At 63.2% G+C, this 57,671-nt stretch carries 41 protein-coding genes, 4 tRNA genes, 1 rRNA gene and 2 pseudogenes (1 of these 48 running past the window's edge); 24 read left to right on the forward strand and 24 right to left on the reverse strand.

Going from position 1 to position 57,671, the window contains the following annotated elements; all coding sequences use genetic code 11:
* Nucleotides 1-254 precede the first annotated feature (254 nt).
* Nucleotides 255-371 (forward strand): 5S ribosomal RNA (rrf, locus tag BBIA_RS08645).
* 221 nt (nt 372-592) lie between these two features.
* Complete coding sequence (locus BBIA_RS08650; protein ID WP_033493831.1) at nt 593-1,729, forward strand: D-alanine--D-alanine ligase family protein; 1,137 nt, start codon at nt 593-595, stop codon at nt 1,727-1,729.
* 368 nt (nt 1,730-2,097) lie between these two features.
* Here the strand turns inward: BBIA_RS08650 and BBIA_RS08655 are convergent, their stop codons facing one another.
* Nucleotides 2,098-2,898 carry a mechanosensitive ion channel family protein gene (locus BBIA_RS08655; RefSeq protein WP_051923929.1) on the reverse strand — a complete coding sequence of 267 codons (801 nt, stop codon included), beginning with the start codon at nt 2,896-2,898 and terminating at the stop codon, nt 2,098-2,100.
* Between the two features lie 164 nt (nt 2,899-3,062).
* Here BBIA_RS08655 and BBIA_RS08660 point away from each other — a divergent pair, with 164 nt between their 5' ends.
* Entirely contained in the window at nt 3,063-4,358 is a 1,296-nt protein-coding gene (locus tag BBIA_RS08660) for an Mbeg1-like protein (protein ID WP_081892192.1), read from the forward strand.
* On the opposite strand, the gene BBIA_RS08665 is transcribed toward BBIA_RS08660, so the two are convergent.
* Both BBIA_RS08665 and BBIA_RS08670 read right to left on the reverse strand, forming a co-directional pair.
* Nucleotides 4,355-5,017 carry a TetR/AcrR family transcriptional regulator gene (locus BBIA_RS08665; RefSeq protein ID WP_033493833.1) on the reverse strand — a complete coding sequence of 221 codons (663 nt, stop codon included), beginning with the start codon at nt 5,015-5,017 and terminating at the stop codon, nt 4,355-4,357. The genes BBIA_RS08660 and BBIA_RS08665 overlap by 4 nt on opposite strands.
* Before the next feature lie 93 nt (nt 5,018-5,110).
* Complete coding sequence (locus BBIA_RS08670; protein WP_033493835.1) at nt 5,111-6,316, reverse strand: DUF2974 domain-containing protein; 1,206 nt, start codon at nt 6,314-6,316, stop codon at nt 5,111-5,113.
* Between the two features lie 296 nt (nt 6,317-6,612).
* On the opposite strand from BBIA_RS08670, the gene BBIA_RS08675 reads away from it, so the two are divergent.
* The 5 genes from BBIA_RS08675 to BBIA_RS08695 all read left to right on the forward strand — a co-directional run bounded on the left by BBIA_RS08675 (nt 6,613) and on the right by BBIA_RS08695 (nt 8,354).
* The gene (locus tag BBIA_RS08675; protein WP_033493836.1) at nt 6,613-7,803 is read left to right on the forward strand and encodes a pyridoxal phosphate-dependent aminotransferase; all 1,191 of its coding nucleotides are present in this window, start codon (nt 6,613-6,615) and stop codon (nt 7,801-7,803) included.
* A 122-nt stretch (nt 7,804-7,925) separates the two neighbouring features.
* Nucleotides 7,926-7,998, forward strand: a tRNA-Gly gene (locus BBIA_RS08680).
* Nucleotides 7,999-8,046: 48 nt separating this feature from the next.
* Nucleotides 8,047-8,118, forward strand: a tRNA-Val gene (locus tag BBIA_RS08685).
* 60 nt (nt 8,119-8,178) lie between these two features.
* Nucleotides 8,179-8,251 (forward strand) — tRNA-Val (locus BBIA_RS08690).
* A 30-nt stretch (nt 8,252-8,281) separates the two neighbouring features.
* Nucleotides 8,282-8,354: transfer RNA gene (locus tag BBIA_RS08695), tRNA-Ala, on the forward strand.
* Between the two features lie 510 nt (nt 8,355-8,864).
* Here BBIA_RS08695 and BBIA_RS08700 read toward each other — a convergent pair.
* A complete protein-coding gene (locus BBIA_RS08700) occupies nt 8,865-9,704 on the reverse strand; it encodes a coiled-coil domain-containing protein (RefSeq protein ID WP_152600533.1) in 840 nt (279 codons plus the stop codon).
* Nucleotides 9,705-10,003: 299 nt separating this feature from the next.
* Between BBIA_RS08700 and BBIA_RS14920 the strand changes: the two are divergent.
* From BBIA_RS14920 to BBIA_RS15070, 3 genes and pseudogenes are all read left to right on the forward strand, one after another.
* Nucleotides 10,004-10,384 (forward strand): annotated as a pseudogene (locus tag BBIA_RS14920) (class I SAM-dependent methyltransferase); the annotation flags it as partial.
* Between the two features lie 588 nt (nt 10,385-10,972).
* On the forward strand, nt 10,973-11,383 hold the full coding sequence (locus BBIA_RS14925) for a GNAT family N-acetyltransferase (RefSeq protein WP_238548481.1): 411 nt from the start codon (nt 10,973-10,975) through the stop codon (nt 11,381-11,383).
* Nucleotides 11,384-11,635: 252 nt separating this feature from the next.
* On the forward strand, nt 11,636-12,253 hold the full coding sequence (locus BBIA_RS15070; RefSeq protein ID WP_033493838.1) for a sugar O-acetyltransferase: 618 nt from the start codon (nt 11,636-11,638) through the stop codon (nt 12,251-12,253).
* A 281-nt stretch (nt 12,254-12,534) separates the two neighbouring features.
* Here the strand turns inward: BBIA_RS15070 and BBIA_RS08715 are convergent, their stop codons facing one another.
* Nucleotides 12,535-13,836 carry an MFS transporter gene (locus BBIA_RS08715; protein ID WP_033493839.1) on the reverse strand — a complete coding sequence of 434 codons (1,302 nt, stop codon included), beginning with the start codon at nt 13,834-13,836 and terminating at the stop codon, nt 12,535-12,537.
* Between the two features lie 310 nt (nt 13,837-14,146).
* Here BBIA_RS08715 and BBIA_RS08720 point away from each other — a divergent pair, with 310 nt between their 5' ends.
* Nucleotides 14,147-15,280: a 3-deoxy-7-phosphoheptulonate synthase gene (locus tag BBIA_RS08720; RefSeq protein WP_236023638.1), complete on the forward strand. Its 1,134-nt coding sequence runs from the start codon at nt 14,147-14,149 to the stop codon at nt 15,278-15,280.
* Between the two features lie 162 nt (nt 15,281-15,442).
* Nucleotides 15,443-15,964, forward strand: coding sequence for an NUDIX hydrolase (locus BBIA_RS08725; RefSeq protein WP_035138283.1), 522 nt, complete (start codon nt 15,443-15,445; stop codon nt 15,962-15,964).
* A 91-nt stretch (nt 15,965-16,055) separates the two neighbouring features.
* Here BBIA_RS08725 and BBIA_RS08730 read toward each other — a convergent pair whose 3' ends face one another.
* From BBIA_RS08730 to BBIA_RS08755, 6 genes are all read right to left on the reverse strand, one after another.
* Entirely contained in the window at nt 16,056-16,763 is a 708-nt protein-coding gene (locus BBIA_RS08730; protein ID WP_051923931.1) for a TetR/AcrR family transcriptional regulator, read from the reverse strand.
* A gap of 65 nt (nt 16,764-16,828) precedes the next feature.
* Nucleotides 16,829-17,446, reverse strand: coding sequence for a DUF624 domain-containing protein (locus tag BBIA_RS08735; RefSeq protein ID WP_033496606.1), 618 nt, complete (start codon nt 17,444-17,446; stop codon nt 16,829-16,831).
* Nucleotides 17,443-18,789, reverse strand: coding sequence for a glycoside hydrolase family 30 protein (locus BBIA_RS08740; protein ID WP_033496604.1), 1,347 nt, complete (start codon nt 18,787-18,789; stop codon nt 17,443-17,445). The genes BBIA_RS08735 and BBIA_RS08740 overlap by 4 nt, the downstream gene beginning before the upstream one ends.
* Nucleotides 18,790-18,873: 84 nt before the next feature.
* The gene (locus BBIA_RS08745) at nt 18,874-20,505 is read right to left on the reverse strand and encodes a type 2 periplasmic-binding domain-containing protein (RefSeq protein ID WP_033496602.1); all 1,632 of its coding nucleotides are present in this window, start codon (nt 20,503-20,505) and stop codon (nt 18,874-18,876) included.
* A gap of 34 nt (nt 20,506-20,539) precedes the next feature.
* Nucleotides 20,540-21,442 (reverse strand): carbohydrate ABC transporter permease, encoded by a 903-nt coding sequence (locus BBIA_RS08750; protein ID WP_033496600.1) that lies wholly within the window; start codon nt 21,440-21,442, stop codon nt 20,540-20,542.
* Between the two features lie 12 nt (nt 21,443-21,454).
* Nucleotides 21,455-22,402 carry an ABC transporter permease gene (locus BBIA_RS08755; RefSeq protein ID WP_033496598.1) on the reverse strand — a complete coding sequence of 316 codons (948 nt, stop codon included), beginning with the start codon at nt 22,400-22,402 and terminating at the stop codon, nt 21,455-21,457.
* A gap of 300 nt (nt 22,403-22,702) precedes the next feature.
* Between BBIA_RS08755 and BBIA_RS08760 the strand changes: the two genes are divergently transcribed.
* From BBIA_RS08760 to BBIA_RS08775, 4 genes and pseudogenes are all read left to right on the forward strand, one after another.
* Nucleotides 22,703-24,337 carry a carboxylesterase/lipase family protein gene (locus BBIA_RS08760; protein WP_033496596.1) on the forward strand — a complete coding sequence of 545 codons (1,635 nt, stop codon included), beginning with the start codon at nt 22,703-22,705 and terminating at the stop codon, nt 24,335-24,337.
* Nucleotides 24,338-24,427: 90 nt separating this feature from the next.
* Entirely contained in the window at nt 24,428-25,360 is a 933-nt protein-coding gene (locus BBIA_RS08765) for a serine hydrolase domain-containing protein (protein WP_051923932.1), read from the forward strand.
* A gap of 33 nt (nt 25,361-25,393) precedes the next feature.
* Nucleotides 25,394-25,540: pseudogene (locus BBIA_RS15115) on the forward strand (NUDIX hydrolase); the annotation flags it as partial.
* 56 nt (nt 25,541-25,596) lie between these two features.
* Complete coding sequence (locus tag BBIA_RS08775) at nt 25,597-28,458, forward strand: transglutaminase domain-containing protein (protein WP_081892198.1); 2,862 nt, start codon at nt 25,597-25,599, stop codon at nt 28,456-28,458.
* A 76-nt stretch (nt 28,459-28,534) separates the two neighbouring features.
* Here BBIA_RS08775 and BBIA_RS08780 read toward each other — a convergent pair whose 3' ends face one another.
* Together BBIA_RS08780 and nagB are read right to left on the reverse strand one after the other, a co-directional pair.
* Nucleotides 28,535-29,794, reverse strand: a complete 1,260-nt coding sequence (locus BBIA_RS08780) for an N-acetylglucosamine-6-phosphate deacetylase (protein WP_033496249.1) — start codon at nt 29,792-29,794, stop codon at nt 28,535-28,537.
* Between the two features lie 73 nt (nt 29,795-29,867).
* Entirely contained in the window at nt 29,868-30,680 is an 813-nt protein-coding gene (nagB, locus tag BBIA_RS08785; RefSeq protein ID WP_033496247.1) for a glucosamine-6-phosphate deaminase, read from the reverse strand.
* A 406-nt stretch (nt 30,681-31,086) separates the two neighbouring features.
* Here nagB and BBIA_RS08790 point away from each other — a divergent pair, with 406 nt between their 5' ends.
* Nucleotides 31,087-32,226, forward strand: a complete 1,140-nt coding sequence (locus BBIA_RS08790; RefSeq protein ID WP_033496245.1) for an ROK family transcriptional regulator — start codon at nt 31,087-31,089, stop codon at nt 32,224-32,226.
* A 138-nt stretch (nt 32,227-32,364) separates the two neighbouring features.
* Here the strand turns inward: BBIA_RS08790 and BBIA_RS08795 are convergent, their stop codons facing one another.
* The 7 genes from BBIA_RS08795 to BBIA_RS08825 form a co-directional block, all read right to left on the reverse strand.
* Nucleotides 32,365-33,927 (reverse strand): galactose-1-phosphate uridylyltransferase, encoded by a 1,563-nt coding sequence (locus BBIA_RS08795; RefSeq protein ID WP_051923933.1) that lies wholly within the window; start codon nt 33,925-33,927, stop codon nt 32,365-32,367.
* The gene (locus BBIA_RS08800; RefSeq protein WP_033496243.1) at nt 33,924-35,012 is read right to left on the reverse strand and encodes a phosphotransferase enzyme family protein; all 1,089 of its coding nucleotides are present in this window, start codon (nt 35,010-35,012) and stop codon (nt 33,924-33,926) included. The genes BBIA_RS08795 and BBIA_RS08800 overlap by 4 nt, the downstream gene beginning before the upstream one ends.
* 118 nt (nt 35,013-35,130) lie before the next feature.
* Entirely contained in the window at nt 35,131-37,380 is a 2,250-nt protein-coding gene (gene gnpA, locus BBIA_RS08805) for a 1,3-beta-galactosyl-N-acetylhexosamine phosphorylase (RefSeq protein WP_033496241.1), read from the reverse strand.
* A gap of 271 nt (nt 37,381-37,651) precedes the next feature.
* Nucleotides 37,652-38,602, reverse strand: coding sequence for a carbohydrate ABC transporter permease (locus BBIA_RS08810; protein ID WP_033496239.1), 951 nt, complete (start codon nt 38,600-38,602; stop codon nt 37,652-37,654).
* Nucleotides 38,599-39,567, reverse strand: a complete 969-nt coding sequence (locus BBIA_RS08815; RefSeq protein ID WP_033496237.1) for a carbohydrate ABC transporter permease — start codon at nt 39,565-39,567, stop codon at nt 38,599-38,601. The genes BBIA_RS08810 and BBIA_RS08815 overlap by 4 nt, the downstream gene beginning before the upstream one ends.
* 139 nt (nt 39,568-39,706) lie before the next feature.
* Entirely contained in the window at nt 39,707-41,029 is a 1,323-nt protein-coding gene (locus tag BBIA_RS08820; RefSeq protein WP_033496235.1) for an ABC transporter substrate-binding protein, read from the reverse strand.
* 246 nt (nt 41,030-41,275) lie between these two features.
* Nucleotides 41,276-42,010 carry a copper homeostasis protein CutC gene (locus tag BBIA_RS08825; protein WP_033496233.1) on the reverse strand — a complete coding sequence of 245 codons (735 nt, stop codon included), beginning with the start codon at nt 42,008-42,010 and terminating at the stop codon, nt 41,276-41,278.
* 273 nt (nt 42,011-42,283) lie between these two features.
* On the opposite strand from BBIA_RS08825, the gene BBIA_RS08830 reads away from it, so the two are divergent.
* From BBIA_RS08830 to BBIA_RS08860, 6 genes are all read left to right on the forward strand, one after another.
* Nucleotides 42,284-43,501: an ROK family transcriptional regulator gene (locus BBIA_RS08830; RefSeq protein WP_033496231.1), complete on the forward strand. Its 1,218-nt coding sequence runs from the start codon at nt 42,284-42,286 to the stop codon at nt 43,499-43,501.
* Between the two features lie 90 nt (nt 43,502-43,591).
* Nucleotides 43,592-44,488 carry a carbohydrate kinase family protein gene (locus BBIA_RS08835; RefSeq protein ID WP_033496229.1) on the forward strand — a complete coding sequence of 299 codons (897 nt, stop codon included), beginning with the start codon at nt 43,592-43,594 and terminating at the stop codon, nt 44,486-44,488.
* A 360-nt stretch (nt 44,489-44,848) separates the two neighbouring features.
* Entirely contained in the window at nt 44,849-45,238 is a 390-nt protein-coding gene (locus BBIA_RS08845; RefSeq protein WP_033496225.1) for a VOC family protein, read from the forward strand.
* Between the two features lie 87 nt (nt 45,239-45,325).
* A complete protein-coding gene (gene fucP, locus BBIA_RS08850) occupies nt 45,326-46,708 on the forward strand; it encodes an L-fucose:H+ symporter permease (protein WP_033496223.1) in 1,383 nt (460 codons plus the stop codon).
* Nucleotides 46,709-46,963: 255 nt separating this feature from the next.
* On the forward strand, nt 46,964-48,265 hold the full coding sequence (locus BBIA_RS08855; RefSeq protein WP_033496221.1) for a glycoside hydrolase family 125 protein: 1,302 nt from the start codon (nt 46,964-46,966) through the stop codon (nt 48,263-48,265).
* Between the two features lie 105 nt (nt 48,266-48,370).
* Nucleotides 48,371-49,606, forward strand: a complete 1,236-nt coding sequence (locus tag BBIA_RS08860) for an AGE family epimerase/isomerase (RefSeq protein WP_033496220.1) — start codon at nt 48,371-48,373, stop codon at nt 49,604-49,606.
* A 136-nt stretch (nt 49,607-49,742) separates the two neighbouring features.
* Here the strand turns inward: BBIA_RS08860 and BBIA_RS08865 are convergent, their stop codons facing one another.
* From BBIA_RS08865 to BBIA_RS08880, 4 genes are all read right to left on the reverse strand, one after another.
* Entirely contained in the window at nt 49,743-51,227 is a 1,485-nt protein-coding gene (locus tag BBIA_RS08865) for an alpha-L-fucosidase (protein WP_081892200.1), read from the reverse strand.
* 56 nt (nt 51,228-51,283) lie between these two features.
* Nucleotides 51,284-52,402 carry a LacI family DNA-binding transcriptional regulator gene (locus tag BBIA_RS08870; RefSeq protein WP_081892202.1) on the reverse strand — a complete coding sequence of 373 codons (1,119 nt, stop codon included), beginning with the start codon at nt 52,400-52,402 and terminating at the stop codon, nt 51,284-51,286.
* Nucleotides 52,403-52,613: 211 nt separating this feature from the next.
* The gene (locus BBIA_RS08875) at nt 52,614-55,424 is read right to left on the reverse strand and encodes an endo-beta-N-acetylglucosaminidase (RefSeq protein WP_033496218.1); all 2,811 of its coding nucleotides are present in this window, start codon (nt 55,422-55,424) and stop codon (nt 52,614-52,616) included.
* 281 nt (nt 55,425-55,705) lie between these two features.
* Nucleotides 55,706-57,671 carry the 3' portion of a glycoside hydrolase family 31 protein gene (locus tag BBIA_RS08880; RefSeq protein WP_033496217.1) on the reverse strand. It continues 635 nt past the right edge of the window, so only the last 1,966 of its 2,601 coding nucleotides appear in the window; its start codon lies off the right edge, out of view — the gene reads right to left on this strand; it ends in the stop codon at nt 55,706-55,708.

Raw genomic sequence — 57,671 nt, forward strand, 5'->3', positions numbered from 1 at the left:
GGTTGATAGGCCGGACGTGGAAGCCGTGCAAGCGGTGGAGCTGACCGGTACTAACAGGGAACAGCAACCAACTATGCACACTCGTATGAGTGTGACACGCATCGATACCATGCAAGATCTTGTGAGGTGACAAGGAATACTCACGATCACACGATCAACACCATACGAAAAACACTCGCGTTCACTCTCCGGTTCCCAAACCATCACGAATACCGGTTAAACGAGCATGCTTGTTTAACTGTTAATTAAAGATTTGCGGCGGTCATGGCCCAGGTGAGACGCCCGGCTCCATTCCGAACCCGGAAGCTAAGGCCTGGCACGGCAATGGTACTGCACCCGACAGAGTGTGGGAGAGTAGCACACCGCCGCATCAACACGTAACAAGAGCTCCGAACCATGATGGTTCGGGGCTCTTCGCATATGTGCAGCACGAGCTTCACTGAGAGCAGCAGTCGCTGAAGATCCGACGAAGGTGCCCGGAAAGTGTGCCCGGAAAAAGCTTTGCAGGGTACGCACAAGTTCAGTAGACGACAAGGACACAGGGCTAGTAGGCTATAGGGCAGTATTCATCGGGCTAGATAGAAAGAAGATCATGGCCAAGAAGCGCATTGTGGTAATGTACGGCGGCAAGGCGGACGAGCATTCGATTTCCTGCATTTCCGCGGCCGGGGTACTTCGCGCGTTTGACACGGAACGATTCGAGCCGATCCCCGTCGGCATCACCAAGGCCGGGCAGTGGATCGTCGGCGGCGAGGACCCGCGCGGCTGGAACATGGCCGAAGGACTGCCCGTCGTCGAGAAGACCGCCGGCGCCCGCGACGTGGTGCTCGACGTCGCCCTCGGACAGGACGGCTTCTTCGCACGCAACGAGGACGGCACGATGGAATCGCTCGGCCACGTCGACGCGGTCCTGCCGGTGCTGCACGGACCATACGGCGAAGACGGCACGATCCAGGGCCTGCTCGAAATGATGAACGTGCCGTACGTGGGTTGCGGCGTGCTCGCGTCCGCCGCATGTATGGACAAGCATTACACGAAAGTGCTGCTCGCGGCAGCCGGCATTCCGGTCGCGCCCGGCATCACCATCGACGCGCGCACGCTCGATCTTGACTCCAAGTTCGCAACCAACGGCGACGATCTCGTCGCACAGGTCGAATCGGCTGGACTCGAATATCCGCTGTTTGTCAAGCCGTCCCGCGCCGGCTCTAGCTTCGGTGTGACTAAAGTCGAGCATGCGGGCGACGCAGCCGAACTCGCCGCCGCCGTGTACGCGGCGTATCCGCACGACTGGCGCATCCTGATCGAACAGGGCATCGACGCGCGCGAAATCGAATGCGCGGTTCTCTGCCCGAAGGCCGGCGACGAACCCAAGGCCAGCTGGCCGGGCGAAATCGTGCTCGACAAGCGCGCCGGCGGCGACGATCAGTTCTATGACTTCGACAGCAAGTACATGGATGCGAGCGCAAGCCACGTCGAGGTGCCGGCGAACCTGCCCGACGACGTGCTTGAACGTGTGCGCGAAACCGCGGTCAAGGCGTTCAAGGCCGTGGACGGCACTGGCCTGAGCCGTGTGGACACGTTCGTGACCGCCGACGGTGAGGTGATGGTCAACGAGATCAACACCATGCCCGGATTCACGCCGATTTCGATGTATCCGAAGGCATGGGAGGCCACCGGCGTGAGCTACACCGACCTCATCACCACGCTCGTCGAAGGCGTGCTGCGGTAATTTCGCGTCTGACGGCCTATCGATAATGCCCTTTGCCTGACCGTTCACGCACATTGCGCGACGGTTCCCGGCAAAGGGCATTGTCATATCGGCCGGATGCAAGCCACATGCGCCGTCCGTTACCGTCCGCAGCGATTGCCGGCCGACCATGCAGGTCGGTTTAACGATCGAGAGGCTGATTTGCGCGCCTGCACGGGTCAGTTTGACGATCGAGAGGCGCGGATCGACCGAAACGGGGCCTTCGGCCCCCGATTAGGGGCTGTTTACGCCTCAAAGATGCAATGCTCGGCCAGCAGACCAGTCTCTTGATCGTTGAACTGACCTTTGCGTATGGGCAAATTAGCCTCTTGATCGTCAAACCGCGCGGATCATGCGCCGATGGCCGCGCGCTGTTCGATGAAATCGGCGTCGGCCAGCGCGCGCACGGCCGCGTCGCGGGCGGTCGACAGCAGCACGCCGGACTTGGCGAACACGAGCACCTGGCCTTCGATGCCGTACGGCGAAAAACCGGTGAATTTGACCAGCGGCGTAGTGCCGTCAACGGCCACTCCCGCGGTTCCGGCCGACACCGCCGTCACGATGCGGCGTTCGATCGCGGCCGTGTCCTCGCCCGCCTTCGCGGTGAACGGCACGGTGACCATGCTCTCGTTCGACGGGGCGAGCTTTTCCAGTGACGCGGTGTTGAGCACCGAATTCGGGATCACCATCTCGTTGCCGTTGCGTTCGAGCACCACGGTCTGACGCCAGGTGATGTCCTTGACCACGCCGGTGGTGCCGGCCACGGTGATCAGGTCGCCCGGCTGGATCACCTTGCCGAACATGAGCCCGAATCCGGACACGATGTTCGCGACCGTATCCTTCAAGCCCAGCGACACGGCAATGCCGCCGACGCCGAGAGCCGTCATCAGTGTGGTCGGGTCGATGCCGAACACCGGCTTCAGCACGACCGTCGCCGCGCACACCCAGATCAGCACGCGCACGATGTTGACGAAAATCGACGCGTTCGGCATGTCCGTGCGATCGAGCACCTTGCGCAGCAGCTTGCTGATGCCTTTCACCACCACCCACGCGACGACGAACACCGCCACGAAGAAAATGATCTTGCCGGAGTTACCTTCCAGCCAAGTGAGCATGTCGGTAAGCGAATCGGTGGCCGCAGTCGTGTCCATATTCAGTTCAGTCCGTTTCCATCATCATGGGCCCGCTGCACCGGCGTTTGCCGGCCGCTCGGTACCACATTCGTTGTTTTTCATCCTACCCAGCCGTTTTCGCGCAACCTGTGACGACACCGAAAGCCGGCGGGGAACGCCGCCGCGCGACTACGATGGAACGCATGGGGAACATTCTCGATTACGCGCGCACGGAATTCCGCGACTTTGCCCGGCTGCCGTTCAGCGCCGTGGACTCGCTGGTCCTGTCGGAACTCGCGTACGTTCACATGCCGGAGGCGGTGCCGCGGTTCAATACGACGAAAACGGTGGCGACCGTGCCGCTCGCGCACGCCCTGCGCGCCGAGGATTATCCGGCCATGTTCACCACCGGTTCCGAGCCGGTGAACGAGTATCGGCTCGGCCTGCTGCGGGCCGTGTGCGAGTCGCCGCGCTACCGCGGCATTCGCGTGGGGGAGTACGCCGAACGGCTGGACGAGGACGACCAGCAGCAGTTCAGCGCGATGACGTTCGACTTGGGCGACTGCCGCGGGCTCGACTATCCGGGCGGTCTGCTGTACGTCGCGTTCCGCGGCACAGACGGCACGCTGGTCGGCTGGAAGGAGGACTTCAACATGGCCGTGCGCTGCCCGGTGCCGTCGCAGCGTTCCGCCGCCGACTATCTGGCGTCCGTCGCCGCGCGTTCGGCCGGCGTGCTTGGCGCGCCCGCGGCGAGCCTGATGATCGGCGGGCATTCGAAGGGCGGCGCATGCGCTATCTGGGCGGCGATGTCGTTGGCTGCGCGCGAATGCTCGGCGATGATCGACGTCGCGCGGAATGACCGCGAACTGCCGGCCGTGCCGCAGAACGCCGGCAATCTGCCGATCGTCGAACCGCGCATCATTCGCGTCTACTCGCACGATGGGCCCGGTTTCGACTCGTCCGTAACCGGATCGCCGGCGTACCGTTCGATCGCGGGACGTATCGACAAGACTGTGCCGGAAGCGTCGGTCATTGGGCGCCTGCTTGACGACGGGCCGGTTGAATGTTCGATTGTCAAGGCTGACGCGATCGGCATCCTGCAGCATATGGGCGGCAGCTGGCAGGTCGCCGACGGCCGGTTCGTGACCGCGGACGGGCTGAGCGCAGGCGCGCAGTTCGTCGACCGCACGATCGCGACGTGGCTGGCCGGCGTCGATCAGCGGCAGCGCGAGGTCACGATCGACCAGGTGTACGACATCGTCGCCGCGGCTGGATACGCGAATTTCGCCGATCTCGCGGCGCACTGGACGGACGCGCTGCCGAAGATCCTGCTCGCCGCGAAGGACACGGATCGTTCGACGCGGGCGCTGGTCGCGGCGGTGGTCAAGGGGCTGCCGTCGAGCGCGCTGCGGGTGATGGTGTCGCCGCCGGAGCCGCCCGCGTCCGGCGAATTGCGCGAATCGTCACGCGGATCGCAGGACGGTGCCGGCGAGGACTAGAGTTGCGGCGCCGGTGCCGCAGCGACGTCGTCCGACGGCAGGTTGTTGCGGAAGATGCGGTGCCAGTATTCGAGCAGGTCCTTGCGCGACAGCGACAGGACCATGCTCATGGCGAGCATGGCCACGTCCTCGTTGAGCAGGTCGTTGACCGTGACCGTGTCGCGCAGCTGCGGCCAGCGGCTGATCACAGCGAGCATGCCGCCGATCGTGAAGTCGAGCATGAGATCGGTTTTCAGGTCGAGCCTGTCCGGCAGTTGCAGGCCGTTGATGATGGTGAGCCGGCCGAAGTCGCGCAGCGAGTCGACCAGTTCGGGGGAGCCGTGCGGGCCGGCGATCAGTGCGAGCCGGTCGAGCCGTTCGCGGTGTTCGGGCGACCGCAGCAGCGTGGTCATGGTTTCGCGCCACGTCGCGTCCGGATCCGAGCCGGGCTCGGGCAGCATGGGGCGCGCTTCGTGTACGACGTGCATGATGGCCGAGTCGGCGAGTTCCGGCAGGCCGCTGTAGTGATAGTAGAACGAGTTGCGGTTGACGCCGGCTTCGTGCACGACGTCGGTGACGGTGATCTTGTGGTATTCGCGGTCTGCGAGCAACTCCCAGAACGCGTTTTCCATGCGTTCCCTGGCGGGCAGGATTTCGGAGTCCCGGCGTGGGCGTGGCAATGTCGTCTGCTCCTTTCGGCCGATTATTGGTCACATTGTCTAGGCTTTATGATACGCCGATATTGGACAAGGTGTCTATTACCTGTGGGTGCGTCAGCGGCGGGAGACCTTGGAATTGCGTGCGAGCGCGGCGGGCAGCAGGATCATCATCGCCTGCGTGATGTTGCGCCGGTCCTCCGGCGTGAGCCCCACGTACGCGCCCAGCATTTCCGGAATCGCCTTCGCGCCCGCCGACATCACGCCGCCGATGTTGTTCGCGCCGCTTGCCTCGATCACCGCGAATAGCGCGTCCACCGCGTGCTCGCGCTGTTCCTGGCTCAAGCCGGCCAGCCACTTGTTCAGCGACTCGTTGAACAGCTTCGAACTGTGCGCCAGATCCTCCACCTGCACGAATTCGCCGCCGCACATCTGCCACGAGAACGCGAAATGCTGCATCACGCCCTCCACGTCGGACTTGACCACCGTGCAGCGCTCCGGCGTCTCCAGAATCATGCCGATAATCGACGAATCGGGCACAATCTTGACGATCCGGTCCTTGACCGTGCCGTACTCGTAGCCGTTCACCACGTCCGGCGGGAAACCTGGCCCATCCAGCGAATAGATGCGCGTGACGCGCTCGCGGATCTCGTCCGGCGCGTTCATCGCCGCATACACTGCGAGATTGCCGCCCTTGGAATGGCCGGTCAGCACGATCGGCCCATCCCACAGGCCGGCCACCTGCTTCAGATACTCGGCCGCGGACACCTGCGCCGGTACCGGATACTGGAAGGACATGTTGAAGTCCTCCTTCCAGCCGACCAGCGAATCGTCCGTGCCACGGAATGCGACCGCCAGCGTGCCGTCCGGCAGACGGTAGGTGAGCGCGGCGAACTGCGTCTGCGCCTTCGCGTCGAATTGCGCTGCGTACGCGTTCATCTCGATGTCGGCAAAGCGCGGATTCGCCGCCACCGCGCGGTAGAAGTCGTGCGTAAGCTGCGGGTCGACCAGCGCGATGCTGTTGACGTCGTGGTCGCGATTGACGACCCCGCCGTGCAGTTCGGCGTCGGCGGCGGCGATCGTCACACCGTCGTATGGGGCGTGCGCGAGATTGCGCAGCGACATGATCGGATGACGTGGTGAAAACGATCGCACGCGCGCGCCGAACGTGCCGTACCGGTCGATTACGTCCGCAAGGCACGGCACGTCGTCCGGCACGTCGTCGTACACGAGAATCGCCAGCGTCAGCGCGTCCGCCGCGCGGAACGGCACCGTCGCGAACCCGCGCGTCTCGGTGCGCGCGTAATCGGTGATGTTGGCCATCGCGCACCTCCGTTTCCGACGTTCGACGAACCGACGGTTCCATGATCGCAGTCCTACAGCAAATCATAGTGAACCGGCGTGAAGCCGCCGGTGAACAAACGCGGCGATCGGCGCGAAATTGGTGTGTTGCTTGGGTCTCGACCGTCGGCATTGGCGGGGGGTGAGCCGGTGGAAGAAACGTGCGTGCGACGCGGAACGCAACGCGAGACGAACATGCGGCTTGTGCCCGGCCGGTGGTAGAAACGAAACCATATGCGACCGCGCTTGCGGTCGCGCACGACAACGGGGAGGTTGCGATGATCAACGAACAGTACAAGGCGATGCTCGGCGGCAAGTCGGTGATCCGATCCTTGAGCGAGTACGCGACCGCGCGCGGCGCGGCCATCGGCTACGACAACGTATTCGACTACAGCCTCGGCAATCCGAGCGTGCCGTGCCCGCCCGACTACACCAAGACCGTCATCGACATGTATGAGACGGCCGAACCGGTCGCGCTGCACGGCTACAGCCCGTCGCTTGGCATCCCGAGCGTGCGCGAGACCATCGCCGACAGCCTCAACCGGCGATTCGGTATGGATTACACCGCCGCGCACATCTTCCCGACCACCGGCGCGGCCGGCGCGCTCGCGCACGCCCTGCGCGCGGTGACCAAGCCCGGCGACGAGGTGATTACGTTCGCGCCGTACTTCCCCGAATACCAGCCGTACGTGAGCGGCACCGGCGCATACCTGACCGTCGTGCCGGCCGACACCGACAACTTCCAGATCAACTTCGACGCGTTCGAGGCGGCGCTCGGGCCGCAGACCGCCGCCGTGCTCATCAACACGCCGAACAACCCGTCCGGCGCGGTGTACTCGGAGGCGACGTTGCGCCGACTTGCCGAAATCCTGCGCGCGCGGCAGGCCGAATACGGGCACGACATCTTCCTCATTAGCGACGAGCCGTACCGCGAGATCGTGTTCGACGGCGGCGAGCAGCCGTATCCGTCGAAGTACTACGACAACACGCTCAGCTGCTACTCGTGGTCCAAGTCGCTCTCGCTGCCCGGCGAGCGCATTGGCTACGTGGCCGTCAACCCGCGCGCCACCGACGCCGAACTGCTCGTGCCGATGTTCGGCCAGATCTCGCGCGGCACCGGCCACAACTGCCCGAGCTCGACCGCACAGCTTGCCGTGGCTCGCGTGATTGACGAGACGTCGGATCTGTCGGTGTACGAGACGAACATGAACCTGCTGTACGATGCGCTGACCTCGATCGGATTCGACGTGGTGCGGCCCGGCGGCACGTTCTACATCTTCCCCAAGGCGCTCGAGGACGACGCGACCGCATTCTGCATGAAGGCCAAGGACTACGACCTGATCCTCGTGCCGTCGGAGAGCTTCGGCGTGCCTGGGTACTTCCGCATGGCGTACTGCATTGACACCGAGAAGGTGAAGCGGTCGATCCCGGTGCTCGAGCGGTTCGCGCGCGAGGTGTACGGGCTGTGACGGCTTTGGCGCTGGTCGTGCGGTCTGAAAAAGCGTTGGAAATCCTTGCGACACGCCGTGCGCTTGCGTGCGTGGCGTGGTTCGTGTAGATTATCCATCTGTTGCCTCTACGGCAGCAGATTGCGGACATAGCTTAGTTGGTAAAGCGCAACCTTGCCAAGGTTGAGACCGCGGGTTCGAGTCCCGTTGTCCGCTCTAGTTTTTCGGAATGCCGGTGATTCGGGGTTTCGGGAGATGAGACCCGGGCGGTTGGCGCAGAGGTAGCGCACTTCCCTGACACGGAAGGGGTCACAAGTTCGAATCTTGTATCGCCCACGATTGATCGGCGGGGAACTGCCGACCGATTGGATCGGACGCGAGTCTGGTCGTGCGACTGGGTGATTGGCGCAGCGGCTAGCGCACTTCCTTCACACGGAAGGGGTCGTAGGTTCGATTCCTACATCACCCACGATCTCGTGGCTTGCCGCGGGTGACATTTGGGGCTATGGCGCAGCTGGTAGCGCATCTCCATGGCATGGAGAGGGTCAGGGGTTCGAATCCCCTTAGCTCCACAGACAAGGGCTTCCGAGCAATCGCTCGGAAGCCCTTTTGCATTGTTGTTTGGTGGTTGTTGGATGTGTACCAGCCGATGCCGGGTTATAGGCCAAAATGTGTGCCCGGTGGTTTAGTCGTGGCGGTTTTCACTCGGTGGGGAGAACGTAGTGAGCGAAAACCGCCAGTATCACAAGCGAGGGCGTTTTGTAGGCGGCTTCGGGCTTGACCGACACGGTTTCATGAATGATTGTGGGCATAAGTGGTACAGGAATAGACTCGGTCAAGGACTTGGCAGGAGGCATCATCCCGGTTGTGGGCATAGGCGGGACATTATGGGGCTTGGATTGTGGGTATGAACGGGATGTTTATACGATCGTGGGCATAGGCGGGACACCAACTGACGCAATATCGTCTCTTCGTGTCCCGTCTATGCCCACGATGCAATGCCCACGATGTATTCATATGCGACCGGTTATGCCCACAAGCCAGAGTTCTGCGGAGGGGATGCGATGCGGGTCGCGTCGGAACTACTCGGCGGAACCGGACTGGCGGTCGTGCAGGTAGGACTTGATGCTGTAGGTGAACAGGGCCAGCAGCAGGATGCCGAGACAGGCGACGGCGGCCATCACCGGAGCGCTCACGCCGGTCGAAGCGAGGATGCCGCTCACTCCGGTGCTCGTGTTGACGGCGGCGTTGGTGGCGGCGCCGTTTTTGGAGGCCGAGCCGTTCGAGTCGTTCGTGCCGGTGGCGCTCGTCTTGGAGCCGGTGGTTCCGGTCTTGCTGGAATCGTTGCTCGAAGCGTTCGCGGTGGAACCGGACGACGAACCCGCGGAGTTGCTGGAATCGCCGGAGTTCGTGTTCTTCTTCGCGTCGCTCACGGCCTGCTTGATGCTGTCGTGCACCTTCTGCTGCGTGTCCACGAACTGGTCATGCTCCTGCTTGATCGTGTCGTGGTCCTCCTTGAGATCGCTGTGCAGCTGATCGGCGTGCTGCTTGGTGTCCGTAAGATCCTGATGCAGCGTGTCATGCGCGTCGTGCGCCTTGTCGTAGGCGCCGTCGATCGTGTTCTTGATGTCGTCGTGCGCCTGCTGTGCGTCCTGCCACGCCTGCTCGTGGTTTGCGCGGATGTCGTCCGCATCCTGATGCGCCTGGTTGTGCAGCTGTTCGGCGTGCTGCTTGGCCGTATCGATATCGTTCCTGATCTGCGTGTTCGTATCGTGCAGATGCTGCAGCGCGTCGCTCCGCACGCTCATTTGACTGTCGACGTTCGCGTCGCCGCCGTCCGCCATCGCGGTCATCGGCATGGCCATCGCCACGCCGCACAACGCCAGCGAGGCGATCGCGGCGGTAATCATACGCTTCCTCATGATTCGCTCGATTCTCCCCAAACACGGCCTGTCGGCCGCTCATACACGTAACCACCCGACATTCTAGGAGCGGGGAAAACGCGAGTAAAGCAATACAATCGGGCAAACTGTCTATCTCACGCAGTCCGGAATTGCGGTTCGCGTTGTGGTCCGGGCTTCCGCCGTTGCCCTTGCGGCTTGCCAAACTTGCGCCGGCCCAACGGCGACTCGGGCTGCCCGCGCCGGTTTCGTTTCGGGTTCGGGCTCGCATCGCAGCCGGCCTGGATCGGCAAGCGCGGCACCGGACTAGGCTGGGCGGTATGGCTTCCCAACAAACGCTGTTTCACGGCAAGGCGCAAGCGTACGCCGACGCGCGCCCCGGCTATCCGGACGCGGCTATCGCGTACATCGGCTCGCTGATCCCGGACGGTTCCGTCGTCGCCGACATTGGCGCGGGCACAGGCAAGTTCACCGTGCCGATCGCGCGGTACGGATTCGATCATCATTACGACGTGCACGCGGTCGAACCGGACGCCGACATGCGCGGCGTGCTGCTCGACGCGACCCGGCCGTACGCGAACGTTACCGTCGCGGCCGGCACGGCAGAACACACGACCCTGCCCGACCACAGCGTCGACGCGATCGTGTGCGCGCAGGCGCTGCACTGGTTCAATCACGACGCGTTCCTCGCCGAATGCCGGCGCATCAGCCGCGGCGACCGGTTCCTGCTCGTGTCGATCTACAACAGCACGTCGTTTGATTCGGCGATGATGCGCGGCGCGGATCGCGGAGTGCCGGGGGCGACTTCCGACGGCGGTGCTGCTGGTTCGATCGACGCTACTCGCGCTGCTGGCGATAGTGCGCCGCAGTCGTCCGAGGCGATCGCCATCTCACCCGGTGCGGCCGATGCGCGCGTTGCGCAGTCGTCCGCTGCACTCGCCGCCGTCTCGCCCGAAGACGCAGCCGACATCGGCGTCAGCGCGCGGCACTTCCGCGAAACGGCCGCCGAATTTTTCGACCATCCGACGATCCGCCGGTTCCCCAACCCGATCCGCTACACGCGCGACACGTGGCGCACGTACATGGACTCGCACTCGCACAGTCCGCTGCCGGACGATCCGGCGTATCCCGCGCATCGCGCGTGGGTCGACGCGATCTTCGACAAACGGGCCGTCGACGGAATCATGATCGACGACAACGTCACCATGATCGCCAGCGAACTGCTGCCGGCCATGCCGGAACGTGGCCGCGGCGATGATGCTGCCGTGACGATCCGTTCATATAGCGCGATGCCGTCGGTCGCGCGCGAGATCCGCGAGCGGGTATTCGTGCGCGAACGTAAGTGGCGGCCCGAGTTCGATGGCTGGGATGAACTGGGGCACGCTACGCATCTGCTCGCGTTCGATGGCGGTCAGGCGGTTGGAACATGCCGGTTCTACACGGACCCCGATCATGCGGACAGCCAGCCGGGACGATACGTGATCGCGCGGCTCGCAGTGCTGCCTGATGAGCGCGGGCGGCGTATCGGTTCGGCGCTCCTGTCCGAAGCGGAACGTCGCATCGCGCTCGCAGGCGGTACGCTCGCCGCCGTGCATGCGGAGGATGATCGCTATGCGTTCTATGAACGCCGTGGCTACCAGCTTACCGACGATATCTATGAAGGCGGGCGTCACGGCTGGTTGATCAAGCGATTGCTCTGAACGCGAGGGCCGCCGATGGGACACGTCGGCATCGCCGCCGCGGTCGGCATGCGCAACCGCAAGATGACGGCGGTCGGCGGCGCGGTCTGGCATAGTGGGGTCATCATTCGGACGCGACATCGCTTAATGAAGCATGGTGGCGTGTGCGAGTGAAGTGAATCGTGGCATAGACGCAGGAAACCGCGTGCGAACAGCATATAATGATAACGCAAACATAACTGCAATCATTGGGATGCAACGAGGAGCATCAACATGGCTGAACTCAACAACGCGCAACGTCGCACCGAACAGCTGCCGTACCACTATGACGACCCGTCCATCATGGGCGGTCAGCTTGAATATCAGGAAAAACTGTGGGAGTTCAATCAGACCCATCCCACCGACACGGACGGCAAGCAGAAGCTCCTCAAGGAGATGTTCGCCGAGATCGGCGACGGCTGCCACGTCGAGACGCCCGCGCACGCGAACTGGGGATTCCACCACGTCCATATGGGCAAAGGCGTGTACTGCAACGTAAACTTCACCTGCGTGGACGACGCCGACATCACGATCGGCGACTGGTGCATGTTCGGACCGAACGTGGTCATCGCCACGGCCGGGCATCCGGTGCTGCCGGTCCTGCGCGAGCATCATTACGTGTACTGCATCCCGGTCACGATCGGACGCAACGTGTGGGTCGGCGCGAACGTGACGATCCTGCCGGGCGTGACCATCGGCGACAACTGCGTGATCGGCGCCGGCTCGGTCGTCAGCCACGACATTCCGGCGAATACGGTCGCGTACGGTGTGCCGTGCAAAGCCGTACGCGAGATCGGGGAGAAGGATCGCGAGTTCTACTACAAGAACCGCCGTCTCGACGTGTGGGAGTAGGCGGCAACGGACTCGCGGCGGTTATGGGCGCAATTCGCAATCTGTGAGGCAGATTACGGGATGTGTAAGGGTCTTTCTTTGATCTGTGAGGCAACATGGGACGAAGAACGGGCCGATATATACCCCCGAACTGCCCTCAGGCGGGTCTGCTGGCACGAGTGTCCCAGATGCGCTGCCTCACAGATCGCAGAAAGACCTGTGCAATGTTGCAAATCTGCCTCACAGATCGCAAAAAGCCGTTGTCATGCGTGCTCGGGGCAATTCGATGGCCGTCGGAAGGGTCAGGCGGTCTTCGTCGGATCCTTCTGCAGGGTGAGGAAGACCAGTGCGACGACGAGCAGGATCGCGATCGAGAGGACGCCGAGCGAGGCGTTGCCGGTCAGCGACGTGGTGGTGGCCACGAGGAACGTGCCGAGAATCGAGGCGGTCTTGCCGAAGATGTCGTACAGGCCGTAGTATTCGTTGGCGTGCTCCTTGGGAATGATCTTGCCGTAGTACGAACGCGAGAGCGCCTGGATGCCGCCCTGGAACATGCCCACGAGAATCGCGAGGATCCAGAACTGCACGGCCGAACGCAGGAAGAACGCGGCGAAGAACACGATGCACATGTACGCGACAACTGCGGCCATGATCATCGGCTTGCATCCGAACCGGCCGGCCAGACGTCCGTACAGGATCGCGCACGGGAACGCGACGAACTGCGTCACGAGCAGCGCCACCACGAGCTGCGTCGAATCGATGCCGAGCTGCGTGCCGTATGACGTGCTCATCGAGATCACCGTGTTCACCGCGTCGATGTAGAAGAAGAACGCGATCATGAACATCCACAGCGGCTTGTTCCTCACCAGCTTGCGCAGCGTGCCGCCCAGTTCGGTGAACGTGCCGTGGATCGCCGCGCGCGCGTGCTCGCGGGTCGCGCGGTAGTGCACCTGCTTGTAGCTCGTCAGCAGCGGGATCGTGAACGCCACCCACCATGCGGCCGTGATCACGAAGCTCGCGCGCGTGCATGCGACCGTCGACCAGCCGAGCAGTGACGGGCCGCCGAAGATCAGCGCGATGCACAGGATGAACGGCACCGTCGAACCGACGTAGCCCCAGCCGTAGCCGTGCGACGACACCTTGTCCATGCGATCGTTGTCGGTCGTGTCGATGAGCATCGAATCGTAGAACGTGAGCGAGCCGTTCAGGCCGATCGTCGCGAGCACGTACACGATCAGGAACGGCAGCCAGGTCAGCGGCAGCGCCATCGCGCAGCACATGACCACGCCCGTGCCGAAGAAGCCGAGGAAGAACTTGATCTTCATGCCCTGCACGTCGGCGATCGAGCCGAGCAGCGGCATGAGCAGCGCGATGACGAGCGATGCGATCGTTTGCGCGTAACCCCAAGCGGAGACGATGTTGCCGTCCGCGGGCATGAGCGATTTCGCGTAGATCGGCACGACGGCGGTGCTCAGCAGTACGAACGCCGAATTGCCGACGTCGTAGACGATCCACTGCTTCTCGCGTTTCGTAAGCTTCGCGCCGGCCGGCACCGCGGCCGCGGCGGCCGACGACGATTCGGAGGAGGACACAGGACTTGACATAACGACTCCTGACCATGACAACAACTATCAGCCATCGTACGGGCCGGGCGGGGGAGCGGACAAGACCCCGGGTGAACAGCGCATGAATTCTGCCGCGGTGCGGATAGGCGCCGCGCGCGCCGATTCGTCCCCGCGGGCCTTTAGGTTTGGGGAAGGATTGACGTTCAAGGAGACCATTATTATGCAGCAGCAGAAGAACACGGGAGCTGCGCCCGGAAACGCGGCCGGAGGAGACATCGCGGTGCCCGCCAGCCTGGCGCACCCGCAGCCGCTCAACACGCCTGAGGAACTGCGCGCCATCCGGCAGGCCATGCGCGAGGGCAAGAACCCGCTCATCGCCACCGACGTGCCGCGCTGGGAGGATCAGGTCGGCGTCGATCGGATCATCAACCGCCGCGTCGTCGAACTCGAACCGCTGCCCACGCCGGCGCAGGTGCTTGCTGAACTGCCGCTCGACGCGGCCGCGCAGGAGATCGTCGCCTACTCGCGCGACGAAATCCGCGCCTGCCTGTACGGTCAGGACGACCGCCTGCTCGTCATCGTCGGCCCGTGCTCCGTGCACGATCCGGCCGCCGCGCTCGACTACGCGAGCCGACTCGCACGCGTGATGAAGGAAGTGGAGGGCGAGCTGCTCATCGTCATGCGCGTCTATTTCGAAAAGCCGCGCACGACCGTCGGCTGGAAGGGACTCATCAACGACCCCGACATCGACGGCACGCACAACATCAAGAAGGGCCTGCTGCTCGCACGCAAGACGCTGCTCGGCGTGCTCGGCGAAGGACTTGCGGCCGCGACCGAATTCCTCGAGCCGACCAGCCCGCAGTTCATCGCCGACGCGGTCAGCTGGGGCGCGATCGGTGCGCGCAACACCGAATCGCAGGTGCACCGCCAGCTCGCCAGCGGCATGTCCATGCCGATCGGCTTCAAGAACGCGACCGACGGATCCGTCAAGGCCGCGGTCAACGGCTGCTACGCGTCCGCGCAGCAGCACACGTTCTTCGGCATCGACCACATGGGCCGCGCGTGCGCGGTCGAAACGCTCGGCAACCCCGACTGCCACGTCGTGCTGCGCGGCTCGATCCACGGGCCGAACTACGACGCCGAATCCGTACGGCGCGCGATGGAGGACATCCGCGCGATGATGCCCGCCGACTCGGCCGCCGCGCACGGGCTCATCGTCGACTGCTCGCACGGCAACTCCGGCAAGGACGAACACCGGCAGGCCGAAGTCGTGCGCGACATCGCGCGGCGCATCGCCGATGGCGAGACCGGCATCACCGGCGTGATGATGGAAAGCTTCATCGAAGGCGGCAACCAGCCCGCCGCGCCGCTCGACCAACTCGTCTACGGCAAGTCGATCACCGACAAGTGCATCAGCTGGCCCGAAACCGAACGGCTCCTGCACGAGCTCGCCGACGCCGTCTCGGCCCGCCGCTGGAAGTGATATTTTTCTCGGCTCCCCTTGCCAGGGGAGCTGTCGAACGCAGTGAGACTGAGGGGGTAGTCAAGCGCCATGACGCCCATCCTTTTGACTACCCCTCAGTCGGCTTCGCCGACAGCTCCCCTAGCAAGGGGAACTTGTGTATAAACACGAAAGGACTTACCTATGCCAACCCCAGATTTCGTACTCGAACTACGTAAGAAAATCGGCCATGATCTGTTGTGGCTGATGGGCGTGACCGGCTGCGTGCTGGATGATTCCGGCCGCATCCTGCTCGGCCGCCGCTCCGACACCGGCGAATGGGCGATGGTCTACGGCATCAACGAGCCGGGCGAGCAACCGGGCGACACGGTGATCCGCGAGATCAAGGAGGAAACCGGCGTGGACGCGGTCGTCACTGATCTGGTCGCCGTGATCTCCTCCGACAAGGTCACCACCTACGCGAACGGCGACAACACCATGTACATGGACCATTCGTTCCTGTGCACGGTCAAGCCGGGCGGCAACGCCGACCCGTTCGTCGGCGACGAGGAAAGCCTCAACGTCGGCTGGTTCGATCTCGACGCGCTCCCCCAGCCGCTCGCCAAGAGCACCGTCGAACGCCTCGCCCTGTTCCGCCGCTACATCGGCAACAAGCGCCACGGCGACGCCCACGCCTTCTTCATCACCGACGGCCAGCTCCACTGACAGGGCTCAAGCCGTTTCGTACATCTCACACGGGCGTCCGCACGGTCTCCCGTACAAATCGGTTCGACTAACCCTTACCGGCTGGCACTGGTTATTGGATCAGCGGTGGATCGTCATGGTGTTCGAGCACGGCCGCGACGATCACGTTGATGGCGTAGCGCGTGTACTCCGCGAGATCGACAGGGCTGTCGTCTTCGGACGTTTCGGTCTCGTCGTTCTCGTCTCCCTGCTGCAGCAGCCACTGATATTGCAGGCCGTCCATGACCGCAATGATGGCCGAGCTCGCCATCTCGGCCTCGGCCATGTTGATGGTGGCCTTGCGTTCCTTGGCCATCTGGACGAACGAGGCCATGAGGTCGTTGCGCAGATCGCGGTAGCGGTCCCGGAAGTACGGCATACTGGTGTTCTTCTTGACGACCGATTCCCCGGACATCATGGTGAACAGACGTACCATGCCCGGATGCTTGGCATTGTCGTCGGCCGTGGCGGCAAGATGGCGGAACCAGTCCTCGCCGTGGTCGATGTGCGTCTGCTCACGCCGCTGGCCGCCAGAAACGTCGCGGTTCTTCACCACTTCCATCAGCAGGGCGCTTTTGGATCCGAAGTGGTGGAGCACGCCGGCCCGCGTGAGACCGGTACGTTCGGCGATCTCTTCCAGCGTCCCGTCGTTGAATCCCTTTTCCGCGAACACCTGCGACGCGGCGGCGATGATCTCGCGTCGCTTCTGCTCGGTTTCCGGGCGGTGCTTGCGGGGTTTGCCCCCGCGGTCGCGTTCATTGTGCTGCGCTTTGTCCTGCATAAATTGACCTACCTACTACGATCATACGATCAGGATTTTCCATACGGCGTTTGCCAGTCATGTCGTCATGGCTGCACTGTTCCCGCACGTGCCCACCGGACGAGCCACACCCTCGCGTAGCATGCCAGTCCGGGGAAGAAGAACAGCGCCACGAACAGCAGCCACGGCACGAACACCACCGACAGCGCGGCTGCCAGCAGCACACATACCATCAACGCGGATTGCAGCACATGTCCGAGGCCGGCACGGACGGCCTCACGGAACAACACCACCACCGGAACGTCCAATGCCGGCCGAGACGCGAGTAGAGGAAACACATTGACGCATGTCAGCATCCACACGGCTCCGACCACGATCAGCGGCATCAGCACGTACTGGTTGCCTCCCGTCAGCATGGAGACACCCCAGTATACGGCAAGCAGCAAGACGAATCCGACGACCACGATCAGCCATGCCGGTACCGCACGCCTCAAAGCACGCAGGTAGGCCGACCGGAAACGGGACACTATCGGCACGGCCCCTTCTTCGATCATGTCGAACCGCACGCGGAACATCGCCGCCGCACTCGTCCCGATCGTAACGATCGGCACGGAGCCGAGCAGGAACAGCAGGCTCAGTTCCATCACCTGCCAGACCAGTTCAAGCGTGCGGTACAGCCTGCCGCCAATGGAAAACAATTTCATCGCATGCCATTATTCTCGTCGTTCCAGACCACGGTCAACGCTGCCTTGGCCGGCATCGTAGCCGTGCACGGCGAACCGTCCATGCCACACACTTCCACAACGACCCGCACGGCATGATCCGCGTCGTTGAACAACACCGCGACCGTCGAACCGTCCGTGTTGCGGCAGGCCAGCGAACGCACGCCGACGGTCTGACTGCTGTCGATACGCACCGCGCCGGGGCGGATGAACTTGCTGAAGTGGGCCAGACCGTAATAGTCCAGCGTGTATTCCACGGTCCGGTCGGTCTGGTCGACGCGCAGCAGACCGCGACAGGTGCTGCGGCCGAAGCCGGGAACGACCGGCCCATTGTGCTCGTCAAGCGCGAGGTTCCACAGGATGAACGATTTCGACCCGTTGCGCAGGATGTCGATGCCGGTGCGCATAAGGTTGCTGAAAGCCGGCTCGAATTCGGGTATCCATTCGCCGCCGGACCCCTCGGTGAAGTACACGTCCTTGTCGGGGAAGATCGCCGCGACGCGTGACTGGCTGACAGGCCGGCCGCCATACCAGTGCCATGCGATGCCGTCAAACGCGTCGAACGCGTCGTCGAGCAGGTTCAGCGGATAGTCGATGCGATCCCAGTTGTGGTCGTAGCCGAACACGCGTGTGTCGAATCCCGCCTTGCGCAGGGCGGGACGCAGGAAGTCACGCACGAAACGCACCTCCCGATCCGCCGGCATCAGCATGCCCGGATAGTGGCCGGGCATGAACAGCGGCTCGTTCTGAGGCGTGACGGCGAAGACCGGAACCCCCTGTTCGGCGTACGCCTGAAGGAACCGCACAAAGTACCGGGCGTACACCTCGTAGCGGTCTTCCTTGAGCTCTCCGCCGATCATGGAACCGCTGGTCTTCATCCATCCCGGTGCGCTCCACGGAGAGGCGATGAGTTTGAGCTGCGGGTTAAGTTCCATGGCCCACTTGGTCAGCGGGATGATGCCGTCCTCGTCGTGATAGATCGAGAAGTGCTCAAGTTCCATGTCCTCGTACCCGTTGGGCATGTCGTCGTAGCTGTAGATCGTACGCGCGTAGTCCGAAGCCCCCATTGGGTTGCGCAGCAACGACAGCCCAATGCCGAGTTTGGGATCAAACAGTTTGGACATCGCGTACGTGCGATCCCCGTCGTCGAGCACCTGACCGATCAGGTGGGCGGATGCGTCGGTGAACGATGCGCCGAATCCGTCGATGCTCTGATGTCGGTGTCCGGGATCGACGGTTATCGTCACGTCGGCGGCGCCGGCTGCGTCCTCTTCGATCGGCGTGAACATGCGTTCCGGTCCATCGGTCATATATATGGTGTTCATGGGATTGGCTTCCTTATGGTCATACATGTTGGGTGTGAGACGTTTCGGGTCTGTCCAGTCACGGGGCAGACCCGAAACGATGGCTTATTCACCGAGCAGCTTCTCGTTGGCCTTGATCTTCTCGTTGCGCACCTTGTTGATGGCGTCGATGTCGTTGTTCTTCAGGAACGTTTTGTATTGGTCGACGATCTTGTCGAATTGCTTGTCTGAACCGGCTCGGATGAGCGAGACCAGCGTGGACGACCATTTGGTCGTGATGGCCGAGTACGAGCGGGCTTCCAGCGTGCCGGCGTCCGGCGCGATGTTCTCGATCTCGTACTGCGGGGTCAGATACTGCTGGTTGTGCTCTTGGAACTGCTTGATGGCGTCGGCGAAGGAGTCCTTGTTGAGCGCCTTGTACCGGTCGTGGCCGAAGAGCACAAACTCGCCCATGCGGTATTCCTTCTGCCATTTTTCGGAGTCGTTCAGGCGGATCTTGTTGGCTTCGGAAGTCCATGAGACGGTGCCGTCGGCGTTCGTCGTGTAGGTCTTGCCTTCGATGCCGTAGTTGACGAGCATTTCGCCGTAGTCGGACAGCAGGTAGGTGAAGATCTGGATGGCCTTGGCCGGGTTCTTGCACTGCTTGGTGATGTAGCTGACGGTCCAGCCGCTCAGACCGGTTTCGCTGAGCGTGGGCTTGCGCCCCTTGGTGCTGCGAATGCCGTCGATGGCGACGTACTGGCCGTCCGGGTCGGTTGAAGCCCACTGCTGCAGGGGCGCGCTCTGGCCGACGAAGCCGGTTACCAGCATGGTGGCGTATTTGCCGGTGCTCTCCTTCTCCTTGAAGGTATCGCCATCATCGGCGAAGCTGTCGTCGGAGATGTTGCCATCCTCGTGCACCTGCCGTAGCGTTTTGAGCCAAGTCAGGTAATCGTCGTCCATCTGCCGATCGTAGAACGTGCCGTCCTTGCTCAGGGTGGGCACGCCGAGCATGTTCTGCAACACAGTGTCGAGCGAGCTGTTGCCGCCGCTGAAGTCGTTGAATCCGAACGGCACGAGGTCGGGGAACTTCTCCTTGATGGCCTTCATGCCGGCGATGAACCCTTCGGGCGTGGTGAAGTCCTGGTCGCCGATGGCGGCGAGCACGTCCTTGCGGATGACGAACGCCTGCGAGGTGTGGATCATGCCTGACTTATAGTCCTCGGACGTGTTGGAGTACGAAGGGTATCCGTGTGTCTTGCCGTCGGAGAGCTTGAACCAGTCAAGCGTCTCCTTCTTGGCGACCTTCATGAAGTACGGGTCGTATTTCGCAGCAAGGTCCTGCAACGGGTACGACCAATTCTTCGCGGCCTTGGCAACGCGCGACGTACTATCGAACACGGTGATTACGTCGGGCAGGTCGCCACCGGCGAAGTACGTGTTGAGCTTGGTGTCGTCGCCCGTGACGAACTTGATGTCGACGTTAAGGTCCTCCTTGATTTTCTTGGTGATCAGGTCCTGCCCGAACGACTTGTTCCACCAGTCGGCGTTCACGTACCAGGTGAGCGTGTTGTCCTTGGACGTGTCCGACTGCCAGGCCGGCTTGTCCGCAGAGAGCGTGTACGCGGGGTCAGGCAGGGCGTCGACCGTGTTCGTGGTGTAGGCGTTGTCGACGCCGCAGGCGGCCAGCGGGGCGACCATTGCCATCGCGGCCAGACCCGCGATGAGAGTTCGGATGATGCGATTGCGCTTCTTCATTGCTGTGCTCCTTGCTTCCGTTAGCGTCTCAGTCTCAGCCCTTGACCGCGCCGAGCATCGTGCCGCCGACGAAGTATCGCTGCACCAACGGGTAGAGCACAAGGATCGGCACGATCGTGATGATGATGGTCGACAGGCGCACGCCTCGCGTGGTGGTATCTAGCACGGCGGAGGCCATGTTGCCGTTCTCGGACGCGGCCTGCGACTGCATGATGATGTTGTATAGGCGCATCTGCAGCGGGTACAGCTGCTCATTGTTAACGTACAGTTTCGTGGTCATGAAGTCGTTCCACTGGGCGACGCCGTGGAACAAGCCGATCGTGGCCAGTCCGGGCATCGATAGCGGCAAGATGATCGAGGAGAAGACGCGCCATTCGCTCGCGCCGTCGATCTTCGCGGATTCGATCAGCGATTCGGGGATCTGGCGGAAGAAGTTCATCAGGATGATCACGTCGTAGTAGCTGAACAGCGCGGGGATGATGTACACCCAGAACGTGTCAAGCAGGCCGAGCGACTTGATGAGCAGGAACGTGGGGATCATGCCACCGCCGAAGAACATGGTGATGATGCCCATTGCCGAATACAGCTTGCGGCCCTTGAGGTACGCTTTGCTCATCGGGTAGGCGAACAGCGCGCAGAACAGCGTGTGCGCGACCACACCGACCGCGGTCTTCGCCACGGAGATGAGCAGCGCGTTCCACATGCCGCCGTCGGTGAACACGGCCTTGTAGTTGTCGAGCGTGAACTTGTCAGGCACCAGCGCGAGTCCACCGGTCGAGCCAGACGCGGAGAACGATGCGACGACGATGTTCCACACAGGCACGGCAATCAGCAGCGTGAAGATGACCAGTAGTGTGCAGTTGACCACGTCAAATGCACGGGAGGAGTGGCGGATGCGACGCTTGGGATCGAGCGCGAGCGATTTGTCTTGTACCATGATGCTGCTTCCTTACAGTACCGACTGGTTGTCGTTGATTTTCTTGGTGACCGCATTGGTGACGACCAGCAGGATCGCGGAGATGATCGAGATGCCGAGGCCGACCGCGGTGGCGTAGGAGAAGTCGCCTTGCGTCATGCCCATGCGGTAGACGTACGAGTTGATGACCTCGGCCTTGGACTGGTTCTGCGAGTTCATGAGCACGAGGGTCTGGTCGAGGTTCGAGTTGAGGATACCGGAGACCGACAGGATCAGGTTGAGCGTGATCATGTTGCTGATGCCGGGCAGGGTGATGTGCCAGATGCGCTTGATCTTCGACGCGCCGTCGAGTTCTGCCGCCTCGTACAGGCTCTGGTCGATGCCGGCCATGGTGGCCAAGTAGAGGATCGTGCCCCAGCCGGCCTCCTTCCACACATCGGACAGCGACGCGATGCCCCAGTACTTGTCGGCGTCGAGCAGATAGTTCGCGCCAGCATCGATGCCGAAGACGTGCAGCGTCGAGTTCAGCAGGCCGTTGGAAGACAGCCAGCTGATCAGCATGCCACCGAGGATGATCCAAGAGAAGAAGTGCGGCAGGTAGGTGATGGTCTGCACGATCTTCTTGAACGGCTTCCACGGCACCTCGTAGATCATCACGGCGAGGATGATCGGCAGGATGAATCCGAGGACGAGCTTGATGACGCTGATGCCCAGCGTGTTGACGACGGAATCCCAGAAATAAGAGTCACCGAGGATGATCTTGAAATTGTCGAGTCCGATCCATGGGGCGTCGCCGATCGTGTCCACCACGGTGTAATTCTTGAATGCCAGCACCAATCCGTAGATCGGGATGTAGTTGAAGATGATCATGAAGATGATGCCAGGCAGCACCATGATCTGTAACTGCCACTGGTAGAAGAAGCCCTGCCACCAGCGCGCGAACCGCACGCCCAACGACGCACGTTGCTCCGCAACAGCCATGCCTATTCCTTTCCTTGTCTCGTGGATGCGCGACAGCGGTGCCACCTTGGCTTTCTCTACATTGAGGGAATCCACTGCGCTTCGACATCTGAAGTATATTACTCAGAGTAATCGAAGTCAAATCCATGAATCGCGGCAGATTATCACTATTTTTCGTTGAAATTTCAGCTTTTTAGTCATATATACACCCACGCCGCAAAAAACACGTTAAACTTACTGTCAGTAACTCAATATTAGTTGTTCCTTGCCATGCCCACATACGGCAACGGGCGGAACAATCGCAGACCAAAGGAGGAAACCATGCGCCCAGCAGCTGCACGGCGGGCACGCCACAAGCCGACAACCTCTGAGGACCCAACCGTTGTATCCACGCGATACGGCCTGCTGAAAGGCCTTTGCACGGTCAACAACAAGGGCCCGGAGGACCTCGTCGAATACCGAGGCATACCCTATGCCGAACCGCCGGTAGGAGCGTTGCGCTGGAGACCACCGCAGGATCTCAAACCCTGGAAAGGCGTGCGCGAAGCCTATCACTACCAACCCATGCCCATGCAGGACCTCGAATCCGACATTGAACCGTGGTGCTCCGACTTTTACTACGGAACCGTTCCGCAGACGAGCGAGGACTGCCTCTACCTCAACATCACCACCACACAGTCCGCGTTGATCGACACGACCAAACGGCCGGTTTACGTATGGTTCCACGGAGGAAGCCTCGACAAGGCGTATGCATACGAGCAGGAAACAAACGCCGCGGCTTTTGCAGCCCACGGAATAGTCGTCGTCAGCGTCGAGCAACGACTTGGAGCTTTCGGCTATCTCGCCCTAGAGCAATTATCAAATGAACAGGGCCATAGCGGCAACTACGGTCTGATGGATCAGATCAAGGCCATGCAATGGATAGTCGACAATATCGCGGCCTTTGGCGGAGATCCATCCAGCATCACCATCGGCGGACAATCGGGCGGCACTACCAAATGCATGGCGATGGCGACCTCTCCCAAGCTGTCCGCACCAATACGGGGCATGATTCTCGAAAGCGGGTTGAAATGGACCGATACCTATCAATCCCAATCAGCTGCCGAACAACGAGGAGCCATCTATCTCCACGATCTCGGCCTCACCCCAGACATACCGCTGGATAAGCTACGCTCCATGAGCGCCGAACAGCTCATGGATACCGACAGTGCAGGCTGGACGGGCCATATAACGCAGGATGACAATTACATTGTCCATGCATCGGCGGCCGATGCGATACGCGCCGGGGCACTCGACTCGATCAACATACTCACGGGCACCAACTACGGCGAAGGTGACAACCACGGAATCATCACGGCGCAGGATTTCTACGCCCACTATCGGCAACTACTTGGAGACCTATACGACGAATATGACTTCAGAAACCTTGTCACCGTCACCGACCAGACCGCAGCGTATACTGCGCGTGAATTGGAAACATACGGGCTCGGCACCAACGGCGGCAGGAATTTGATGGTCGCCCGCGCCTTCGGCAGGATGATGAACAGACGCATCGGCAGCAAACAGGCCACATACGCCTATGTGTTTTCGCACATCACCCCGCAAAGCATTGGTGACATCGGCACCGTCCGGTCCCGAGCAGCAAACTGGGCATGGCATTCCAGCGAACTGTGGTACACCTTCGACTCGCTGGATGCCGGCGTGCCGCCGACACGTCAATGGACCGCCTACGACCGAATTCTGGCCAAGCAAGTCAACGCCTATTGGTCCAACTTCATCAGGACCGGCGTTCCCAATGGTCAATCCGAGGGAATCCCATTGCCTGCATGGCCTAAAGCCGACGACTCGCTGGGCTACATCGATCTGGGCGATGGCATACAGGGTCATGTCAAGGAATCCTCACGACTGGAGCAGCTTCTCGACGAATACGCCACCAAGGCATTCGAACTGGGCTGAATCAACAGCGAAAGCCGACGATTCAGCGGAGCCTTCATCACCGCTCCGGCCACCATCACACATCAGCACATCAACGAAAGGAAACCAATCATGGACGAAACAGCACACATCGCCGATCTCATCGCGACCCGCACACAGGAACGACACCTGAACGTGTACTACATACAAACACGACGAGCCGGAAAAATCACCGCCGACTTGCACCGACTTCCACGCAAAACCCGACTGAACATGTACTCCGTCAGCAAAAGCGTCACATCCATCGGCGTAGGACTGGCCATTCAGGAAGGATTGACCGAACTCGACGAACACATATGCGACGCCCTTCCCGAATACGTTCCAGACAACCCCAGCACCAATCTTCAAGCGGTCACCGTGCGAGACCTGCTCACCATGAGCTCCGGGCTTCGCGATCCGCTGTTCTTCTCGGAGGACGAGAACCGATACCGGGTTCATGACTGGATCTCGTACTTCTTCCATGCCGATTTCGCGAACCAGCCGGGTACACGGTTCCTGTACAGCAATTTCAACACCTACATCGCCAGCTGCATCGTGGAACGACGGGCAGGACAGAATCTACTGAACTACCTGCGCAACCGTCTGTTCGAGCCTCTAGGCATCGGCAATCCGGACTGGACACTCTGCCCGCAGGGTCACGTCCACGCCGCCAACGGCCTATACCTCACCATCGACGAACTCGGCAATTTCGGACAGATGCTCTGCCAGAACGGTGTCTTCAACGGTCTGCATCTCGTCGACGAACGATATGTACGGGATGCGACGACCAAACACATCGACACCGACCCAGACCATAAGGAAAAAGCGAGTCACTCATACGGATACGGATACCAGTTCTGGATGGCGCCGTGGCCGGGAGCCTTTCTCTGCGACGGCAGATACGGCCAATATTGTCTCGTCATCCCCGACCAGGAAACCGTAGTCAGCATCATGTCGATGGACCCCAATTACGGCGAGATACGTGACATCATGCTGGACAGTACCGCCGAAGTGCTCGCACTCTAAGCTTGGTCCATACCCTTCCTAAAGCCCGACGGCAACGTCGGCTGGTTCGATCTCGACGCGCTCCCCCAGCCGCTCGCCAAGAGCACCGTCGAACGCCTCGCCCTGTTCCGCCGCTACATCGATAACAAACGCCACGGCGACGCCCACGCCTTCTTCATCACCGACGGCCAGCTCCACTGACGACACGAAAACGTCGTCCCGCTCATGAGCCGCCAATCCACGTATGCTGGTGGCTCATGAGTATGTTTCCCCTTCTCGACGGCGAGCTGCGCGAGTATGCCGACCGCCGTTTCGCCGAACGAGCCGATCTGATCGCCAAGCTTCCTGCGGCATCGTCGCTGATGGATACGTTGTCCGGCGACCGACTGACGCTGATGCGGCTCGCCTACGGCACGCCGCCGGCCAACGATGTCATCGACTGCGATCCGTCCGTGCTGCTCTCGTTTGCGGACCATGCGCTGATGCTGCGTCGCACGATGTCGTGGACGCGCGATCTGCCGGTCGACCTGTTCGTCCATTACGTGTTCTGGCCGCGCATCAACAACGAAGCTTTAGCCGACTGCCGCCCGCTGTGCCACCGCGAACTGATCGACCGCGTGCGGGGGCTTGACGCCACGCATGCGATGCTCGAAACGAACTACTGGTGCGCCGAGCACGTCACTTATCATCCGTCCGACAACCGCACGCTCAACGCGATCGGCGCGTTGAACCTCGGCCTCGGCCGTTGCGGCGAGGAGTCGACGCTGCTGGTCACCGCGCTGCGTGCGATCGGCATTCCGGCCCGGCAGGTGTACACGCCGCGCTGGGCGCATTGCGACGACAACCATGCGTGGGTGGAGGCGTATGTGGACGGCCATTGGCACTTCCTCGGCGCGTGCGAGCCGGAGGAGGTGCCGGACCGCGGCTGGTTCGACAAGGCGTCGACGCGTGCGATGCTCGTGCATGCGCGCGTGTTTTGCGATTTTTCCGAGGGCAACGTCGACGCGTCGGCGAGCGCGGGCGGCGACGGCACGATGCTGCTGTGCAATCTGACCGCCGACTATGCGCCGACGACCGATCTTGCGGTGACCGTAACGGACGGCGACGGACGGCTGGTTGTTGGCGCGAATGTGGCGTTCGAACTGCTGAACATGGCTGAATACTACCCGATCGCGACCGCGGTCAGCGACGGTCAGGGCCGCGCCTGTATGACGCTCGGCAAGGGCAGCATCCGCGTGCACGTCAGCCACGACGGCACGTTCGCCGACGTCATCGTCAACACCGCCGACACCGATGCCGTCACCGTCGTCCTGTCGTCTCGACAAAACGTTTCTTCATTGTCATCTCGACCGAGCGCAGCGAGTGGAGAGATCCTGCCACCCGCCACCTCCTCCGCCCCATCCTGGCACCCCATCGACCTTATCGCTCCCCCAAGCGGCACGCCGCGCAGCCTGCCGCTCACCGACGAACAGCAACGTCGTACCATCGAACGCCGTGCGCAAGCCGAATCGATGCGCGCCGCACGCGTGGCCGGATTCGCCAATCTCATCGACGCAACAACACGTCAGGCGTTGGCCGATCGGTACCGGTCCGTGTCATCCAACGCCGCCGGCATCATCCCGTCCCTGTTGTCCTCCGCCGGTGCGAACGCGCCCGTCATCGCCGGATTCCTGCTCGCCGACACGGATGCCGATCCCGCCGTCGCCGACCGCGACCGTCTCGCTATGCTGTCGGCGTTGAGTGTCAAGGACCTGTGCGACGTATCCGCAGCCGCATTGGACGATGCCGTTCGTTCGGCCGCCGCAATACGCGACTATGCGCTGGATACCGCTCTCTCCGACGTTCCGGAATCCGACCGATATGATCGGTACGCGCGGTACGTACTCGACCCGCGCGTCGGATACGAGCCGCTGGCCGGCGACCGCACACGACTGCAGGCCATGCTCGAGCGGACGGTCGACACGGTTACGTTGCGCGCCCAACCGCAGTTGGTCCGGCAGTATCTGCTTGATCATATCGATGCGCAGCGGTCCGCAGAGGAGACGCCCGAGCCGATCTCCCCCACCGGTATGCTGACGGCCGGCATTGGCACGCCGCGTTCGTTGGACACCGCGTTCGTGACCGTCTGCCGCGCGCTGGGCATACCGGCGCGGTTCGATCCGCAGACCGGCGAACCCGAGTATTTCCAAGGCGATGCGTTCCATCATCTGCCTGTAATGCACGAAGCCGATAATGCTGATGCCTCCACCGAACGAATGGCGGCGCTCACCGTCGTCGCGCCGGCCGGCGGACACCCCGCGTACGGTACAGATTGGAGTCTCGGCCGGCTGGTCGACGGTGCGCACGGCACCGATTTCGCCTCGCTCGACCTGTGGGAGCGAGCTTGGGACAACGACCGTATGACGTTGAGCGTCGAGGCGGGACTGTATCGGCTGATCACCACGGTCCGATTGCCGAACGGCGGTCAACAGACCAACGAGACGACGTTCCGACTGGATGCCGGCGAGGTGCGGGCTGTGACGCTGGTGATGCGCGAGCCGAGCGAGGACGAGTTGCTGGAGCACATCGTCGTCGATGATGCGACGTTCCACGCAACGACGTGCGATGATACGAGCGCGGCCGATGACGGAACCGAGACGGCATGCGATCGCCGCGCCGGTCACAACAGCTCAGATGAAACGCGGCATCTGTCGCAACTGCTGCCCGATCGTGCGATCGTGGCGATCCTCGACGCGCACGGTTCGGAGCCGAGCATTCACGTGCTCGACGAGCTGATCGCACGTCTGCATCGCGGTACGCACGATGACGGTTCCGCCGATGATGCTACTGCCGGCAAGGTCCCCGATATTCCGGTCGTGTTCGCCGCCTGTCCGGTCGACGCGCCGTTGAGCGCCACATTGCGTTCAATGTTCGACCGTCTCGACGGCGGCTCCCCCATCGTGTGGCGGTGCGATGAGACGACCTACGAGCGGCTGACGCGCGGCATGTACGTCGACCCGGACAAGCTGCCGATGATTCTCGTCGCCCGCAAGGACGGCGACCGCATCATTGGCGTCTACGCCTCCACCGGTTACAACGTCGGCTCCGTCGACCTCGCCTTCCGCCTCGCAGCTAAATGAACAACGGCCGGATAAACGACGATGGCGTCGGATATGCGGATATCCGACGCCATCCCGTGAGGCTGCGAACCGCGGATTACTTGAGCTTGCGGCCGGCGCACCAGACCTCTTCGACCTGCCAGGTGGCCGGGTCCGTGAGCAGCAGGTCGGCGGCGTATCCGGGGGCGATCAGGCCGAGCGGCGCGCCGGTGACCTTGTTCGGCCGGTCGAGGCCGAGCGCATGAGCCGGGGTGAGCGTCGCGGCTTCCACGGCTGCGGGCGCGTCGAAGCCGAGCTCGAGCACCGCACGCTGCACGGCGACCTCCAGCAGCAGCGTCGAACCGGCGATCGCGCCGTTGGAGACGAGCCGGGCATGGCCGTCGACCACGTTCACGTCGAGCGCGCCGAGCTTGTACGCGCCGTCCGGGCAGTCGGTGGCGGCCATCGCGTCGGTGACGAACGCGATGCGGTGCGGCGCGAACCCGAAGCCGAGCTTGACCATCGGGTTCTGCACGTGGAAGCCGTCGTTGATGAGTTCGATGGTGACGCGCGGGTCCTCCACGGCCGCCGGGATCGGACCCGGCTTGCGGTGGTGCAGGCCGTTCATCGCGTTGAACATGTGCGTCATGATGCCGGCGCCCGCGTCGAAACCGCGCTTGGCGGTCTCGTAGTCGGCGTCGCAGTGGCCGACCGCCGGCACGACGCCGGCCGCGGCGAACTGCCTGATCGCGCCGATGCCGTGCGGCAGTTCGGGCGCGATGGTGATCTGCCGGATGCAGCCGTCGGCCGCCTCAAGCAGTTCGTCGACGAGTTCGGGCACCGGATCCTTCAAGCATTCAGGATCGTGCGCACCCTTGCGGGCGAGCGCGAGGAACGGGCCTTCGAGATGCGCGCCGAGAATGTCCGGACGCTCGTCCATCTTGGCGCGCACGTTGCGCACGTTGCGTTCGATCACGCCGACCGGGTTGGTGATGAGTGAGAGCACCTGACGGGTCGTGCCGTGCACGGCGTGGCCCGCGCGCGCAACGTCGATGCCGTCCGGGCCGTCGTCGAACGACTTCTCCCATGCGCCGTGCGCGTGAATGTCGACGTATCCCGGGGTGAGCAGCCGACCGTTGGCGTCGATGATCGCCGCATCGTCGGCCGGATCGATGCCGACGGAACGGCAGGCGGATTCGAACGATTCCTCGTCGGTGCCGGTGGCGACGATCACGCCCTGCGCGTCGGCGACGACCCAGTAGTGGTCCTGCACGCCGCGCGCGTCGATCTTGCGCGCCCGGTGAATGGCGACGGGCGACGACTTGCCGGTCAGCGCGGCCGTAACGCGGGCGACGGTCTGTTCACGAGATTCAGTCATGCGACTTCCTTTCCATGCACTTCCATGTACGCGAAACGGGCTCCCCGCGAGGAGCCCGTCAGCACACTACGGATCAGATGCCCTGCCACGCCGGCTTGTGCTCGAACGCGTAGCGATAGTAGTCCTTGTGGCGCAGGCGGGACGCGGCGTCCTCGTCGATGATGACGGTCGCGTGCGGGTGCAGCTGCAGTGCGGAGGCCGGGCAGAACGCGGACACGCCGCCCTCGATGGTCTCCTCGATGGCTTCGGCCTTGCCCGAGCCGAACGCGAGCAGCACGAGATGACGGGCCTTGAGGACCGTGCCGATGCCCTGCGTGATGCAGTGGGTCGGCACCTGGTTGATGTCGTTGTCGAAGAAGCGTGCGTTGTCGACGCGGGTCTGCTCGGCGAGGGTCTTCACGCGCGTGCCGGACGCGAGGGAGGAGCCGGGCTCGTTGAAACCGATGTGGCCGTCGGTGCCGATGCCGAGGATCTGCACGTCGATGCCGCCCGCGGCCTCGATGGCCGCGTCGTACGCAGGACCGGCGGCGGCGATCTTGTCGCCGTCCTCGAGCGGCGCGCCGTCGAGCACGTCGCCGGGCACGTGGACCTTGGCCGGGTCGAGGCCGAGTGGCTCGACGACCGTGCGGTGAATGGTGGAATGGTAGGACTCCGGGTGGGTCAGCGGCAGACCGAGATACTCGTCGAGCGCGAAGCCGCGCACCTGCGAAACGTCGATCGACTCCTCGTGCACGATCTTAGCGAGCGCCTTGTAGGCGGCCAACGGGCTGGATCCGGTGGCAAGGCCCAGCACCGCGTTCGGCTTGGCCTTGATGAGGTCCGCGACGCAGCGGCCGTAGATCGCACCGGCTTCGTCCTCGTTCTTGACGATGATGACTTCCGTCATTGGAGCATCCTTTCCTTCCTGCGGTGCCGTCCGATCATGCACGGACGCGCCCGGGCATACGACACCGGTACTTATTTCACTGTTTGCGTGGGGTTGCCGACCTGCAACGACATCATCGACATCCTTAATTGTTAATAATACTTACATAATTGAAAATCCGCCATCTATCGGCGTTTATCGGACTGTCGTCGTGGTTTTGGACTGTACAATAGAAAGACAGTTTGTCAAAGATGACCTGCCATTGACGCCGCACAGCCGCCCCAGTCGCCTTCATCGTATAATGCAACACGCGGAAGGCGGCCGAACCGAACGGCCCTGCCAACGCCAAGCAGCAGACCATCGCACCATAACGGACGGCACGCGCAGCACAACGCACACCAGCGCATACGGACAGGGAGCAGCGATCATGAACGACTATATCCGCGCGGCATTCCCGCTGCACACCCCGGGCAAAACCGCCAAGGCCAGCCCCTCCGACGTGCGCCGCAACAACCGTTCGCTCATGTTCGGCCTGTTGTTCCCCGAAAACAGCTATTCGCGCGCCGAGCTCGGCCGGCTCACGGGACTGTCCCGCGTGGCCGTCTCCGACGTGGTCAACGACATGCTCGACGAGGGCCTCATCCGAGAAAGCGGCCACGAGTCGTCCACCGGCAAGGGCAAGCGCGGCACGCTGCTCAGCATCGACACGACCCGGCTTCGCGTCATCAGCATCGACCTGTCGCAGGCGCATCTGATCCAGGGCGCGGTCACCGACCTGCTGGGGCGCCCCCAGCGGCGCATGGAAATCGCGCTCGGACCAGACAGTCCCGTCAGCACGGACGCGATCGTCCAGCTCGTCGACCAGCTGGCCACGGACACGCTCGAAGCGGTCATCGGCATCGGCATCGCAGCTCCGGGCGTCATCCAGTCCGGCGTAATCCGCGATTCCACGGCGCTCGGCTGGCACGACGTCGACCTGCGCGGCATGCTGGAATCGCGGTTCGACGTGCCGGTCGTCATCACCAACGACGTGATCAGCTCCATGCTCACGGAACGGTTCTTCGGACAGGCCGGTCCGAACCTGCTGTTCGTCAAGTTCGGCCGCGGCATCGGCTCGGCCACGCTCATCGACGACGTGACGGTGGTCGGCGAACACCATGCGGGCGGCGAAATCGGCCATATCTCCATCGACCCGGAACGCGGCCCGCTCTGCCCGTGCGGCAAGCGCGGCTGCCTGGAAATGATGATGACGCCCGAGGTGCTGCGCGAGCTCATGCGCGAAGCGTCCAAGGACGAACGTCCGATGATCATCCGGCAGGCAGCGGAGCGTTTCGCCTCGGCACTGGCGATGCCGGTCGGCCTGCTCGACATCGCCGACGTGTGCGTGTACGGCCCGCCGGACATCATCAACACCACGTTCCTTGAAGCCGCGCAGCAGCGTTTCGATCTGACTACGGCGTCGTCGTTCCACGCGCACACCGTCATCCGCCGCTGCCAGTGCGGCGCCGACATCACGCTGCGCGGCGGCGCCATCGCCGTAGTGCGCGACCACATCGAAAACCGCTGACGGGCATCGGCATACCAACATCGCACGCGATCGGCTCGGAGCGCAATGACGGCGGGGAACCTGCGTACAGGCTCCCCGCCGTCATATTGTCGGGATATTGTCCCGCCACCGCCAGCGCGGACGCGGCATCAGGAACCATCAATGGGCATGCCGGGCGAATCCAATCTCTTCAAGGAACGTCAGCGCCTGCTCCTTGCATTTGAACACGGCCGTGTTGCCGAGGATACGCTCGCAGATGCTGCCGAGTTCGTCGCGCACGGCGGCACGGATCACGTCGCGGTCGCGCGAACCGTCCAGAGCCTCGGTCAATTCGTTCCACACCAGCGTAAATTCGCTCACCTCATCCGGCAGCGGACGGCCTTCGGCGAGCGCGTCCTCGATCAGACCGAGCTGGCCGACGAGCCGGCCGGGCAGGATGAACAGTCCCTGCGCTTCGATGAGTCCGATCGGCTCCTGCTTGACCGGCCAGAATTTCGGGTGCGCGTGGAATATGCCCTCGGGGTACTCGTCGCTGACCGCGTTATTGCGGAAGATGAGGCTCATTTCGTAGCCGCGGACAGTTTTGATCACGCTGGGCGAGAGCGCGGACTGGCGGTTGCCGTCCGCATCGTGGCTGGCGATGCCGGCCTGGGCGTCGTCGTAGTCGACCCATGCCTCGCGGATCATGTCGGCGACGTCGACGATCGCGCCGCGTGAGCGGGAGACGACACGGATCGCAGTACCCGGCCAGTCGAGGATCTCGACGGTCGCGTCCGTGCGGTTCGGCGGCGTGAGCGTCGCCCATGTCGCGGCCTTGAACATCGGCAGGATCTCGCCGCCACCCTGATAGTGGTCGTGGGCGAGCACGGAGCCGCCGATGCGTGGCAGGGCGGCGTTGCAGCCGAGGAAGTAGCCAGGGAACCGGTCGACGAAGTCGAGCAGGTGCCCGAACGTGTCGCGGTCGACGTGCATGGGCGTGTGCCGCATGTTCACGCAGATGCCGTGCTGGTCGAAGTAGCCGTACGGCGAGAACTGCCAGAACCACGGTTCGCCGCCGAGCGTGACGGGGATGGTGCGCAGCGTGCGCTTGGCGCGTCCGGCGAAGCCCTCGTTCTCGTGGCAGATCGTGCATGCCGGGTATCCGCCGGCGACGGCGTTGCCTGCCGCGGCTTTCTTCATGTTCTTGAATTCGGGTTTGGCGAGGTTGATGGTCACGGTCAGGCCGTGCGAGTCGAAGCGCGGGTTGCGGCCGAGCGCGGCGCGTTTGACGTAGTCGCCGTTCGCGCAGTAGTCGTAGAACCAGCGCATCGCGTCCATGCCGCCGCGCGGGGCGGCGTCCGCGGGTTCGTCGTCGTCCGTCACGGTGTTGCCGGAGCGTTCGATCGCGGCGAACCGGCGCTGGATCGCGGACGGCGCGGCGCACAGCGCGCCCATGATCGCGTCGGCCGTGTCAGCCCAGTCGTCGACGTCGATCAGTCCGGCCGCGAGCAGCGCGTCGCGCAGCGCGGCGAGCAGTTCGTCGACGTCGCGGCCGTTCGCAGTCGCGCCGGTCGGCCGGTAGGAGGACAGGCCGAATCGCGCGAAGATGCGGTTGCGCGTCCAGTCGGCGTCGCGCGCGTCCAGTTCGAGCCTGAGCCGCGCGTGGTCGACGAGCGCGTCGATCGCCGCGTACACGGCGTCGTGCGCGACGTCGTGCGCCGCGGTGTTCCGTACGTCGCTCATCGGCGATCGCCGCCTTCCATCACGTCGGCGACGATGGCGCGCATCTCGTCGGCGCGCGCCTCCATCTCCTGCACGAGCTTGATCTGCGTGCGTGAGCGGACGAGGTTGTGTTCGGGGTATTTGGTGGCGAAGTACACGTCGCCGGCGATGTAGTCGGCGAGGAACCGCATGCCGCATTCGAGCGTCATCATCATCGCGCCCATGGGCAGGAGTTCGGCTTCGCGCGGCGTGATGCTGTCGCGCAATTCGCCGACGAATCCCTCCGTGTACGCGCGGAACAGTTCGGGGCTGAAATGCACTTTGCTGAGGTCGGGCTCGTCCTCGAGTGCGGTGGAGGCGCCGAAACGGATCGAATCTCCGAAGTCGTAGAGCATGGAGCCGGGCATGACGGTGTCGAGGTCGATGATGGCGCGCGCCTTGCCGGTGGTCTCGTCCATGAGGATGTTGTTGAGCTTGGTGTCGTTGTGCGTGACGCGCAGCGGGATCGTGCCGTCGGCGAGCCCGTCGGTGATGGTCGCGACCATGCCGGCGTGGCTCATGTAGAACGCGATCTCGTCGGGGCAGGTTGCGGCGCGTCCGCTGGCGTCGGCGGCGACGGCGGCCTTGAAGTCCTCGAAGCGGTGGGGCGTGTCGTGGAAGTGCGCGATGGTTTCGGTCAGTTCGGACGCGTCGAAGTTGGCCAGGCTATTCTGGAATGCGCCGAATGCGGCGCCGGATTCGCGGAACACGTCGGCGTTGGGCACGAGGTTGTAGGAGACGGTGCGTTCAATGAAGTCGAAGACGCGCCACGCTCCCCCGTCGTCCGCTTTGAACCATGTCGCGCCGTCGCGCGTGGGGACGATGTCGAGCGTTTCCTGTCCGCGTTCGCGCAGGAAGGCGGTGACGAGTTCGATGTTGCGCATGAGATGCACGGTGTCAGGGAAGATGGACGTGTTCATCTTCTGCAGAATGTAGCGTCGCCGGTCAGTGACCACCAGATACGTGGTGTTGATGTGGCCGTCGCCGTATGGTTCGATGCTGCCGACCGTTCCCTCAAGCTGGAAACTGGCGGCGATGTTGGCGAGTGCGGCGTCATGGTCCGTCATGGTGTCCTCTTTTCCGTGTGTTCTTGCGTATAGAGCGTAGTATGGCCCGTCGCATGCCGGGAGTGGATGGAGCGGCGTGCGGCGGGCCGGTCTTGGTTGGCAGGCCGACCGGTCTGTTTTAGATGCGCCGCCAGGCGATGGCGCTGGCGTCGAGGCTGAAATGCTCGCCGGTACCGTCGGGCAGGGTCACGTCGGTAGCTTGCGCCCGATCGGTGTTGTTGATCACGCAATACCAGCCGGACTTGGGGAAGCACGCGACCTCGCATTCGGGGTTGGTGGAACTGTACGCCGCATACCGGTCCTCGTGATGACTCGCGTAGAACAAGATGCGTTCGAGCAGTCGCGCGTTCGCGGCCGAATACGGCAGGCCGGACACATACACGCCGCGTCCCTTGCCATACTCGTTGACCGCGAGCTGCACCTGGCCATGATCCGCACGCAACAAAGTCACCTGTTCGTTGACCGGGAACGTGTTCAGGATCGGCTCGCCGAAATCAATACCACCAAGCGGCGCCTTGCCCTGGCCACCACCGCACCCCGACAAGGGGATGCGATAGCCGGCCCGCTCCCACGCCTCGCGTGCGGCCGGGTCAACATGCACGTCAGCGGTGATGAAATGATCCGCCGTGACGGGCGGGAAATACTTATCGACCGACAAGGTCTGATAACGTTCCTCATCCACGCCGAAGATGTCAGCCAACTGGAAGAAGCGCCCCTGATGCCATTGCGCACTCGGTTCGCCCACGCCAACGAGCGCACCGCCGGAACGCACCCACGCACGCAAGGTTTCCGCAAGGCGCGGGTCCTTCGCCCAGATGTCACCACCCGAATACGCGGTGTCGACCGGACCACCAGTGATGATCACGTCCACGTCGTCGTCCACGCCATGTTCAAGCACGTCGTCGAAACTAATGAACCGCACGTTGACGCGCATGCCGGACAGCGATTCAAGGATCCCGTAATACGAAACCGTCTGCTTGTTCGGCAAAGCGTGCGCAACCGTGTACGCCATCCACGAACGCATCCTGCCCCAAGAGTTCAGGATCGCAACGTTCAACTCGCCCTCGGCCGGCTCTCCCCCGGTCTTCTCATGAATGTCACGGAACTCGTCGGCGATATGCATGACCGCGTCCACGAACTTGGGGAACTTCGCGGCCAGCGACAAGTAACCGCCGTAACCCATGCGCGCGATCGGACTCCTCAGAATCGCGCGACGAGCCTTACGCCAGTTGTCCCACGCCTCAATGCTCGGATCGTTACCCTCATAGAACGTGTCGGGGAAGAAGTACGGCAGGAACCGGCCCTCGGTGTACTTGACGCCCTTGATATCAGCGATCATACGCGTGGTGGTACCATCACCGATCGAACCAACCACCGCGTCGAGGCCAAGATCCGCGAAACCATCCTTGTACGGTTCGGTCCCGATCCACTGATCACCCAAAAACATCATGGCTTCCTTGCCCGCCGCATGCGACATATCAGCAAGCCGCTTCACGTTCTCGCGCACGAAACCGGACAGGAAGTCGATCCAATCACGCTGCGCTTTGCCAGGCACGCGCCACGCCGAGTTATAACAACCCTCGTCCACGAAATCCTCCGCACGCAGACGATACCCGTATCGCTCCTCGAAATCATCGAGCGCGCGCGGCGAGACGGTGCATGAGCAGCCGAACCAGTCAACAATCTTCTCCCTGTGCTTCGGGTCGAAGATCAGCGTGAACTGGTAGAAAAACGTGGTGAACCGCACCACGTCCGTGTCGGGGTTCTCCTCGAGCCATTTGGCGAACGTGTCGAACACGAACTTACGAGTGGCCGGATGATAGATGTCGAACGGAATCTCGTGTTCCTTGTCGCCCCAGTCGTTGGTGAGGTGATTGTACATTTCGACCGGGTCCCAAATGATGTACGCGAGGAACGAGACGGTGTACTCGTGCATCGGCGTCGCGCCGGCGACGCTTACCGTGTGCGCGTCGGTGTGCACCTCCCACCGTTCGGTATCGACCACTTCGCCCGTGGTGCGGTCGATGACCTCCCAGTATTTGGCGGGGTTCGCATCGTAGTTCGGGGTCAGCTGCTCGGCGAAGAAGCCCTCCATCAGGTCGATCGACACGTGGTCGGTTTCGGCGAGCACGCGCTGGGTAAGCAGGTAGACCTGAGGGGTCTCGTCCATGTGCAGGGTGATCCACTCGTTGTGCGCGCGGGTCGGGAAGTACGCGCTGTAGATCTTTTTGCCGAGCTTGCGCACGGCGTCGTCGAGCTGCGTGCCGTCCGAGTTGCGGATCGCGTCCGCGCCCCATAGTTCGGCGAGTTCCTTGGTCTTCTCGGCGAAGTTCGATTCGCTCGGAAGGGTGAAGCGTCCGGTGGTCATGAAGTATTGCTCCTTTGCAAGTTCCCCTTGGCCCCCTCTGACGAGGGGGCTGTCAGCGTGGCTGACTGGGGAGAGAATATGTGTTGAACGTATCGGGTATTGACTACCCCTCAGTCAGCCTGTGGCTGACAGCTCCCCTGGCAAGGGGAGCAAGGGAGAGTCCGCAATTACGGACTCGCGCCACGCGCGAGACTCAATGCTGCCTTCGCTCGCCTATCGGTTCGCTCAGGCTGAGCCTACAGACAGCCCACTGGGCTGTCTGCTTAACGGCTCAGCCCTTGACCGCACCTGCGGCGAGGCCGGCCTGCCAGTAGCGCTGGAGGCCGAGGAAGAGCACGATCACGGGCAGCACGCCGAGCAGCGCGCCCATCATCAGGGCGCCGCGCTCGTTGAACGTGGCAAGCGAAACCATGCCGTACAGGCCGAGCGTGACGGGCTTCAACGTGTCCGCCGAGATCATCATGAGTGGCAGCAGGAAATTGTTCCATGTCGCAACGAACAGGAACAGGAAGATCGTCACCATCGCCGGCGCGAGGATGCGCAGCACGATCGTGAAGAAGATTCTCGCCTCGCTGGCCCCGTCGATGCGCGCGGCTTCAAGCAGTTCGTTCGGCACCGAGGTCTGCGCGTACACGCGGCCGAGGAAGAAGCCGAACGGCGAGACGCAGCACGGGATGATGACGGCGAGCATCGTGTCGGTCAGGTGCATCGCGTGGAAGATCGAATACTGCGGGATGGTCAGCAGCGCGGCTGGCATGAGCATGCAGCCCATGATGACGCCGATGGCGAGGTTCTTGCCGCGGAAGTTGAACTTGGCGGTGGCGTAACCGGCCATGACGGCAACGAGCGTGCCGACGGCTGCCGAGACGCCCGAGTAGATCAGCGAGTTGAGCACCCAGCGCCAGAAGTTGCCGCGCGTCCAGCCCAGCAGCTTGCCGTAGTTGGTGGCGATCGCGTTCGGCAGCTGGTCGAGTCCGACGGCGAACCACAGGCCGTTGCTGCCGGTCATCTGGCTGGGCGTCTTGGTGGAGGCGATGATCGCCCAGTAGATCGGGAACAGGAAGTAGATGAGCGTGAGCACCAGTACGACGATGGTGACGGTGCGCACGGCCACGGACGGCTGCATGGAACGGGGCAGGTCGTTGGCGTGCAGGTCGCGGATGCGGTCGGCCTTTCTGCGCGCGCGCAGGGCGGCGCGCTCCTGTGAAGTCATGCTGCTCATTCCTGGTTCACCTTCCTTTCGGCGAGGGCGTACAGCGCGGCGAGAATGCCGGCGATCAGCGCCATGACGATGGCGATGGCCGACGCGGGACCATCGCCGCTCGGAGTGAGGGTGCCGCGCGAGGTGTAGAGGGCCATCATCATCGGCGTGAACGACTTGGAGATGCTCGGATCGGACACAGACATGATCTCGGGCTCGTTGAACAGCTGGATGGTGCCGACGATCGACAGCAGCATGGCAAGCAGGGCGGCGGCGCGTACGTTCGGCAGCTTGATGCGCATGGCGATCTGGAATCCGTTCGCGCCGTCGATGCGGGCGGCCTCGTACAAGTCGTGCGGGATGGCCTGCAGCGCGGCGAGGAAGATCAGCATGTTGTAGCCGGTGAACGTCCAGGTAGTGATATTGGCCATCGAGCCGATTACGATGTTCTTGGCGAAGAAGTCGACGTTAATGCCGATGGCCGCGAGTCCCTTGACGATCGGCGAGATCTGGCCGTTGTACAGGAACACCCAGATGATCGAGGCGACCACGCCCGGAATGGCATACGGCAGGAAGTAGCCGAGGCGGAACACGGTGACGCGCTTGACGATGAACGAGTCGAGCAGCATGGCGAGCGCCAGTGCGGCGATGATCATGAACGGCACCTGGATGAGCGTGTAGAGCAGCACGCGGCCGATGCCAGACCAGAACGCGGCGGAGGTGACGACGTACTGGAAGTTCTGGAGGCCGACGAACTTGTTGACGAGCTTGCCGCCGCCGTACGCGCCGCCCCCTTCGGCGACCTGGCGGAAGAAGCTGGAATAGATGGCCCAGACGATGGGCAGGATGAAGACGAGCACGAACAGGATGGCGAACGGGGCCATGAAGGCCCAGCCGGTGCGGTTCTCGCGCTTGGCGGCGTCGGAACGCTTCGGCTTGGATGATCCGGCCCTGGTCACGTTCGCCGCATGCGTGGTGTCAGTCATGGGAACGACCTTTGCTTTCGGACTGGGGAATACGATGCGATTCATAAGGAAAGGCCGGAGCGTTGGACTCCGGCCTTGCTTCAGATGGTGTGGGAACGGCTGTCATCTGCCGGAAAAGGCCCGGTCAGCAACCCATGCGTCACTCCTTGACGGACAGGTTGAGGTTCTTCAGCGTGTCGATGGAGGTTGTCTGTGCGACGGAGAAGATGTCCTCGACCTTGCCGGAACCGTCGACCGCCTTGGCCGCGGTCGTGTTCATCGCGGCGGCGACAGCGGAGAAGCCCGGCATGTAGGTGAAGTCGCCCATGTTGTTGTTCGCGGTCTTGAACTCGGCCATGATGTCCTGGCCGCCGAAGAACTCGGCCCACTTCTCGGGGGTTTCGGCGTCGGCGGTGGTGGCGGCTGGCACGAGGCCCTGGGAAACGAGGTCGGAGATCTGGGTGTTGAACCAGTCGAGGAACTCCATCGCCTCCTTCGGATGCTTGGAGGTCTTGAGCACGGCCACGCCGGAGCCGCCGTCGGGGCCGGTCTTGCCGGCGTTGCCGAACCAGTCGCCGAGCTGGGTGACCTGCCAGTCACCGGCGCCGGTATCGCCGGCGGAAGCCATGAACAGCGGGGCCTCCCATGCGGCGGCGACGGTGCCGATCAGCGAGCCGTCCTGCAGCGAGGCATCGAAGGAGGCGTCCCAACGGGCGTTGGTGGTGGCGGCCTTCGCGTCGATGAGCTGCTGGTAGAGATCGGCGACAGCCTTGGAGCCGTCGGTCTCGGTGTTGACGACCCACGCGTCGTCCACGACCTTGTACCAGCCACCGGAGGCTCCGGCCAGGCCGGAGATCATGTTGCCGGCCTCATCGGGCTGATAGGACATGATGTACTTGCCCGCGGCCGCGGCCTTCTTGGCGGAGGCGATCATCTCGTCGGCGGTCTTCGGCACGGTGATGCCGAGCTTGTCGAATTCGGCCTTGTTGTAGAAGTAGACGAGCGGGCCGGTGTCCTGCGGCAGGCCGAAGTACTTGCCGCCGACCTGCATGAGGGAGTACGGGCCGGACGCGAAGTGGTCCTTGTACTGCTCGGCGTATTCGGTGACGTCCTGCAGCATGTCCTTGGTGAAGACCTCGGGAAGCTCGGCGTAGCCGACCTGCGCCAGATCGGGCGCGTTGTCGTTCTTGACGTCGGTCTCGAGCTTCTTGATCATTTCGGAGGCCTTGCCGTCGAATTTGGTGGCTTTGACCTGGATCTCGGGATGTTCCTTGTTCCACTTGGCGACGATGTCGTTGACGAGCACCATGCCGTCGTTGTCGGGCAGGCGGTGCATGTAGGTGATGTTCACCACGCCACCGTCAGACGAACCGCCATCGGACGCATTATTGTTGGTGCTGGTGTCGGAGCCGCAGCCCGCGAGTCCCATCGACAGTGCCGCAACGGCCGAAAATCCAGCCAGTAGCCTCTTCTTGTTCACCATGATTCCACTCCTCTTCGAGTTGTCTGGCTGCCACTCCACTGTGGCAACTGCGTCTTACCCTACACCGCCAATCCTTAAATGTCAACTACCTTTACATTAACCGCGTGTTCCACTGAAACCCATTGAAATTAAGCCATTACTCTATATGCAACTACCTTTGCAGCCAACATTTGGTAAATCTTCTTAACAAAAAGCTCCCGATCCTCGCAAAGAGATCGGGAGCACAACACGAAATGCAGAAGCTCGTCAACGCATGGCGGCGACGGCAGCTCGTACGGCGGAGCGGTCCGTCTTTTCGATGCGGGCGTCCGCGCCGCCGCCGCCCGGACCCCCGGGAGACGGAATGGTTGTTTTAGCGCTCATGTGCACGGCGTCGACGCCGGTGGCGCGTAGCGCGGGTATCGAGGGGATCGTCACACCGCCACCAGCCTCGATCTGGATGCGACCGGCCGCATGCGCGACGAGATCGCACAGCCGGTCCAGCGCCTGCGGCGCGGTGGGCTCGCCACCGGAGGTGAGCACGCGCGTGTAGCCGAGCTCGATGAGCGTGTCGAGCGCGGCGAACTGATCGGGCACCACATCGAAGGCGCGGTGGAACGTGATCTGCACTCTTCGGTTGCATCGTTCAGCCTCGGCCCGAGCCTCGTCGGCCAGCTGTTCGGCGGCCGCCACGTCGATGGTACCGTCCGGCTTGAGCGCTCCGATCACCACACCGGACGCGCCGGCGAGAATGGCTGACCGCACGTCCACGGCCATGACGTGCAGTTCCCCAGCATCGAACACGAACGCGCCGCCGCGCGGGCGGATCAAAGCCTGTACGCCCTGCGGCACGCCGACGTGCGCGCATGACTGGATAAGTCCGAAACTCGGGGTCACTCCCCCGGTGGCGCCGAGCGCCATGCACAGCTCGATGCGGTCCGCACCCTCCTCAAGCGCGATGATCGCGCCGTCGACGTCCTGTACCGCGATTTCCAGTGTCATCCCATCTCCTTCGATGCTCTCTCCCGTGTATCACTGCCACGCACGGGACAAAGCCGAGCGCGTCATGTTCCAGATTGTCGCATCGCCGCGACCGTGGCAAATAGGCGACACGCCGTGCGTCAATCGATTTGCGATCATTGATTAACGGCGTTAATATATAAACATCGTTCAGCTTCAACGACGAACACATCACCGCCGATCCAAGCACGACGATACCGCACCACAACCGTACGCGCCACGCGACGACGCAACGAGCCAGCAAAGGAGCAGGACATGGCAGACAACGGCATCACCGCAACGTCCATCGCATCCGTCTCCGAAGCGAACCGCTCACGCATCATGCGTCACCTGTACCGCAACGGTGTATGCTCGCGCGCGCAGATCGCCGAAGCGCTGGGACTCACCCCGGCCGCCGTCACCAAGATCACCGCGCGACTCATCGAAACCGGCGTGATCCGCGAAACCGGAGGCATGGAGGGACGCAAGAACCGCCGTTCCATCGGGCTCGAGCTCAACATCGGCTCGTTCCACGTCGTCGGCGTCAAGTTCGCCCGCAGCATCGTCCAAATCGGCCTGTTCGACCTCGCCGGCACGCCGCTCGACGTGCGCGAGCTGGACAAGGTCACCGAAGACAAGATCCCCGCCACGCTCGCCGAAATCCATCGCATCGTGGACGCCATGCTCGACGCCGACCAATCGATCGTGGCCGTCGGCATGGCAGTGCCCGGCCCGTATCTCAAGGATTCCGGGCGCACCGCGGTCGTCTCCTCCATGCAGGGGTGGAAGCGGGTCAACTTCCTCGACGAATTCGCACACGCCTTCCGCGTGCCCGTGTTCGTCGAGCAGGACGCCCGTGCGGGAGCGCTCGCGCAGTGCCTGTTCGACCCGGTCAACGCGGGGGCCGACTCGCTCGCCTACTATCTGATCGGCGAAGGCGTGGGACTGGGTGTCGTCGAACGCGGGCGCATCATCGACGGCCATCTCGGCGCGGCCACCGAACTCGGCCACGTCAGCGTCGACGTCGTCAACGGACTGCCGTGCGAATGCGGCAATGTCGGCTGCCTCGAACGCTACTGCTCGGCCACCGCCATCCACCGCATGATCGTCGAGGCGGGCGACCTGATCGACGGCGCGGACCGGCTTACGCACGCGCAGGCATGCCGCGCACTGTTCGCCAAGGCCGCGGACGGCGACGAACGCGCGACGGCGATCGTGCGCAAGGCCGCACGCTACATCGCGTTCGGCTGCGTGACCATCATCAACATGTTCAATCCCGAACGGATCGTCATCGGCGACATCGGCGCGGCGGCCGGACCGCTGCTGCTCGACGTCGTACGGGAAACCGTCGACCGGCACGTGCTGCCCGAACTCAATGAGTCGACCGTCATCACACTCTCGTCGCTCCCCTCGGACGCGGCGCTCGGCGGAGCAGCGGCGGTGGCAATCGACCGATTCCTCGAACGCCCCTCGGCGTTCCTCGAGCCCGCCTGACCGGCGCGCCAACAAGATTTGCAACTACAATCGAAAGTGCAAGTGCCCACGTCCGCACGGCCGCGGGCCACAAACAAGAAAGGAACCATCATGGCCAAGCCCATCGTCCTGTCCCTTGGAGAACTGCTGTGGGACATGCTGCCCGGAGGCAAGCGTGCAGGCGGCGCCCCCGTCAACTTCGCGTACCACGCGATGATGAACGGCACCGAAGGCTGGTCCATCAGCGCGGTCGGCGAGGACGAACTCGGCGACGAGCTGCTCGTGGAAGCCGAGAAGGCCGGCATCCACACCATCATCCAGCGCAACGCCTGGCCGACCTCCACCGTCGAAGTGGCCCTGAAGAACGGCATCCCGGAGTACACCATCGTCAAGGGCGTGGCATGGGATCACATCCTGCTCACCCGCCAGCTCATCGAGGTCGCCGAGAAGGCCGACGCCGTCTGCTTTGGCACGCTGGCCCTGCGCTCCCCCGAGTCGCACGACACCATCGTCGAGCTGCTCAAGCACACCAAGCCGTCCGCGATGCGCTTCTTCGACATCAACCTGCGTGGTGACCACTACTCCAAGGAGCTCATCGAAGAGCTGCTCGGCTACGCCACCGTGTTCAAGATCAACGACGCCGAACTACTGCTCCTGCGCGACATGTTCGACATCCGCGGCACCTCCGACGACGAGGCCTGCCGCTGGTTCATGAACGAATACGGCCTGGATTACATCATCCTGACCGGCGGTTCGACCTTCTCCACCATCATCTCCAAGAACGGCGAATCCTCGACGCTGAACACCCCGCACGTCGAGGTCAACGACACCGTGGGCGCCGGCGATTCCTTCTCCGGCACGTTCACCGGCAAGATCCTCACCGGCTCCACGCTGGCCGAGGCCCATCGCGCCGCCGTGAACACCGCCGCCTACGTGTGCACGCAGGCCGGCGCGTGGCCGAAGTACCCGGAGGTCATGCCGGACTACCTCGCCGAAGCCGGCGAGTGATCGGTCCGATGACCGACCTTCGATCAGACGCCCGGTCATCTGGTCAACCGGCCGTCTGATCGGCCAGCCCATCGAACGCCGTCCTCTTGTCCCCGCATTGCATCAGGGACGAGAGGACGACGTTCGTCGTATGCGTTGCAGCTGCATCTCGTTGCCGCGCCATTGCCGCGACGAGGCAACCCCAGTGCTCCGCGCCGGATGTGCGCGCTAACGACATTCCGGACACGCGGGAAAATCCGCCGAATTCCGCCCATAGAACCGGTTCGACATATACTGGGACAAGGTTGTGCCTCCACGCCCGCATCGCCGCGCGGCCAAGAGGCCGGCCGACAAGGGCTCATTTTCCGAAGGAGGACTCCCATGAGCATTCGCGACACCGTCACCGGCGTGCAGCACGTCGGCATCCCCACCACCGATCTCGAGGGCACCATCGCCTATTACGAGAAGCTCGGATTCGAATGCCTCGGCATCTACCCGAACGGCGAGGACCGCTGCACGTTCCTGCGCCTGAACAACCTCACGCTCGAGGTGTGGACCATGAACCCGACGCCGATGGAAAACGGCGCGATCAACCACTTCGCACTCGACTCGACCGATATCGAAGCCTCGTTCGCCGAAGCGCAGAAGCTCGGCCTGAACTTCGTCGAGGGCTCCATTCAGCACATCGACACCTTCTGGGAGCACGGCATCCGCTACTTCAACGTGCTCGGCCCCAACCACGAAGTCATCGAGTTCTGCCAGATCATGTGACTTTTCGGGCGGCCAAGAGGTCACAGGGCCGCCGACGTCAGCTATCAGGAACCATTGCCTGCACGTTCGAAAAGGGGGACATTTATCATGGGCAAGACCGCTGACAAGACCACGCCGTGGGTGGAAAGCCCCGACGGATATCTCGACCGCACGCCGGTGCTCCAGTTCGCGATGACTTCGGTGCTGTTCGCCTTCTGGGCGATCGCCTCGAGCCTCAACGACGTGCTCATCACCCAGTTCAAGCCGGTGTTCGAGCTGACCGACATGCAGACCGCGCTCGTGCAGAGCGCGTTCTACGCCGGATACTTCATCATCGCCATCCCCGCCTCGCTGTTCATCAAGAAGACCAGCTACAAGGTGGGCATCATGACCGGCCTCGCGTTCTTCGCGCTCGGCTGCTTCATCTTCTTCCCGGCCTCTCGTCTGATCACGTACGAGATCTTCCTGTTCGCCATCTTCGTCGAGGCGATCGGTCTGAGCTTCCTCGAAACCTCCGCCGACACGTACGCCACGCTGCTCGGCCCGAAGCGCCTGAGCACGCTGCGCCTGAACGTCGCGCAGACCATGAACGCGCTCGGCCTGCTCACCGGCGTGCTGCTCGGCAAGTACTTCGTGTTCCAGGACTCCAACCTGCACACCGAGATGGAGAAGCTGCGCAAGACCGATCCGCAGGGCGCGCTCGATCTCGCCTCCGAACAGCTTGGCCGCACGCTGCAGCCGTACATCGTGGTCATGATCGTCATGCTCGTGTTCATCGTGCTGTTCGCGATCGTCAAGTTCCCGAAGTGCCGCCCGCAGACCAAGGAAGGCGACGTGGCCAAGGCCACGCTCGGCGAAACGATGAACTATCTCGGCCACAACGGCCGCTTCTGGCAGGGCATCGCAATCCAGTTCATCTACATCGGCGCGCAAACCGGCATCTGGTCGTTCACCATGCGACTGGCGCTCAACGTGTCCGAACAGGCCGGCGCCCCGATCTCCGACCGCGAATCCGCAAACTACATGATGATCAGCTACATCATCTTCTTCGTCGGCCGTATCTCCGCCTCCTACCTGCTGTCGAAGTTCCGCGAGACGCGCGTGCTCGCGGTCTACATGATCGTCGGTTGCGTGGTGCTCATCGGCACGGCGTTCGTGCCTGGCATGGCGTCCGTCTGGCTGGCCGTGCTCGTCTCCCTGTTCTTGGGACCGGGCTGGCCGACGATCTACTCGCGCACGCTCAAGACCGTCGAGGACCGTCGCCACACCGAGACCGCCGGCGCGATCATCGTGATGGCGCTGGTCGGCGGCGCGATCCTGCCGATGGCGCAGGGCGCGCTCTCCGACGCGGTGAACATGCAGTTCTCGTTCATTCTGCCGGCCATCGAGCTGCTCATCGTGGGTCTGTACTTCGTCTCCGAGTTCAAGCGCGACAAGTACACCCCGGCCCAGCTCAAGGCCATGACCGAGAAGGGCGAGATCGCCAACTGACGGTTCCTTTTCGGAACCGATTCCCACTCTTTCTTTCCAGGGACACAGGCCCCGCTTCGGCGGGGCCTTTTTCGTGTCTCCTGTTCTATGGCCCGCCCACCGCCTGCCTTACGGCGCTCACGCATGGTTTCCATCTCCCCCAGTCAGTGGATCACCGCCTTTTCGCGCATGATGGCGTGTCGGGAACTAAACCGATTTAGAATAGTCCCGACAACATTGATTAACATCGTTAACAAAGAAGTTAGGCGGACCACCATGGCATACACCGAGATCCCCTCCAGCGTGGCGGCGTTTATGCAGCGCATCACCGACCTGTGTGGCGAGGAGCACGCCAGATGGGCGGAGAACTTCAACGCGTGCTTTGCGAACACGCTCACCACCACCGTGAACCGCCACGAGGACGGCACCACGTTCCTGCTCACCGGCGACATTCCTGCGATGTGGCTGCGCGATTCGACCGCCCAGCTGCGCCCGTACCTGCCCATCGCCGCCGAAGACGACGATCTGGCCGCGATGATCGAAGGCCTGGTGCGCCAGCAGTTCCGCTTCATCAACATCGACCCGTACGCGAACGCATTCAACGAGACGCCGTCCGGCGCCAGCTGGGACAAGGACGACCGCTCCGACTTCTCCAGCCCGTGGCTGTGGGAGCGCAAGTACGAGGTGGACTCGCTGTGCTATCCGATCCAGCTCGCATGGCTGCTCTACGCGAACACCGGCCGCACCTCGCAGTTCGACGACGAGTTCGTCGCCGGCGTGAAGCGCGTCCTCGACGTATTCGAAACGGAACAGGACCATGCGGCGCGCTCGCCGTACTTCTTCGTGCGCGACTGCGACATCCCCACCGAGTCGCTCGTCAACGACGGCAAGGGCTCCCCCGTCGCCGTCACCGGCATGACGTGGTCCGGCTTCCGCCCGAGCGACGACGCGTGCACGTATCACTATCTCGTGCCGTCGAACATGTTCGCGGCCGTGGTCATGGGCTATCTGGATCGCATCTTCGGCGGCGACGTTCTGAACGATCCGGCGATCGCCGGCCGCGCGGCAGATCTGCGCGCGTCGATCACGGACGGCATCGCGCGTCATGCGACGACGACCAACGCTCAGGGCGAGACGATCTGGGCGTACGAGACGGACGGCCTCGGCCACTTCAACATCATGGACGACAGCAACGTGCCGAGCCTCATGGCCGCGCCGTATCTGGGCTTCTGCAAGCCGGACGATCCGACGTATCTGGCGACGCGCCGCACGCTGCTCAGCCGCGAGAACCCGTACTACTACGAGGGCAAGCATCTGCGCGGCATCGGCTCGCCGCATACGCCGGAGAACTACGTGTGGCCGATTGCGCTCGCCGTCGAGGCGATGACCAGCGACGACCACGACTACAAGGCGCAGGTGCTCGACCGGCTCGTCGCCACCGACGCGGGCACGCACCTGATGCACGAGGGCATCGACGTGAACGATCCGACGAAGTACACGCGCGAATGGTTCAGCTGGTCGAACATGATGTTCTGCGAGCTGGTGATGGACTACTTCGACATTCGCGTCAAGCGCTGACGAAACATGCGTATAATAATCCCAGAACGGTAAGCGCTTTCCCAACACTGTCCTGACAACCACAACCCTTCGGCCACGGCCGACAAAACCCAAGGAAGGAATACTATGACCACCAATCCCAAGTACGTGCTCGGCACTGAAGCCAACCGCATCTTCATGGCCTCGGAAACCTACGAGCTGCTGAACTTCGGCAAGGGCTTTCCGGCAGCCGTCGGCGGTTCCGGCTGGCTGAACTCCGACGGCACCATCGACCCGTCGCACGGCGAGGAGACCTGGATCACCAGCCGCATGGCGCACGTCTACTCCATCGGCGAGATGCTCGGCTATCCGGGCGCCGGCGAACTGGCCAACAAGGCACTCGCGGGCCTGACCGGCGTCCTGCACGACGACAAGAACGGCGGCTGGTATCCGCAGGTGCACGAGGACGGCACCCCGGAGCCGGGCAAGGTCTGCTACGCGCACGCGTTCGTGATCCTCGCCGCATCCTCTGCGCTGCTCGCCGGCCGCCCGGGCGCCAAGGAGCTGCTCGACGAGGCGCTCGCCACCTACGACAAGCACTTCTGGGACGAGGAGACCGGCCTCGCGGTGGACACCTGGAACACTGAATTCACCGAGCTCGACCCGTACCGCGGCCTCAACGCGAACATGCACACTGTCGAGGCGTTCCTCGCCGTGGCCGATGCCACCGGCGACAACTCCTACCGTGTGCGCGCCGGCCGCATCATCAAGCACGTGCTCGGCTGGGCCGAGAACAACGAGTGGCGCATCCCGGAGCACTTCGGCTCCGACTGGACCGTCGAACTCGAGTTCAACGCCGACAAGAAGGACGATCAGTTCAAGCCGTACGGCGCCACCCCGGGCCACGGCATCGAATGGGCGCGCCTGATCACCCAGTGGGCGCTCAGCTCCTTCCCGAACGCGGACGTGGCCGCCTCGTACGTCGAGGCCGCCGAGCATTTGTTCGCACGCGCCGTCGCCGACGCGTGGAACGCGGACGGTACCGTGGGCCTCGCCTACACGACCGACTGGAACGGCAAGCCGGTGGTCACCGACCGCATGCACTGGACTCTGGCAGAGGCGCTCAACACCTCCGCCTCGCTGTACGCGGCGACCGGCAAGGACGAGTACGCGCAGTGGTACGCCACGTTCGCGCAGTACGTCGACGAGTACGTCATCGACCACCAGGGCGGTTCCTGGTTCCACCAGCTCGACAAGGACAACCACGTGATCGGCACCGTGTGGCCGGGCAAGTCCGACCTGTACCACGCGTTCCAGTCCACGCTCATCCCGTTCCTCGACCCGTCGGTGTCCATCGCCACGGCCGTCAAGAACGCGGAGTGATGTCGTAGCGTTGCGCGCCGATCCTGACTTCGGCACGCAACGCATGCCGTGTCCATCTCCTTAACTCATCATCATGCGAAAGAGGCTTCCCGCACACTTACGGGAAGCCTCTTTCATATGGGCAAAGCGATTGCCGTCAGGCGACAGCGACGCGGAAGACGACCGGGGCATCGCCGGGGATCGTCGGCGCGTGCACTTCGAGCGCAGTGTCGTCGCGTTTCCATGCGACATGGTCCGCGACGCCGAGCACGTCGACATGGTCGATGAGCCCGTGGAAGTCGGCGTTGTGCTCAGCGTCACCTTCCTTGAGCCGTTCGAAACGGTACACGCCATCGGCCGCCGGGCGCATGGCGATCGCATACAGATTGGAACCGTTGACCGTGTACCGCACGTCGCGCGAAGTGAAGTTCTTCTTGACCGCATCGGAGAACTGGCCTTCGATGATCTGCGTCGGGCCTTCGCCGAACCGCTTCCACGGCTTGGAACCATAAATCGCCTCACCGTTGACGCGCATCCAGCCGCCGATGCCGTTGAGCACGGCGAGATCCTCGTCGCCGATCGTGCCGTCCGGTTTCGGGCCGACGTTGAGCAGCAGGTTGCCGTTCTTGGAGACGATGTCGACCAGATCCTGCAGGATCTCCTCGTACGGGCGGTACTGGTTATTTTCGGTGTAACACCACGAGTTCAACGCAATCGCCATGTCAGTCTGCCAATGGTACGGCTTCGCCTCGGCGAGCTGCCCGCGCTCCACGTCCGGCGTGGCGGTGCCGAACATGAACGAATCCTGCTTGTAGCAGATCGTGACTTCCTCGCTCCATTCGTCCGCCCGGTCGTAGTAGTACGCGGCGAACTTCTTCAGATACGGCTGGACGGCCTCGTGCAGGATCCACCAGTCGAAATAGAGCACCTTCGGCCGGTACTCGTCCACGATCTCACACGCGCGCAGCAGCCAGTCCTCAAGGAACTCCGCGGTCGGAGCCGGCTTGCCGTGTTGGTCCATGTGGTCTGGCTCCGGCATGGCCGGCCAGTAGAAGTCGCCGCGTCTGAGCGGCTCGTGGATGTCGCTGTCGAACTCCTTACCGTGGCCCATGAAGAACCAGTGCTCCACACGGTGCGACGACGCGCCGTTCACCAACCCACGCTCGTGGAACGCGCGCGTCAGCTCGCCGAGCACGTCGCGCTTCGGCCCCATCTCCACCGCGTTCCAGTGCGACAGACGGCTCCGGTACATCTGGAACCCGTCATGGTGTTCGGCGACCGGCACCACATATCGGGCGCCGGTACGCTTGAACAGATCCGCCCACGCGTCCGGGTCGAAACGCGGCGCAGTGAACATCGGAATGAAGTCCTTGTAGCCGAACTCCTTCTGCGGCCCGTAGGTCGCGACGTGGTGCTCGAACTCCTTCGACCCCTGAATGTACATGTTGCGCGAATACCATTCGCTGCCGAACGATGGCACCGAGTAGACGCCCCAGTGGATGAAGATGCCGAACTTCGCGTCCTCGAACCACTGCGGCGTGCGATGCTGTTGCAGCGACGCCCAATCGTCCTTGAACCGTCCGCGCGCGATCGCCTCATCAATCGTCGCGAGATCACGTTTCATGTCCTCATTGCTTTCCATGCCGCTCCCCCATGGTCGCTCGCATCCATTGTCCCATCAGTGTACAACGCGCACGCTCAGATGGACTTGAGTGTGCTGTCGCGTACGACGAGCGTGGGGGTGAGGATCTTGCGGTTACCGCTCACCTGCTCGCCGGCAAGCACCTTAAGCAGCAGCCGGGCCACTTTCGCGCCGTATTCGCCGGCGTCGCGGTGCACCGACGTGATGGACGGGTAGGCCGCCTCGCACACGAAGCTGTCCTCGAAGCTGACGATGGCGGGCAGGCCACCGGGATAGCGCCGCTCCCCCGACAGGCCGGCGAGGTCCTCGTCGACGAGCCGTTCGGTGACGGCGTGCAGGCTGGCGGCGGCGAGCGTTTCGCTTTCATAGATGAACGCGGTGGGCGGCACGGGCAGGCGCAGCATCTGCAGCGTCAGGTCGGCAGCCTTGGCCGTGTCGAAGTCGGTGAAGGCCACATGGATGGATTCGAGCCGCTTTTTCTTGGCGAACGCACGGAACGACGCCTCGCGGTCCTTGCTGTAGTCGAGCGTCGGGTCGCCGGACAGGTAGGCGATGCGGCGGTGCCCCTGGTCGAGCAGGTGCTTGAGCACCGTTTCCATGGTGCCCGAGTCGTCGATCGACAGGGACGGCATGAGTCCGCTCGGATCGGGGCCGCCGGCGAGCACGGCGGGAACGCCGAGGTCGGCGAGCAGGGCCGGTCGCGGGTCGTCGGCGCGCAGGTCGACGAGCACCACACCGTCGACGCGCTTGCGTCGCGCCCAGTCCTTGTAAACGGACAGTTCCTCGCGCTGCGACGAGCAGGGGCGGTAGAGCAAGCCATAACCCTTGCGACTGAACGATTCATGCAGGCCGGACATGAAGTGCAGCATGAAGGTTTCGTCCTGCAGGCCGTCGGTCGAGCGGGTCGGGGCGAAGCCGACGGTCATAGTTTTGGACGAGCCGAGCGCCTGCGCGGCATACACCGGACTCCAGCCGAGTTTGGCCGCGGCCTGCTTGACCTTGCGCTTGGTTTCCTCGGAGACGCCGGGCCGGTCGTTGATCGCGAACGACACGGCGGTCTGGGAGATGCCGAGCTCATCGGCAATGTCCTTGAGGCCCACGCGGCGGGGTTTCGCCGCGGTTCCCGGGGTTCGGCCGGCGCCGCCCCCGGCCTCGTCGGGGCTTTTCGTCACCATTGATTCACTTCCATTCGTACAGCGGCGTTGCCCCCGTCACACTCTTGACAGGATTCACTAAACCGGTTTATCTCAGTGTACCGCAACGCCGCGCCGGTTATTGACAGATTGACAACATATGGGACGATCCCGTGGAACGAATTCCGTTATCAGGAATCATTCCACGGGACCTCACGTTCACACCGGAACCATGTTCACGCCGGAACCGGCATTACAGGATCGCGCCGTCCGCGCCGAGCACCTGCATCTCGTAGATGCGGGCCGCGGTGTCGCTGCCCTGCGTCGGCTTGTCGACCACGAGTTTGACGTAGCGGGCGTTGACCGGAGCGAACGCGTCGGACGTGTTGCCGGCCGTGTTGCCCTTGACGGTCGCCACGGTGGTGAACTCCTTGCCGTCCTCGCTCACGGCGATCGAGTACGCCTGCGTGTTCATGCTCGCGTCCTCGCCGCCGGCCTGCGCGTGGGCGATGTCGACCTGGCTGACGGTTTTCACGTCGCCCAAGTCCACCGTGATCTCGTGCGGGGCCGGACCGGTGACGCACCACTTCTTGGACGTGTCGCCGTCGACTGCAAAGTCGGGCTTCTCGTTGCCGTTGGTGAAGCCGTCGGCCTCGGTGGCCTTGCCCTGCGAGAGCAGCGTCAGTGCGCCGCCGGACTTGATCTTCGAGGAGACGACGATTTCGCCGGCAAGCTTGGTCGTGGCCGTGCCGCTGTCGTTCTTCGCGGTGATCTCGACGTCGTACACGCCTTCCTTGTCGTAGGTGACGGTGACCTTGTCGCCGTCGGCCTTCTCCTGGCTGGAGCCGGGCAGCGACCACGAGACGCTCTTGGTGTTCTTGGAACTGGCGGAGGTGAACGTGACCTCGTCGCCCACGCCGATGAGCGTGCGGGAGACGGTGGCGGCGGCCTTCGGCTTGCTGTTGTCCGGCCAGTCCATGTCGGTCGTGGCGGATGTGCCCTGGTTGCCGTAGCGGTCGACGGGCACGACTTCGAACGTGGTGTTGTTCGTGTCGCCTGTGCGGGTCAGGGACGCGGCGTAGAAGTTCTCGACGTTGGAGATGCCGAGGAAGGAACGGGACTTGTCCTCGTTGATCTTGTACACCTCGTACGCGGCCGCGTCGCCGTCGGCCTTCCACGACAGGCGCACGCCGGCATAAATCGCGTCGTCGTCGAACTGCTTGTCGTCGACGCTGACCGACGTGACCTTGCCGGCCGACGTCTTCTCGGCGCCGTCCTTGAGCGTGATGTTGCCGAGCAGCAGCTGGTAGCCGGCCTTGTCCTCGTCGCTCTGGTAACGGATGTCGAATCCGGTCATCGACTTGCCGGCGTACTTGGACACGTCGTATGTGACTGTCGTCCAGTCCTCGCCGATCTTCTTGTTCGACTTCGGCGCGACGGTTTCGCTCGAACCGTCAGCGAACGTGAGCACGGCGTCAAGTTTGGTGGCGGCGTTCGCCTTGGCCGTCATCGACAGTTCGGTCTTGTCGGCGAGCTTGACGTCGGCCGAATACAGGCGTACGTCGGTGGAGCCGCCCTTCTTGGCCACGCCAGAGAACTTGAGCGACGAGCCGCCGTACCACGCCTCAGCGTCGGAGTAGTCGGCCTTGGTCTTGTTGCCGCCCTCGTCGGAAACGATCCAGCGGTAGGTCGGCTGGATGTCAGAGACGGAGCGGTTGTTCCAGTCCATCTTCGAGATCTGCTTGCCGTCGCGAGAGAAGCCGTAACCGGAACCGTTGTTGAAGTTCGTGACGAACGGCAGCGACGTGATGGCTGACTGTTCGACCACATAGTTGGACACGCCCTGCCACGCCTCGTCGCCGTCGTACGAGTCGTTCTGGCTCGGGTCGCCGGCCTTGTTGACCCACAGGCGGCTTTCGTTGGCGCGGAACGTGGTCGGGTTGCCGGCCGCCCAGTAGGCCCAGCTCGGGCAGTACAGGCCGAGCGACGTGTGGGTCTTGCCGTCGGAGCCGGCGAGCAGGTTCCACTTGACCGGCGTGTCGTAGCCGTTGGCCTGCACGTCGACGCCCGCGTACAGCGAGTACGGGTCGACGCCGATTTCGGTGGCCTTGTCGGCGGACGCCTTGAGCAGGTTCTTGTTGGCCAGCTCGTCCTCGGTCCACCAGAAGTTGAGGAACATGTCGTCGGCGACCTGCGTTTTGCCGTCGGTCATGAACATCTTGTTCTCGTCGGTGAGCGCGTTCTGCCAGTCGATCGTGCCGTCCTTGGTCATCGAATCGTAGTAGACGACGCGCAGGTCGGGCGCCTGCTCCTTCAGGTACTTGATGAACGCCTGCATCTTCTCGGCGTACTTGGCACCGAGCGAGGTTTCGTTCTCGCCTTCGGTCTCCTGGTTGATGAACCAGCCGTCGAAGCCGTACGTCTGGGCGACCTCGATGAGCTTGTCGGCCACCGGGAAGGAACCGTCCTCGTTCTGCTGGAGGGTCTGGTCGAGCCATTCGACCTTGCCGCCGGACACGTTCTGCGGGAAGAACACGGTGCCGAGCACGGGCACGCCGTTGGTGTGGGCCATGTCGGTGACATCCGGGCTGGGCGGCACGATGATGCCCTCGCCGGACGAGCCGCCCCAGTAGACGAGCTGGTCAACGTACTGCCAGTAGGAGAACGTGTTGGCGTTCGCGTTGTTCAGGCCGTGCGGCGCGTTGCCCGACGTGGACGAGTTCATGATGGAGATGGCCATCACCTTGGTGTCCGTGTTCTGGGTCTTGTTGACAGCCTTGAGGTCCTTCTTGTCGACGCGCTTGGCGAGCGGCACGGTGCTCACGTTGTAGGCGAGGTCCGGATCGTCCTTGGCGTTCCATTCGAGTAGGGTGTCGGGGAACCAGTAGGAGGATTCGGGCTGGTTCTTGAGGATGAGCTCCTCGTTCTCGTTTTCGGGCGTGACCGTGTACTTCACGCCGGACGCGCCCGTGGCCGAGCACGCCGCGAGCGAGGCGAGCATGGCGCCCGCGAGCGCCGCCGCCATGAATCGGCGTGACACGGACATGAGTGTCTTCTTGTTCATCGGTTTCCTTTCCTGTCGTCGGCTCTGCCTTGCGCCGACACATTTGTGATAGTTCCCGGACCGTCCTGGTCTTGCGCCCGTTCTTCGGGCATGCTTGCGCCCGGCCGGCCGCATGGGACGGCTGTGATGTGGGGCGTTATCGGGAAATGGTTGTTGGGAAGATGCGTGACGAACCGGTCACGCAGGTTGATGATGGCGGCCGGGTGCGGGAGGAGGAGCCCCCGTCCCGACCGCGCGTGCGACCGTGGCTGCGGTCGCAGGTCTGTTGCGCGCCGGCTGAATCAGCCGCGCAGCAGCACTTCCGCGAGCGCTTCGACGACGCTTTGCGGCATGTGCGAGGAGAACCACTGCGGTTCCCCGTAGTCGCCCGCGGGCATTTCGAGTGTGTGCAGCGAGGCGAGCGCGTTCGCGCCCTCGCGCCGCACGAGATCCCACGCGCGTTCCTTGGTGAAGTAGAGCATCTGCGCGTCGCGCAGCACGGCGAACGCGTCGCGTTCGGTCGGCTGCGGTGCGATCTCGAGCCCGCCGTCGACGACGATGCGCAGGTCGTCCGTGATCGGCACGTCGGCGACGTCGACGGTCAGGCTGAGCGTCGCCTCGTCGTACGTCGCACCGCAGTCGACCGTGCGGCCGCCGATCGTCGCGGTGACGATGCGGGACAGGTCGCGTGTGCGATCGTCGGCCGCATCGTTTGCAGGACCGTTCGCGAGACTGTCGCTGCGATCGTGCACGCGCTCGGCGGCCGGATCGGCGACGCCGCGGAACACGACGCGCCACGACCGACGTTCGGGAACGGCGATCCGCTCCCCCGCCGCTGCGGCGACAGTGAACGCGCCATGCGCCCAGTCGAGCGTAAGGTCGGTGCGGGTCCAGTGATTGGCTTCACCGATGCCGCCGTCGTCCTCCCACAGCGCGAACGAGCCGTCCGCTCCGGGGAAAACGAGCACGTCGAGCGCGGTCGGATTGTCGGTCGAGTTGAGCGGGCCGTTCGTCGTGCCGTCGTGAGCACCGTCGGTCGCGTCGTCGGCGAGCCGCTGCATCGGCACGATGCCACCGGCCTTGGCGAACACGGGCATGCGGTCGAGTCCGCGCCACGCCTGCATCGTGCGGCCGCAATCCGGCCGGGACGCATAGTGGCGCCCGTCGAAGAAGTCGAACCAGTCGCCATGCGGGAACCACACGTCGGCTTTGGCGCGCTGCGTCTCACGGCTGCCGGCCTCGAGGATCGGCGAGACGATGAGTTCGGTGCCGAAGCGGAATTCGGTGGGCACGTTGCCGCCCGTATACCGCCAGTACATGGGCTCGATGAGCGGTTCGCCGTCGACGGCGGCGCGGCGGTTCATCGAGTACAGGTACGGGATGAGCCGGTGGCGCAATCTGAGCGCGTCCGTCATGGCCGCGCGGGTCTCGGCGTGGAAGTTCCACGGTTCCTTGCCGTTGAACGGCGAGTCGGTCGAGTGCAGGCGGTTGATCGGACTGAACGTGCCGAGCTGGTACCATCGGGCTTCCAGCTCCTCGTCGCGGTAGCCGAACATGTGGCCGCCGATGTCGTGGCTCCACCATCCGTAGCCGATGTTGGAGGCCATGGCGGTGAAGTACGGCTGGAATTTGAGCGACTCCCACGTGACGACCGTGTCGCCGGAGAAGCCGACCGGGTAGCGGTGCGAGCCGTATCCGGAGTAGCGGGAGAACGTGATCGGCCGTTCGCCGCGGCGGGACGAGTCGAGATAGTGCAGGTGGTTGAGCATCCACAGCGGGTCGAGGCCCTTGACGCGAGTGACACCGTCCTGCTGCCAGTCGATCCACCAGAAGTCGACGCCCTCGTCCTCGAGCGGGTGGAGCACCTGCTCGAAGTAGGCGTTCATGAACGCGGGGTCGGCCGCGTCGAATTCGACGGCGCTGCCCTGCGCCGGGTCCTTGCCGAGCGCCTTGCAGACGCGTTCGTAGGATTCCTCGAACGCGCGGATGCCGTCGCGCGGGTGCAGGTTGAGCGTGGTGCGCATGCCGTGGTCGTGCAGCCAGCCAAGGAATTCGGCCGGATGCGCGAACAGGTCGCGGTTCCAGGTGAATCCGGTCCAGCCGGAGCCGTACTTCGGGTCCACGTCGGTGACGTGCCAGTCCATGTCGATCACGGCGACGGTGAACGGCACGCCTTCGCGCTCAAAGCGTTCGACGAGCGTGCGGTATTCTCCGTCCGAATAGCGGTGGTAGCGGCTCCACCAGTTGCCGAACGCCCAACGCGGCAGC

The organism is Bifidobacterium biavatii DSM 23969, from assembly GCF_000741165.1.
GTDB lineage: Bacteria > Actinomycetota > Actinomycetes > Actinomycetales > Bifidobacteriaceae > Bifidobacterium > Bifidobacterium biavatii.

What these genes read in the sequence shown, in the direction of transcription:
- BBIA_RS08835 (WP_033496229.1), top strand. Translation starts at nt 43,592, where the DNA reads ATGGCCAAGCCCATCGTCCTGTCCCTTGGAGAACTGCTGTGGGACATG.
- BBIA_RS08720 (WP_236023638.1), top strand. Translation starts at nt 14,147, where the DNA reads ATGCGCGAGGGCAAGAACCCGCTCATCGCCACCGACGTGCCGCGCTGG.
- nagB (WP_033496247.1), bottom strand. Translation starts at nt 30,680, where the DNA reads ATGACGGAAGTCATCATCGTCAAGAACGAGGACGAAGCCGGTGCGATC.
- BBIA_RS08875 (WP_033496218.1), bottom strand. Translation starts at nt 55,424, where the DNA reads ATGAACAAGAAGACACTCATGTCCGTGTCACGCCGATTCATGGCGGCG.
- BBIA_RS08780 (WP_033496249.1), bottom strand. Translation starts at nt 29,794, where the DNA reads ATGACTGAATCTCGTGAACAGACCGTCGCCCGCGTTACGGCCGCGCTG.
- BBIA_RS08745 (WP_033496602.1), bottom strand. Translation starts at nt 20,505, where the DNA reads ATGAAGAAGCGCAATCGCATCATCCGAACTCTCATCGCGGGTCTGGCC.
- BBIA_RS08820 (WP_033496235.1), bottom strand. Translation starts at nt 41,029, where the DNA reads ATGGTGAACAAGAAGAGGCTACTGGCTGGATTTTCGGCCGTTGCGGCA.
- BBIA_RS08760 (WP_033496596.1), top strand. Translation starts at nt 22,703, where the DNA reads ATGCGCCCAGCAGCTGCACGGCGGGCACGCCACAAGCCGACAACCTCT.
- BBIA_RS08860 (WP_033496220.1), top strand. Translation starts at nt 48,371, where the DNA reads ATGACCACCAATCCCAAGTACGTGCTCGGCACTGAAGCCAACCGCATC.
- BBIA_RS14925 (WP_238548481.1), top strand. Translation starts at nt 10,973, where the DNA reads ATGCCGTCGGTCGCGCGCGAGATCCGCGAGCGGGTATTCGTGCGCGAA.
- BBIA_RS08830 (WP_033496231.1), top strand. Translation starts at nt 42,284, where the DNA reads ATGGCAGACAACGGCATCACCGCAACGTCCATCGCATCCGTCTCCGAA.
- BBIA_RS08825 (WP_033496233.1), bottom strand. Translation starts at nt 42,010, where the DNA reads ATGACACTGGAAATCGCGGTACAGGACGTCGACGGCGCGATCATCGCG.
- BBIA_RS08865 (WP_081892200.1), bottom strand. Translation starts at nt 51,227, where the DNA reads ATGGAAAGCAATGAGGACATGAAACGTGATCTCGCGACGATTGATGAG.
- BBIA_RS08730 (WP_051923931.1), bottom strand. Translation starts at nt 16,763, where the DNA reads ATGCAGGACAAAGCGCAGCACAATGAACGCGACCGCGGGGGCAAACCC.
- BBIA_RS08870 (WP_081892202.1), bottom strand. Translation starts at nt 52,402, where the DNA reads ATGGTGACGAAAAGCCCCGACGAGGCCGGGGGCGGCGCCGGCCGAACC.
- BBIA_RS08660 (WP_081892192.1), top strand. Translation starts at nt 3,063, where the DNA reads ATGGGGAACATTCTCGATTACGCGCGCACGGAATTCCGCGACTTTGCC.
- BBIA_RS08725 (WP_035138283.1), top strand. Translation starts at nt 15,443, where the DNA reads ATGCCAACCCCAGATTTCGTACTCGAACTACGTAAGAAAATCGGCCAT.
- BBIA_RS08775 (WP_081892198.1), top strand. Translation starts at nt 25,597, where the DNA reads ATGAGTATGTTTCCCCTTCTCGACGGCGAGCTGCGCGAGTATGCCGAC.
- BBIA_RS08715 (WP_033493839.1), bottom strand. Translation starts at nt 13,836, where the DNA reads ATGTCAAGTCCTGTGTCCTCCTCCGAATCGTCGTCGGCCGCCGCGGCC.
- BBIA_RS08810 (WP_033496239.1), bottom strand. Translation starts at nt 38,602, where the DNA reads ATGAGCAGCATGACTTCACAGGAGCGCGCCGCCCTGCGCGCGCGCAGA.
- BBIA_RS08735 (WP_033496606.1), bottom strand. Translation starts at nt 17,446, where the DNA reads ATGAAATTGTTTTCCATTGGCGGCAGGCTGTACCGCACGCTTGAACTG.
- BBIA_RS08750 (WP_033496600.1), bottom strand. Translation starts at nt 21,442, where the DNA reads ATGGTACAAGACAAATCGCTCGCGCTCGATCCCAAGCGTCGCATCCGC.
- BBIA_RS08700 (WP_152600533.1), bottom strand. Translation starts at nt 9,704, where the DNA reads ATGAGGAAGCGTATGATTACCGCCGCGATCGCCTCGCTGGCGTTGTGC.
- BBIA_RS08815 (WP_033496237.1), bottom strand. Translation starts at nt 39,567, where the DNA reads ATGACTGACACCACGCATGCGGCGAACGTGACCAGGGCCGGATCATCC.
- BBIA_RS08845 (WP_033496225.1), top strand. Translation starts at nt 44,849, where the DNA reads ATGAGCATTCGCGACACCGTCACCGGCGTGCAGCACGTCGGCATCCCC.
- BBIA_RS15070 (WP_033493838.1), top strand. Translation starts at nt 11,636, where the DNA reads ATGGCTGAACTCAACAACGCGCAACGTCGCACCGAACAGCTGCCGTAC.
- BBIA_RS08755 (WP_033496598.1), bottom strand. Translation starts at nt 22,402, where the DNA reads ATGGCTGTTGCGGAGCAACGTGCGTCGTTGGGCGTGCGGTTCGCGCGC.
- BBIA_RS08765 (WP_051923932.1), top strand. Translation starts at nt 24,428, where the DNA reads ATGGACGAAACAGCACACATCGCCGATCTCATCGCGACCCGCACACAG.
- BBIA_RS08675 (WP_033493836.1), top strand. Translation starts at nt 6,613, where the DNA reads ATGATCAACGAACAGTACAAGGCGATGCTCGGCGGCAAGTCGGTGATC.
- BBIA_RS08800 (WP_033496243.1), bottom strand. Translation starts at nt 35,012, where the DNA reads ATGACGGACCATGACGCCGCACTCGCCAACATCGCCGCCAGTTTCCAG.
- gnpA (WP_033496241.1), bottom strand. Translation starts at nt 37,380, where the DNA reads ATGACCACCGGACGCTTCACCCTTCCGAGCGAATCGAACTTCGCCGAG.
- BBIA_RS08650 (WP_033493831.1), top strand. Translation starts at nt 593, where the DNA reads ATGGCCAAGAAGCGCATTGTGGTAATGTACGGCGGCAAGGCGGACGAG.
- BBIA_RS08655 (WP_051923929.1), bottom strand. Translation starts at nt 2,898, where the DNA reads ATGGACACGACTGCGGCCACCGATTCGCTTACCGACATGCTCACTTGG.
- BBIA_RS08670 (WP_033493835.1), bottom strand. Translation starts at nt 6,316, where the DNA reads ATGGCCAACATCACCGATTACGCGCGCACCGAGACGCGCGGGTTCGCG.
- BBIA_RS08795 (WP_051923933.1), bottom strand. Translation starts at nt 33,927, where the DNA reads ATGAGCGACGTACGGAACACCGCGGCGCACGACGTCGCGCACGACGCC.
- BBIA_RS08855 (WP_033496221.1), top strand. Translation starts at nt 46,964, where the DNA reads ATGGCATACACCGAGATCCCCTCCAGCGTGGCGGCGTTTATGCAGCGC.
- BBIA_RS08740 (WP_033496604.1), bottom strand. Translation starts at nt 18,789, where the DNA reads ATGAACACCATATATATGACCGATGGACCGGAACGCATGTTCACGCCG.
- fucP (WP_033496223.1), top strand. Translation starts at nt 45,326, where the DNA reads ATGGGCAAGACCGCTGACAAGACCACGCCGTGGGTGGAAAGCCCCGAC.
- BBIA_RS08790 (WP_033496245.1), top strand. Translation starts at nt 31,087, where the DNA reads ATGAACGACTATATCCGCGCGGCATTCCCGCTGCACACCCCGGGCAAA.